The sequence below is a fragment of the Streptomyces sp. ISL-12 genome (assembly GCF_018614415.1).
GTDB lineage: Bacteria > Actinomycetota > Actinomycetes > Streptomycetales > Streptomycetaceae > Streptomyces.
Genome location: NZ_JAGGOO010000122.1, coordinates 1 through 56,770, shown reverse-complemented (window position 1 = coordinate 56,770; position 56,770 = coordinate 1). Strand labels below are relative to the sequence as shown.

Here is a 56,770-nt window from a genome sequence, read left to right as displayed (position 1 = left end):
GGGGGACCCCCATCGCGTCGACTCCCTCCTCCGCCTTGCAGCTGCACGCACCAGACCCCGCTCACCGGCATGGACAAGTCCCGCCGGTGTCCTGCGTCCTGATCCAAACGACAGGCCCTAGCCGATGACCCGTCCCAGTTCGATCCGGTCGCCGCCTGACCGTCGAACTCCACGACCCGCTCAGCGGCCTGGCCGCCGGGGCCGAACTCTCCTCGCCCACCGGACTGCCGGTGCTGCGTTCCCGGGTCAGGCTGTGCAACGAGAGCGGCCAGGACGTCGTCGTCCAGTCCGTCACCAGCCTCCTGCTCGGAGCCCTGCGCTCCCCGGACCGGCTCGACGTCCACCGCGCCCGCAACGGTTGCTGGCGGAGTGCCGTTGGTACGCCGAGCCGCTGCGGGACACCGTCGTGGACATCAGCGTCGACGCACACCAGCACGACAGCCGGGCGGCGCTCACCGTCACCGGGCGCGGCAGCCGGCCCACCGACGGGCACCTGCCGATGGGCGCCCTCACCGCACGCGACGGCGGTCACGCGTGGGTGTGGCGGGTCGAGTCGCCGGCCGGCTGGCGCTGGGACCTCGGCGAGTACCACCGCGGCACCCACCTGGCGCTGAACGGGCCCACGGACGCAGAACACCAGTGGCGCGTCCGGCTGGAGCCCGGCGCCGACTTCACCACCGTGCCCGGGGTGCTCGCCCTCGGTGCCGGGCTGGACGACGCCTTCGGGGCGCTGATCTCCTACCGCCGTGCCGTACGCCGCCCGCACCCGGACCACGCCCGGCTGCCCGTCGTCTGCAACGACTACATGAACACCCTGATGGGCGACCCGACCACGCGGAAGCTGCTCCCGCTGATCGACGCGGCCGCCGAGGCCGGCGCGGAGTACTTCTGCGTCGACTCCGGGTGGTACGACGACGACACCGTCGGCTGGTGGGACAGCGTCGGCGAGTGGCTGCCCTCGGCACGCCGCTTCCCCGGCGGCGGTATCCGAGCGGTCCTCGACCGGATCAGGGAACGCGGCATGGTGCCCGGACCGTGGCTGGAGCCCGAGGTCGTCGGGGTGCGCAGCCCCGTCGCCTCCGCGCTGCCCGCGGAGGCGTTCTTCCAGCGCGACGGCGTGCGCCTGAGCGAACAGGGCCGCCACCAGCTCGACCTGCGGCACCCCGCCGCCCGGGCCCACCTCGACACGACGGTGGACCGGATCGTCGGCGACTGGGGCGTGGGCTACCTCGAACTGGACTACAACATCGTCGTCGACCCCGGCACCCGCGGGCCGGACGACATCGCCCCCGGCGCCGGACTGCTGGGACACGCGCGGGCCTACCTCGACTGGCTCTCCGGGGTGCTCGACCGGCATCCGCACCTGGTCGTCGAGAACTGCGCCTCCGGCGGCATGCGCATGGACGGCGCCCCCCCTCGCCGTCACCCAACTGCAGTCCACCAGTGACCAGCAGGACCCGCTGCGCTCCCCGCCCATCGCCGCCTCCGCGCCGACCGCCGTCCCGCCCGAGCAGGGCGCCGTCCGGGCCTACCCGCAGACCGACTACGACGGCGTCCTCAACGCCTTCACCCTGGGCGGCGCCCTGCTCGGCCGGATGCACCTGTCCGGCCACCTGGACAGGATGACGCCGGACCAACTGGCGCTCGTACGGGACGCGGTGGCCGTCCACAAGACCGTTCGCGACGAGCTGGCCGACGCCGTGCCCTGCTGGCCGCTCGGCCTGCCGGGGTGGACGGACGAGTGGCCGGCGCTGGGCATGCGCGTACCCGGCGGCCGTACGTCCTACCTCTCGGTGTGGCGCCGCGGCGGGGACGGCGACCTGCGCGTCGAGGCGCGGAACCTCCCGGGAGCGGTGGTGAGCGCGGAGATCCTGCATCCGACGCGGACCACCGGCTCCGTGGCCCGGGAGGGGGGCGGGGACGGGGGCGGCCTGCGGGTGTCGTTGCCGCACGTGCCGGGCGTACTGCTGATGCGTCTGCGGCATGCCTGAGGGATCAGACGGGGGTCGGCGCAGCGGGGAAGGAAGGACGACCTCGTGCCCACCATGGTTGCCGGGAGCCACGTGCCGCTGCTGCCGACGCCCGGTCCGCCGGACGGCTCCTGCCCGTTCCCCCGGATCGAAGAGGTCGAGGACTTCCTGGCCGGCCTCGTCTCCGGTCCGGCCCTGAGGCGAGGGCGCGCCGCGCAGGCCCGAGCCGCTCTTCCCGGGTACTGCCACGGTCCGGCTGTGCGCCGGGGCCGGGTCCGGTGTGCCACGTGGTGCGTCTCCGTCCCGTAGCACCCGGCTCCACGGACGATCCGCACCAGGGCCGTCTCGTCCGCTGTACGGCCGGGTCGCATGGCCGGCTCCTGGAGCACTCTGCCCTGCCCGCCCCCGTGGCCAAGCGCTGAGAGGGTGCGAGCGGGTATGCGATGTGCTTACCTGCGTTTCTGCTGGTCGCTCCGGACCGAACCAAAGAAAGGCGCTTGCTCGGTTCCTCCGTCGCGGCGCTGGCCGATCAACCGCCCGCCGGCCCGCGCGACGGCCACGTGACCGGCGGCTACAGCCGGCGCAGCACAGAACTCAGCGTTTCGATCTCCCGCGCGGAGAGCTTGTCGGTGAAGTGGCGGCGTACCGCGGCGTACAGGCCGGGCTGTACGGCGGTGATGGTCTGGCGTCCGGTGTCGGTGAGGGTGACGGTGACGCTGGTGCCGCCGGCGCGTTCACGGGCGACGAGGCCGCGCTTGCCCATGCGGGTGAGCTGGTGGGAGATGCGGGTGCGGTCCCAGCCGAGCGACGCGGCGAGCTCGCTCTGGCGCAGGGAACCCCCCGCCTTGCCGAGGTTGACGAGGATCGTCAGGTCCGGCTCGGACAGGCCCGCCGCCTCGGCGGTGTCCGCGATCACCCGGGCGCGGACGAGTTCGTGGGCGCGCTTGAAGGAGGACCAGAGGTCGACGGGATCCGGTGCGGTCCGGCCCAGGGGTTCGTCCGGTTCGGAAACTCCGTCGGCTGGTGGCGTTGACATATCAACACGCCCCTTTCTAGTGTTGAGATGTCAACGCTAGCAGGCGGCTGCGCCCTCACCTCACCCACCTCACCCCGCGGAAGGATCCATGCAGACCCGAATCCTTGGAACCGACGGCCCACAGGTCACCCCTCTCGCGCTGGGCTGCGCCAACATGTCCGACCACGACGCCCCCGCCGACGAGGCCGACGCCCTCGCCACCATCCGCACGGCCCTCGACGCCGGCGTCACCCTCCTCGACACCGCCGACTTCTACGGCATGGGCCACAACGAAGACCTCATCCGCCGCGCCCTGCGCGAGGGAGATCGCGAAAAGGCGGTGTTGAGCGTCAAGTTCGGCGGTCTGCGCGGCCCCGACGGAGCCTTCGTCGGCATCGAGGGCCGTCCCGCCCATGTGAAGAACGCGCTCGCCTACTCGCTGCGCCGCCTCGGCACCGACCACGTCGACATCTACCGCCCCTCCCGGCTCGACCCCGGCACCCCGATCGAGGACACGGTCGGCGCCATCGCCGAGCTCGTCCAGGCCGGATACGTGCGCCACATCGGGCTCTCCGAGGTCGGGCCGGAGACCATCCGCCGCGCCCACGCCGTGCATCCGATCTGCGACGTACAGATCGAGTACTCCCTGTTCAGCCGCGCCCCTGAGACCAACGGCATCCTGGACACCTGCCGCGACCTGGGGATCGGCGTCACCGCGTACGGGGTCCTCGCGCACGGTCTGCTCACCGGCACCTACCGGCAGCCCGCCGGAGGTGACCCGCGCGCCCACTGGCTGCCCCGCTTCCACCCCGACCACCTCGCCGCGAACCTCGCCCTCGCCGACCGGCTACGGCCGCTCGCCGGCGCGCGCGGCACCAGCGTCGCCCAACTCGCCACCGCCTGGGTCGTCACCCAGGGCCGTCGGCGCGGCACCGTCGTGGCCGTCCTGGGCGCCCGTCGGCCCCGCCGCGTCGAGGAGGCCGTGGCCGCGGCCGGCGTCACCCTGACCGACGACGAGCTGCGCGCGATCGACGCGGCCGTCCCGGCCGACGCGGTGGCGGGTACCCGGTACGCCGCACCCCTCATGGCCTTGCTGGACAGCGAGCGCGCCCCGAACCCGGTCCGCGCGCACACAGAGAACGGACTGTGAGCCATGAACACATCCGCGTCACCGCTCGCCGAGCTGGCCCGGTCCGAGAAGCCGATCGGGGTGGGGATCATCGGGCTAGGAGCGCACGGGAGTTGGGCCGAGCGCTCCCACCTGCCGGCCCTGCGCGCCGTCCCGGGGTACGAGTTGAGGGCCCTGAGCACGAGTTCGAAACCGTCGGCGGAGCGCTCCGGGCACCGGCACGGTGTGTCCCGCACCTTCGGGACGGCGGCCGAACTGGTCGCCTGCGACGAGGTGGACCTGGTGGTCGTGGCGGTGAAGGTGCCGCACCACCGGGAACTGGTGCGCACCGCGCTGAGCGCCGGCAAGAGCGTGCTGTGCGAGTGGCCGCTCGGCAACGGGCTCGCCCAGGCCGAGGACATGGCGCGACAGGCACGCGACCTCGCTGTGCCGACCGTCGTCGGACTCCAGGCGCGGTCGCACCCGGTCCTCGCCCACGCACGGGACCTCGTGGCCGACGGCTACGTGGGGGAGGTGCTGTCCACGACGGTCGTCGGCTCCGGCGGCACCTGGGGCGCCACCGTGAACCCCGGCGACCACTACGTGCTCGACGCCGCCAACGGCACGACACTGCTGACCGTTCCCTTCGGCCACACCCTCGACGGACTCGCCTCCGTTCTGGGCGAGCCCGAGGAACTGCGGATCCGGCCGGTGTCGCGGCGTACGTCGGCCGTGGACACCGGGAGCGGACGGCCGGTACCCATGACCGCCGCGGACCAGGTGGTGGCCTCGGGACGGCTGCCGGGCGGCGCGGTGGCCACCTTCCACTACCGCGGCGGCATGTCCCGGGGAACCAACTTCCGCTGGGAGATCAACGGCACCGAGGGCGACCTCGTCCTCACCGCCCCGATCGGCCATCCCCAGCTCAGCCCGCTCACCCTCGAAGGCGGCCGGGACACGTCCACCGGCCTCACTCCCCTGACGGTCCCGGCATCGTACGTCCGCGTCCCGGAACTGGACCCGCGAGCCGACGCGGCCGCCTACGCGGTCGCGCATGCCTACCGCCGGTTCCTGGACGACCTGCGCGAGGGCACGTCGGCGGTACCCGACTTCGCACACGGCGCCGCCCGGCACCGCAGTATCGAATCGGCCGTCACGACGACGTGACCGGACGCGCGGGCTTGCGCCGGATGCCGGCTCCGGCGGCGGCGAGCAGTGCGACGAGGGCCGCCGCGACGAGAGCGCGGCGGTAGCCGTGGGCCAAGGCGGCGGGCCCGGGTGTCGTGCGGTCGGCGGCGGGGCCCGCGAGGGACGTGAGGACCGCGAGCCCCAGAGCGCCGCCGACCTGCCGGGAGGTGTTGATCAGCCCGCCCGCGATGCCGGAGTGCCGGGGCCCCAAGCCCGCGACGCCCATCCCCGTCAGGGGTACGAAGGCCAGGCCCAGGCCGGTGCCGATGAGGACGGACGGGCCGAACAGGTCGGAGAGGAACGTTCCGTCGACCGGCAGCCGGGCCAGCCACAGAAGGCCGGCCGCGAGCACGACGAAGCCCGGCAGGAGCGTGCCCCGCAGCCGCCCCGCGCCCCAGGACGCCGTCATCAGGGCCGCCGCGAGCGGCACTTGGGTGAGGCCGGCTTCGAGGGGGGAGTAACCGAGGACTCGCTGCTGGTAGAGCGGAAGGAAGAAGAACGTGGCGACCCACACCGCTCCGAGCGGCAGCATCAGCAGATTGCCCGCCACGGCCGAACGGTTGCGCAGCAGCACCGGCGGCAGCAGCGGGTCCCGCGCGCGTCGCTCGACCGGCATGAGCGTCAGCAGCAGGAGCACTCCGGCTGCCAGGACGACGAAGCCCGGCAGCGGCAACCGGCCCTGGGCGCCCAGGCCGAGGACGAGCAGGGTGAGACCGGCCGTCACGACGAGCGCGCCGGGCAGATCGAGGCGGGCGGCGCGCTCACGCTCACCCCGGCCCAGAAGCAGCGGAGTGGCCGCGATGCCCGGCAGGGCGAGGAGGGCGCTGAGGGCGAAGACGGCCCACCAGCCCAGGGCACTGGTGAGCACTCCGCCGAGCAGGACCCCCGCGGCGCCCCCGGCCGCCGAGGCCGCTCCCCACCAGCCCAGGGCCTTGCCACGCCCGGGCCCCGGGGGCCAGTGGGCCAGCAGGATCGCCAGACCGCCTTCGGCACCGGCCGGCTGCCCAGTGAGGCCGTCTTCGTCCAGGCGGACGGCACCACCGGTGAGGACGAGGGATACCTGCTGACCGTCGTGAGCGACCTGAACGCCGACGCGTCCAGGATGCTCGTCCTCGACGCCTCCGACCTCACCGTGTCCCCGGTCGCCACGATCCACCTGCCGCGGCGCGTGCCCGCCGTGATCCACGGCTCGTGGATCCCCGACTCCGCCCTCTGACCGCCCCGGGAGGGGCGTCAGTCGGTGGCCCGGATCCGCTTCTCGGGGTACCCGTTCGGACAGACGCAGCTGGCCGAGCCGATGCTGCGCGCTCAGGAGTGGACGCCGCGGCGCCGCAGCGCCAGTTCCAGCGCGCGCACCGCGTAGTACGTGCGGGACTTGACGGTCCCCCGGGCCACGCCGAGCGCCTCGGCGGTCTCGGCGACGCTGTGGCCCAGGAAGTACGTGTGGTGCAGGATCTGCCGCTGCAGGGGCGTGAGGTCGTCCAGGGCGTCGTGGACGACGTGCCGCAGCAGGATCTGTTCGACGTCGTCCTCGACGGGGAGGACGACGTCGTCGACCGGGCCGGCGCTGACGGGCCGGATCAGCCGGGCCCGGTGGTCGTCGATCGACAGGTTCCGCACGACGGTGAAGAGCCACGGCCGCAACCCGGTCGCCGCCTGCTGCCGCAGCAGGCCGACGTGCCGCCAAGCGCGGACGGCGGCCTCCTGGAGGATGTCCTCGGCCCTGACCCAGTCCCCGCCCAGCAGGCGCGCGGCGTAGCGCAGCAGCTCGCTGCCGTGTTCGTCGTAGACCAGGCGGACGAAGCGCTCGCAGTCCGGGTCGCCGGCGTCGGGACGGGTTCCGTGCCGGTCACCCGGCCGTTCGCACGTCCGTGGGGCGGAAGTGCCCTGCGAGGCCCTCGTGGCTTGCCTCATGGCGCCGACGGCCCCCATGTTTCCTCCTGCTGACTTCGGCCCTCGCCCGGTGGCGCCGGCGTCGTCAGCGTGGGGGAGACCGCTTGGCCGATCCTTGTCGTCGTCTTGCCGGGCCGAACCGTCCGGGGGACCCTCCCGCCGGTCAGGTGAACCGGCGGCGCCGGCCGCCCGTGGAACCGGTACGGGCGGCCGACGGGTGAGCGGAGGTGAGCAGCGTTCGGGCTGTCGGGTGAGTACTCGACCGGGTGAGGGTGGCACCGAGCGAGAGAGGTGCCACCGTGACCACCGTGGAGTTTCGTTTGCTGGGCGCGCTGGAAGCGCGGCGGGACGCCGAGGTACTGGCTCTGGGGCCGCCCAAGCGACGCGCCCTGCTCCTGCGTCTGCTGCTGGATAACGGCCACACCGTCGGTGTGGAACGGCTCTGCGACGACCTCTGGAACGGCCGGCCTCCCCCCAGCGCCGTCTCCTCGGTCCACGCGCACATCAGCAGACTGCGCGCGGTGCTGGAACCCGGCCGCGGGCGCGAGGAGCGGCCCGCACTCCTGCGCAGCGTCCCCACCGGGTACGCCCTGTGCGTCCCGCCCGACCTGCTGGACTCGGCGCGGTTCGAACGGTCCGTGCGGCAGGCGCACGCGCTGGCGGCCGACGGCCGGGTCGGCGAGGCCCGCCAGGAGGCCGAGCGCGCGCTGGGCATGTGGCGCGGCACTCCGCTCCTCGACGCCCGCGACCACCGGTTCGCGCAGGCCGAGACCAGCAGGCTCGAAGGCCTCCGGCTGTCGGCCGAGGAACTCCGTACCACCCTGCTGCTGCGGGAGGGAGAGACGCTCCAGGCCGTCACCAGCGCGGAACGGCTCATCGCGCGCGACCCCCTGCGCGAGGCGTCCTGGGCCGTGCTCATGCGCGCGCTGTACTGCGCGGGCCGGCCCGCGGAGGCACTGCGACGCTACGAGGAGGTACGCGCCCTCCTGGCCCGGGACCTCGGCCTCGACCCCGGCCCCACGCTGCGCGAGACGCAGCTCGCGGTCCTCCGTCATGACACGGCGGCCCTGCGGCCACCGGGCCGGCGCGCTCCGGCCACCGCGCGGGACGCGGACCCGGACCTGCCGGGCCGGGCGGCGGAACTCGGACGGCTGTCCGAGGTACTGCGGAGCGCCGCCGCCGGTCGCGCGGGGTGGGCCGTGGTGTCCGGGGAGCCGGGGGCGGGCAAGACCCGGATCGCCGAGGAGGTGGCCCGGGGGGCCGCCGAGACCGGCTGGGAGGTCCTGTGGACGCGGTGCGCCGAGGAAAGCTACCCGGGGGCCCGGGTCCCGGACCGCCAACTGCGGCGGCTGCGAGGGCAGCTGGAGCGGCTGACCGAGAACGCGGGCGGCGCCGCCCCGAGACCCACCCTGTACGTCGTCGAGGACGTCCACCTGGCCTCGGACGACGTACGGGGGCTGCTGCTCACCTGCGCGCGGACACTGCGCGAGTCGCCGTACGCGGTGCTGTGCACCGTGGCGGACGACGCGGGCCCGGCCACGGAACGCTTCCTGGCCGAGCTGGCGGGCCGCGGCGCCGACCTGATACCGCTCGCTCCGCTGACGGAGTCCGCGGTACGGCTCGTCGCGTCAGCGTCAGCGTCAGCGTCAGCGGAGGCGGCTTGCCGGCTGCGTGAACTGAGCGGCGGCAACCCCTTCCTGCTCGACCAGTTGATCCGTCATTCCGCGCATTCCGTCTCCGGCGGGCGGGTGCCCGTGCCGCCGGCCGTCCGGAGCATGGTCAGGGCCAGGCTCGCCGCACTGTCGCCCGCCGCGCGGCAGGTCGTCGACCGGGCGGCCGTGCTCGGTGACCGGCCCGACATGCGGCGCGTGGCCCGGCTCGGCCGGATGCCGGTCGGCGAGGTGCTGGTGCTGGCGGACCAGGCCGTCGCGGTGCGGCTGCTGTCCTGGACCGAGGTGGCGTCGCCGTACTCCGGTCAGGGCTACCGCTTCCCGGCCGGGGTGCTCCGGCTGGCCGTGCTCGGTGAACTGAGTCCCGTACGCCGCCACACCCTGCGCACCGACGCCACCCGCGCGCTCGCTCGGCAGTAGCAACCGGCGACCGGCAACCCGCGACCGGCCTCCGGCCGACGAGACGGGAAGGTGCTCCGCCGCCCCCGCGCGCGGCCGGGTGCCGGGGCGCACCCTGTCGTGCGTCCCGGCACCCGGGCTCCGCCGGCGGGCGCGACGTCGGTCTTCCGACACCTGGCTCCACACCCGAGCCGCCGCCCTTAACCTCCGCCGACTGATCAACCTTGGGCTCACCCACACCAGTGGTACCTGGCACATCGTACCGGCCGGTGCATGACCGCAGGGGCTGTCCGGCCTGACGGCCGGACAGCCCCTCACCAAGATCTTCATCGACCTTCTAGTCGGAGATCTTGTGCCACGCGATGCGAGGCGCCCTCAGCCGGATGCTCTGCACCGTGCTCTCGGCGGCCACCCGGCCGTCGGCACGCCCCACCACGCGGACGACGGCCTGGTCGCCCACGACCACGTGCGCCGTGATGGAGCCCTGGCCGGCGTGACACGCCTGGAAGCCGTTGCCGACGGCCGGGAAACCGTACTGGTGCTGGACCAGGCCGGAGCCGAACAGGACGCCGGCGCCGTCGCGCTGGAGGCCGAACGTGATCCACACGTTGGTGCTGTACCTGGCGGTGGCGCAGATCTGGCCCACCGCCATGGCGGTCACCATGTACACACCGGCTTCCGGCAGCGTCGCCACGCAGTCGGTGGACGTCCACGCGCCGCCGAGCGGCAGCGTCCGGTCCTGACCGGAGGCACGCCCGTACACGGGGGTGAGCCGGGCGCCGATGGTCCAGGTGTCCGGGCAGTCGTCCGCGCCGTTGTCGATGACATCGATGTCCACGGAGCGCGCGGGGCCGATGTTCGCACCCCGGTCGATTCCGGAGAGCGCCGTGCGGGGGACGCGGAGTCCGTTCTCCGTGCAGGCGAGCGCGTTGCACTCGTCCTGCTCGACGACCGGCTCCAGCCGGTAGGGAGTCGCGGGGTCGCCGGTTCCGGTGACCTCGATGCAGTCGCTGCTGACGATGGTCGTTCGCTGGGGAGGAGGCATGGCAGGTCCCTGAATTCCTGGGGGGTGGTGCGGCGTTCGAGTGCGCCGCCTTGTGCCTCGAAATTAGGATTGGCGCAGTGGTTCGACAATGGCGCTGAAGTCGGTCGTGGATTCACTGGATGTGAATAAGACGCTTATCACTATGATCTGATTGCGCTGTTGTGTGCTGCGTTCACGCCAGTGGGCTACCGGCCCGTGGCGGTCCGTGCCGCCAGGGCGAGTGTACGTGCCCGCGGCCGTCCGTATGGCCGGCATGGCCACCTTCGCGGAATACGGCGAATTCGATGAAAGCCGCATGTCATCTCCCGCCCGCGTCAACGGAATTGGGACTCTCCCTCCTCTCGGCGTACTGGGTCAACGGACTTTCGCGGCATTCACCTCCCCAGGGTGGTGCCGTTTTTCCGACGTGTCGTTAGTCGTAGTGCTCCGGCCGCGACGGCCGGTGAGCGATCCGACAGTGAAGAAGGACGGGTACAGATGAACGGCACTCGACGCGTGGCGGCAGTGACCTCGATCGTGGGGATGCTCATGGCTGTTCCGGCCGGCATGGCCACGGCCCACGCCGGTGACGGCGACGCGGGACCGGGCGGTGTGCTGTCCAACGTCACCGGCCGGAACTCCTCCGGCCACGCCAACCTCTGCGGCACGGGCAAGGTGGCGCTGTTCAAGGAGCGCACCTGTGTGACCGAGGACGGCGGGAAGGGCGGCGGCGACCAGGTGGGCCCCAGCGGCGGCATCCTGTCCAACCTGGTCTTCGCCCGGAACGCCTCCGGCCACAGCAACAACTGCGGCAACGAGACGGTGGCGGTGTTCAGCAGGACCACCTGCGTCACCACGGAACGTTCCGGCCACTGAGCAACCGCACCGGTCCAGCAGACAGAGGTGTCATGATGGCGTCGACTTCGCCAACTTCCCTGTGCGTCGGCGTAGTAGCGCCCCTGACGGGTCGGCTGGCCCCCCTCGGGTCACCGTTGTCGTACGCGCTGCGCAGGCTCACCCCTCGACTCGCGCGCGTGCGCAACGGTGGCCGCCACCACGACGTGACCATCGCCGTGCGCGACAGCCGCTCCGATCCCGACGCGGCCCGGCGGGCCGTGCACGACCTGGCCGACGCCGACGGCGCGCACGTCGTGCTCACCATGGCCGGCACCCGGGTCCTGCCCGCCGTCACCCGGGCCTGCGAAGAGGCCGGGGTGCCCTGTGTGTCGACCACGTTCCCCTGGCAGGCGTACGTCCACACGCGCGGCGCCGAGCCCGGGCACCGTTTCCGGTGGACGTACCACTTCGCGTGGGGACTGGACGACATCGCGGCCGTCTTCGCCGACCTGTGGGAGCGCGTGGACGGACGAGGCGCCGTCGGGTGCCTGTGGAACGACGACCTCCAGGGCGCCCTGCTGCGGCACGAGCGGTACGGCTTCGCCCCGGTGACGTCCCCGCGCGGGCACGCCCTCGTCGACCTCGGCGCCTACCCGGAACCGGCCGACGGCTTCCACTCGCAGGTCGGCCGGATGCGCGAGCACGGCGCCGATGTCATCACCAGCGCCGCGACGGCCACCGACCTCGCCCTCTTCCACCGCCAGGCCCGCGAGGAGGGGCTCCGTCCGCGGCTGATCACCTGCTCACGCTGGCTGACCTACCCGCACACCCACACCGCTCCCGCCCCCGGCGTCCACGGTGAACTCGCCGACGCGGGCGTGGCCACCCTGGTCTACTGGAGTCCCGGCCACCCCTACCGCTCCAGCCTGGACGGCACCACGTGTGCCGAACTCGCCCACGCCTACCAGCGGGACACCGGCACGGCGTGGCTCCAGCCCCTCGGCCTGGCCCACGCCCTCCTGGAGACCGCACACCACGCCCTCACCGTCGCGAGCGACCCCACCGACCGGGCCTCCGTCGCCGACGCCCTCGCCGGCACCAGGCTCGACACCATCGCCGGGCGCCTCGACTGGACCCGGGGGCCGACGCCCAACATCGCCCTGCTCCCCCTGGCCGGCGGGCAGTGGCAGCACGACGCGGAAGGCCCCCGGCTCGCCGTCGTCAGCAACCGCGCGCACCCGGACGTACCGCTCACCGGGGAACTGACGACGGCACATTGACACGGGTACGGGGGGAGGCCGCACCGAACCGGTCGGGGACGAGGGCCGTAGCAACAGGTGTGAGGCACCGGGGAGTCACCGCCCCGGGCCGCTTCGTTCACCAGCAGCCCGTACCGGGCGGAAAGCAGTTCTCATGCACACCACCCTCACCGCCCTCATGGCCGTCGTCATCGTCATCGCCCTCGGCGCCACCGCCGTCGCCAGGGGCCGCTGGTCCGGTCCCTGGTGGCTGGTGCTGATCGGCGCGCTCGTGGCGTACCCCTTCTCCCACACGTTGCTGGACCGGGTGTCCGACGCGCCCGGCGGCTGGCTCCGCTGGGCCTTCCAGATCGCCTGCGGCATGGTGCTGGCCGTCCTCTTCGCCCCGCTCTACCACCGGTTCCGCAAGCCGGGCGAGGACCGGGCCGGGGAGCGGGCGGAGGGGCGGGCCGGTTCCCGGCCGGCCGGCTGAGGCACGGCCGGCTCATGCCCGGCTCAGGAAGTGAACGGGACGGCGTCGGCGGGGTCGGTGTGCCAGTTGGTCGTCACGGGCTCGTCGACGACGGCGCTGTCGATGTCGAGGGAGACGGGGTTGGGGTCGCCCTCGCTGACGGAGGCGATGATCGTGCTGTACTCCACGCCGGTGTCGCTGTCGGCGCTCTTCGGGTTGACCCCCGCGTACACCGTCTTGCCGCCGCTGAGGGTGATCTCCTCGCCCGCGACCTGCTCGGCGGGACCGGCCTGGGTGCCGCCGGAGCCGAAGGCGAAGACGGGCAGACCGGCGGGCAGTACGCAGGTGATGCCGGACTTGGCCTTGACGCTGACCTGGTAGTAGCCGCCGGCCTGCGTCTTGGACTCGGCGGACCACTGGAGGTCGTTGGTGCCGCAGCTCTGGCCGTACCCGCTCTTGTCGGCGGCATCGGAGTCGCCCTCGGACGACGAGGACTGGCCCTCGGCCTCGCCGCCGCTGCCGCCGGTCCCGCCGCTCTGCGTGGCGGTCGGGGTGGCCGTGGCGCCGGCCGCCGCGCCCGCTGAGGTGCTGGAGGAGGCCGACTCCGTGTCGGCGGCGTCGGTCGAGCCGTCGTCGCAGGCGGTCATGAGCAGGCCGGCGCTCAGGGCGGCGGAGACGACGAGGGCGGTGCGCAGGCGGCGGTTCATGACGGGGGTCCTCTCGGTCGGTGGGCGGGCCGCGGCGTGTTCCACGGTTCCGCCTTCTCAGTCAGCACGACGACCGGCTGAGCCGGCTGGTTCGGTCGGCGCATCCGATCAGGACGCCCCCGGCACAGCGCTGTGACAAACGGAGCCGGAACAAGAAACAAGAACGAGAAACAAGAACGAGGGGAACGAGGGAGCATGAGTGATCTGTTCATCGTGCGGGTGGCGCTCGGCGTGGGGCTCGCCCTGCCGGCGGGACTGGCCGTGCTGGCGCTGGCGGGGCTGGCCCACGCGGCCCGGCCCTCCGCCCGCCGGGCCGCGCGGCGCCCCGGCCCGGCGGGCGGAGGGCCGGGTACCGGGGAGTCCCACACCCCCTAGGAGCGTCGGGAGCTTCAGCGGCCCGCAGGGCCGCCGATCGCGGCGAGCAGCTCGGCCCTGCCGGGTCCCGGTTCGCCGTAGGGCGGCCGGAGGCCGAAGGCGGCGATCCGTGCGGCCGTCTCGGCCTCGGGGAGCCGGGCCCCGGGGCCGGTGAGCAGCGCGGCTCCGGCCGCGTACACCCGCAGCAGGTCGGGGTCCCGGAACTTGAGCGCGTCCAGCGCCCTCCGGATGTGCCACTCCCGGTCATCGGTGTCGTACGGCGTGGGGACGTCCGCCCCCACCGCGTCGATCTCGGCGAGCCGGTGCCGGTCCCAGCCGGCGATGCCGCGGTGGACCGGCCCGAGTGCCGTCTCCGTCGTGTCCGCGAACGTCAGGGCGAGCTTCTGCGGATCGTCGGTGGCGGTGGTGCGCAGCAGGTCGCGGAGCGCGGTGGCGTGCAGCGCGCCCAGCGACAGGCCGAGGCCGAACAGCGGGTTGGTCGTGGCCCAGGCGTCCCCGATGCTCAGCACCCCGGTCGCCACGGGGACGCCGTCGACGACGAAACGCCGGTACCTGCGCTCCATGCCGGACATGGCCATGATGTCCGTGACGGGTTCGCCGTACTCGGCCAGGTGCGCGACCGGCGGCAGCAGGGCCACGGCCCGGTGCCACGCCGCCGGGCGGGCCAGTGCCCGCAGGGCGCGGTCACGGCTGGAGACGCCGACCGACAGCGACCAGACGCCCGCGTCCCCCAGGGTCGCGACGGTCGACACGCACGCGTAGTGGGCGCTGTGCGCGGCCGGCAGCTCGGGTACGCGGCCGTCCGCCGAGCGGAAGTACCGGGTGTACGCCAGGAACCCGTCCTCCGCCCGTTCCTCGACGGGGCCCGGCGCGCCGAGGTCCCGCAGCATCCTGCCCACGGGCGAGTTGCGGCCGCAGGCGTCGATCACCAGGTCGGCGAGGAGGGCTTCGCCGCTCCTGGTGAGCACCCCGGCGACATGAGGGCGCCGCGGCGCCCGCTCGTTACCGGGCAGCAGCGCCGCGACCGCGGTGCCGCGGCGCACCGTGAGGCGGTCACAGCCCTCGGCGACGGAGCCGAGCGCCGCCTCCAGCAGCGGACGGCGGGCCGTCATCATGGCGAACCGGTCGTCGCCCGGGCGCCACGCGCCGGCCGCGCCGAGCCGCCGCGGACCGTCGAGGAGGTTCGCGGGCACCGCGCCCCGGGCCGTCAGTTCCGTCACCACGTCGGGCAGTTCGTCCGTCAGGGTCCTGAGCACCGCGGGCAGCAGCAGATGCGGGTGGCGGAACTGGCTGACGCCCGGCCGGTGCCACCCCCGCCACACCTCCTCGCCGTCCCCCGCGGGCGGCGGCGCGCCGTCGCGCTCCAGCACGGTGACCCGGTGCCCGTCACGGGCCAGCATCATCGCGGCCATGAGTCCGACGGGTCCGGCTCCCAGTACGACTACGTCCATCACACCTTCTCCTGGTCGCGCTCCGCGGCGGAGCGACGGCCACCAGGCTGGGCGCGGGCGTTGTCCGCTTTCCAGACCGGTTCGCTGCCCAGTGCGACCGGACGGTGCTCATTCAGGAGTGATCGGCAGGCGTCCGTGTGCGCGTCCGCGGGTTCGGCGCCGTACACCTCCTGGCGGCACAGCGCGCCACAGCGCGTCGCGGAGCCGGCGACGACTCCACGCGCGCTGCCACCTGCGACGTCATGCAGCGCATCCTCGCGCTGACCGCAGCGATTCAGTTCGGATCTCCGGGTGAACGAACGAGAGACGGCGCCGTGATGCGCCAGTTCTACGGCTGGTGTGCGGCTTCGGGACGCGTCGGTGGGGATGGCGGCTGTGCCATGGTGACGGTGTAGCGCCAGAACGGTCGTACAAGCAGTGCGCCGACGATGACGAAGACCATGCAGAGCAGCGAACTGCCTGTCCACGCGAGACCGAGACCGGTGGCGGAGGCCATGGCGCCGGCACGTAGGTCTCCGAGGCGCGGACCGCCGGCGACGACGACGGTGAAAACGCCTTGCAGCCGGCCGCGCATGGCGTCTGGTGCGTAGGTCTGCAGAATCGTCTCGCGGTAGACCGCGCTGACGAGGTCCGCCGCTCCGGCAGCGGCCAGCAGTGCCGCGGCCGCGAGGAGGTGGTGGACGGTGCCCGCGAGGGCGATGGCCGCCGCCCAGGTGGCGACGGCGATCGCCAGCGCCCGGCCTTGGCGGCGCACTCGTCCGATCCATCCGCTGAACAGCCCCGCTGCGACCGACCCGATGGCGATGGCCGAGTACAACAGTCCCACTCCTCCGCCGAAGCGCAGCCGTGCCGCTTCCGGGAACAGGGCGGTCGGCATGGCCATCGTCATCGCCGCGATGTCGACCGCGAAGGACATCCAGAGCACGGGGGCGGCGGCGATGAACCGCAGCCCGTCGAAGACCGAGCGCAGCCCGCCGGTGCGGGCCCCCGAGCCGGTCGGCGGGATCGGGGGCAGGTGAACGGCCGAGTACAGCAGGACGGAGAAGAGCACGGCGTCGGCGCCGTAGGCCCAGCAGTAACCGTTCGGCAGCGAGATCAGGAGGCCCGCCACAAGGGGCCCGGCGACCTGCCCGACATTGCCGGCGGTGAAGTACAGCGTGTTCGCGGCGGGTACCAACGAGGTGGGGACGATGCGGGGAATGATCGCGCCCCGGGCCGCGGACGACACGGCGAAGGCGCCGGCCTGGACAGCGACGAGGGCGAGGATGAGGGGCACCGAGCGCAGATCGGCGAGCGCCTGGAACAGCAGGGCGAGTGTGATCGCCCAGGTGAGGCAGGCCGACGCCAGGTAGAGCGTACGGCGGTCGCACCGGTCGGCGATGGCGCCGCCGTACAGGCCGAAGACCACGAGCGGTACCAGGCCGGCCAGCCCCGTCAGCCCCACGAACAGCGACGACCCGGTCAGCGCGTACACCTGTACCGGGACAGTGACGCTGGTGACCATGGTCCCGATGTATGCCGCGCCCTGCCCGATCAGCAGGCGACGGAAGGCAGGGTGCGCCAGCGGGCGGGTGTCGAGGGCGATACCGCGCAGACTGGAGACCAGCCGGGCCTTCAGTGCGGGCGGGGCCGCGGGAGGAAGCTCGCGCGGGGTGTGGGACGTCGTGGGCATGACCACCACGCTGGCAGGACCGCGCTGTGTACCGCTTCCGTTATTCTGCCGTCGTATGTCGGAAAACGGTCAGACGGAGGAGGCGTCGGAGCCCAGGGACACCTCGCATGCCCACCTCGCGGGCGAGGTCATCGGCCGCCACCAGCATGGCTATCACCAGCTTCTCTACGTCAGCGCCGGTGTGCTGGCGGTGCAGACGGGCGAGGCGTCCTGGGTGGCGTCCAGGGCGCGCGCCGTGTGGATTCCGGCGGGCATCTGGCATCAGCACCGGGTGCACGGGCACAGTTCCGTGCACACGCTCGGCTTCGCCGCCCACGACGTCCTGCTGAGGTCCCGGGTGCCGGTCGTCGTGGCCGTGGACACCCTGGTGCGCGAACTGATCATCGCGTGCAGTGAACCGTCCCTCCCGCAGCAGGAGGCACGCCACCTGCGCGCCGTCCTGCGGGACCGGCTGCGGCGAGCCCTCGTGGAGCCATTGACGCTGCCCACTCCCACCAACCCCCTGCTGCGGCAGGCGTGCGCGCTGGTGGCCGGCGATCTGCGGCAGCCGCGGACTGCCGCCTGGCTCGCGCGGAGCATCGGCGTGAGCGAGCGCACCCTGGCCCGGCTGTTCAGGAGTGAGTTCGGCATGACCTATCCACAATGGAGAACCAACGTCCGGGTGTTTCACGCCATGGTGCTGCTGGCGGAGGGAGCAAGCGTCAGTGAAACGGGACGCCAGTGCGGATGGGCCACCACCAGTGCGTTCATCGACACGTTCAGCCGCACCATGGGCCAGACGCCGGGAACCTATCGCGTCGCACCCGGTGGGTGAGTCCCCGAGCCAGGCTCCGTGAGCCGAAGGCCAGCTCACCTCGAACAGTACCGAGGACGCACCCCGGCGGTGTCATCGCCCGCTTCCTGGAGCGAGTCCTCGCGACAACCGCGCAACAACCGCCGCGATCTGGCGCAGCGACCACACCGGACAGCCCGTCCTGCGCTCACTGACCGCCTACGACCACCGCCCCCTTGGAATTGATCATCTGGACCCCGTCCCGGGTGCGGGCAGCCGCGCTTCCAGGAGCTGTTCGGCCAGTTCGGTCATGTGGTCGCCGGGAGTGGTGGTGCCCATGGCGGCGGCCAGGACCTGTGCGCCGTCGAGGATGACGAGGAGCTTCCCGGCGGTGTCCTCGGGGTCGGTGTCCCCGGCCTCCCGGAGCTGCTCGGACAGCCACTCCTGCACCTCGGTCTTGTGCGCGACGGCCGCGGCGTGGGCCGGGTGCTCGGCGTCGGGGAACTCGCTGGTGATGTTGAGCGTGGCGCAGCCCCGGTAGCCGGGCCGGGTCATGTCCTGGCGGGTGAGGTCGAACAGGAGCCGGATGCGCGCGCGGGCGTCGGGCGCGGCGGCGGCGGACTCGCGCAGGTGCCGCCACCAGTCGTCGTTGCGGCTGACGAGGTAGGCGGTGACCAGGTCGTCCTTGGTGGCGAACTGGCGGTAGAGGGTGGCGTTGGCCACCTCCGCGCGGCTGATCACCAGGTCCATGCCGACCGCGCGGACCCCGCGGGCGTAGAACAGGTCGCCCGCGACCTTCAGGATGTGCCGCCGTGTCTCCTCGGCGGAGCGTCGCGCCACGGGTCCTCCTCGGGCGGGTGGGTCGGGTGGGTCGGGTGGTTGGTTCGGGTGGTTCGGCCTGGGGGCCTGGCCGATCCCAGTATGAGACAGAACGTTCTCTGTAACAAAGTTTGACAGGAGAGAACGCTCCGTCTCAAAATGAGTGAGAACGATCCGTCTCAAACCCCGAGGGAAACGAAACACCATGCAGATCGACTTCGCCGGCCGCACCGCCCTGGTCACGGGCTCCACCATGGGCATCGGGCTGGCCACGGCCGAGGCCTTCGCCCGTGCCGGTGCCCGCACCGTCCTCAACGGACGTGACGAGACGCGCCTGAAGGCGGCGGCCGAGGGCATCCGGCAGCGCGTACCCGGCGCCGACCTGGTCACCGTCGCCGCGGACGTCACCACCGCCGAAGGGGCCCAGGTCCTGCTGGAGGCGGTTCCCCGGGTGGACGTCCTGGTCAACAACACCGGCATCTTCGCCTCGACCCCGGTCCTGGAGATCGAGGACGCCGAGTGGCGGCACTTCTTCGAGGTCAACGTCCTCAGCGGCGTACGGCTGGCCCGCCAGTACATGCCCGGCATGATGGAACGCGGCTTCGGCCGCATCGTCTTCGTCTCCAGCGAGACGGCCATCGACACGCCGCTGGACATGGTCCACTACGGCATGACCAAGACCGCGCTGCTGGCGGTGGCCGGCGGCCTGGCCAAGGCCGCCGCGGGCACCGGCGTCACCGTCAACTCCGTCCTGCCCGGCCCCACGCACACCGAGGGCATCGAGGAGTACATCACCGCCCTCATCCCCGAGGCGGAGTCCTTCGACGCCGCCCAGCGCGAGTTCATCTCCCGCTTCCGCCCCACCTCCCTGCTGGGCCGGCTGATCCGCCCCTCCGAGGTCGCCGACCTGATCCTCTTCACCGGCTCGGAACGGGCGTCGGCCACCACCGGCGCGGCGCTGAAGGTCGAGGGGGGCACCCTCACGTCGCTCACTCCGTGACGGGCGCGCGGGCGTGCGGCCCGGGGCGTGGTGCGTACGGTGCGTCAGCGTACGGGCACAAAGAGTAGACGGTACGACGATCTCGCCGTCACCCTGGGTGCTGTCGATCGCGGGGATACAGCACGCGACGTACACACCTGGAGGTGGCCGCGGATGACGCACGGCGACATGAGCGAGAGCAGGGAACCGGAGGCGGCCTGTGAGACGGAGGTGCGGGAGCCCGACCCCTCGGACAGTCTGCGGACCTTCGGGGCCGTCGTCCAGGCCCTGCGGGAACACGCGGGGCTCAGCAGGGCCGAGTTCGCGACACGCGTCCAGTTCTCCAAACACACCGTGGAGTCGGTGGAGTTGGGCCGGCGGATGCCGGACGAGTCCTTCGTGGAACTGGGGGAGGAGGCAACGGGGAACACGGGGGCGCTCAGGAAGTCGTCACGGCACCTGACGCGCGGCGAGGCCGGGTTGGCGGCCTGGTTCCGGCGGTGGGCCCGGCTGGAGCAGGTGGCGCTGAGCCTGTGCACGTACGAGTGCCGGCTGGTGCCGGGGCTGTTGCAGTCGCCGGGGTACGCGCGGGCGGTGTTCGAGGGGACGGTGCCCGTGGCGCCGGATGAGCAGTTGGAGGACTTTATGGCCCGGCGCATGGAGCGGCAGCGGATGCTGTTCGAGCGGCCCACCACGCCGTTCAGCTTCATCGCCGAGGAGCACGTCTTCCGGCGGCGGTTCGGGGACGCGGAGCAGATGCGGGAGATGCTGGACCATGTCCTGGAGCTGACCGCACCGCGCAACGTGACCCTCCAGATCGTGCCGATGGAGGCCGGGTTGCATGCCTGTCTGGATGGGCCGGTTCGGCTCTTGGAGACTCCCAAGGGGCAGCGGTTCGCGTACTCCGAAGGCCAGCAGAACGGTCGCCTGATTTCCGACGCGAAAGAGGTGAGCCTGCTCTACCAGCGCTATGACACACTGCGCTCGCAGGCCCTGAACGCCAAGGACTCGCGGGGTCTGTTGGAGCGACTCCGAGGAGAACTATGAGCACGACGGAACTGGCGTGGTTCAAGTCCAGCTACAGCGGCAGCCAGGGTGACGACTGTGTGGAGATCGCTGTCACCGAGCAGGCCATCCACATACGGGACTCCAAGGACGTGACGCGTCCGCACTTCGCCGTCGGGCGCGCGCAGTGGTCGCGGTTCGTGGGGTTCGCGGCGCGGGTCTGAGCCGTCTGCGGGTGCGTCCCGGCCGTCGGTCGTGGGCCGACGTCCGCCGCCGGGGCGCCGGACCTGCTCGGATAGACTCGCCGATATGGTCCGATCGTCCCGCGGTGAGTCGACCCCCGGGATGTGGCGGCGGGAGGCGGGCACCGTGGTGCGCCGGGCTCTGGCGCTGCCGGAGCAGGCAGCGGCCCCGTCCTCCATCGTCGCCGGCTTCCGGGTCGTCCCGGTTCCCACGGAGTACCCGCCGCACGCGCACGACCTGCACGAACTGGTCTGGGTGCGCGGGGGAACGCTGACCTCCCGGGTGAGGAACAGCGTCTTCACCGTGTTCGGCGGGCACGGGCTGTGGATGCCCGCCGCAATGGTGCACGAGGGCCGGGCGACGGCGGGCGCGGAGTTCTTCCACGCCTTCTTCGCGCCCGAGCACACCCCGTTCGCGTACGGGGAGCCCAAGGCGATCGCGATGACGCCGTTGCTGGAGTCACTGCTGACCCATCTGTCCCGTACGGATCTCGACGCGGCGGCCAGGGCGCGGGCGGAGTCGGTCGTGTTCGACGTGATGCGGCCCTCGGAGCGGCAGTTCGCGTTGCAGTTGCCCGGCGACCCCCGGATCGACGCGATCGCCGCGGCCCTGCTGGACGATCCCGCCGACTGCCGCTCGCTGGAGGAGTGGGCGCGACGGCTGGGGACCAGTGACCGCACCATCACCCGAGCGTTCCGCCAGACGACCGGCCTGTCCTTCGCGCAGTGGCGGCAGATGCTGCGGGTACACCGGGCGCTGGCGCTCCTCGCCGAGGGAAGCGAGGTGGCGACGGTCTCCGAGACGCTCGGCTACGCGCAGCCCAGTTCCTTCATCGCCGCCTTCCGGCGGGTCATGGGCACCACGCCGGGCGCGTTCTTCGGCGCGACGGACGGGATTTCTGGGCATGTCCGGAATCCCGTATCGCGTGACCAGAACTCCTGATTGTCGGCATGGCGAGCGGACTATAGCCTTCTCGGAGTTAGGTAACCCTTAGTTGTTGCTCGACGCGAACGGTGCTGTCCGTGCGTGGGGGAGTGCGCGGCCCTTCCGGTGAAGGCCGGACGGAGGGTGCCGCCGTCCTCGTCCCTCCGACCGTCCGGACCCGTCTCGATGTTCACGAATCCCCTCCGGCCCGCCAGTGACCCCGCGGCCGGCCCCGCCGCCCCGGCCGGCGCGCTCGCCGGGCACGACCTGGTGCTGCGGTACGGCGGCAAGCCGGTCGTCCACGGTGTCTCCATCGCCCTGGAGCCCGGCCGGGCGACCGCCCTGGTGGGGCCGAACGGCAGCGGCAAGTCCACGCTGCTGCGCGCGCTCTCCCGGCTGCACCGGGTGGACGGCGGCCGGGTGACGCTCGGCGCCCCCGGTGAACCGTCCGAGCGCGACGCGGCGCTGCTCAGCCCGCGTCAGTTCGCCCGCGAGGTCACCCTGTTCTCCCAGTCGAGGCCCGCGCCCCAGGGGCTGACGGTCACGGAGGTCGTGGCGTTCGGCCGTCACCCCTACCGGCGCGGCTTCGCCGGACCGACCGCCGAGGACCGGGCCGCCGTCGACCGCGCCATGGGCGTCACCGGCGTACGGGACATGGCCGGCCGGCCGGTCGGGGAACTGTCCGGCGGGGAGATGCAGCGCGTCTGGCTCGCGGCCTGCCTCGCCCAGGACACCGGCGTCGTCCTGCTGGACGAACCGACCAACCACCTGGATCTGCGCTACCAGATCGAGACGCTCGACCTGGTGCGCGACCTCGTCCAGGAGCACGGCATCGCGGTCGGGATCGTGCTGCACGACCTCGACCAGGCGGCCCGGGTCGCGGACACCCTCGTCCTCATGCGCTCCGGACGCGTCCACGCGCTGGGCGCACCCGTGGACGTCCTCACCGCCGAGAACATCGGCGAGGTCTACGACATCCAGGTCGAGGTCGGCGTCGACCCCCGCACGGGCCGGCTCCGCATCGACCCGGTCGGGCGGCACCCCGGCACGCCCGTCCCTCCCCAGGCGGCTCGTCCACCGCTCCGATGAGCAGCCGCCACACCGCGTCAGTACACCGCAGCGATCATCCGCGTCCCATGAAAGAGGATCAGTCATGAACCGTCCCCGTCGCCTGGCCGCATCGGCCGTCACCGGCATCTCCCTTCTCGCCGCGACGGCCTGCGGTACCACCGACGTCGACAAGGCCACGGGCGGCAGCGGCAGCGCCAGCGCGTCCCCCGCCTCCGAGAGCTGTGCCGACGACACCACGACCACCTCGACGGGACCGGTCTCCTTCAAGGACGGCGTCGGCCGGCAGGTGAAGCTCGACAAGCCCGCCGAGCGGATCGCGGTCCTGGAGTGGCAGCAGATCGAGGACGCGCTGACCCTGTGCGTCACCCCCACCGCCGTCTCCGACGCCGAGGGGTACAGCACCTGGGTCAGCGCCGAGAAGCTGCCCGGCGGGGTGACGGACATCGGCACCCGTGAGGAGCCCGACCTCGACACCCTCTACGCGGCCGACCCCGACCTGATCATCGTGGAGGCGTTCAAGGCCGACGACGAGATGGTCAAGAAGCTGGAGAAGAGAGACGTCCCCGTGATGGTCACGCGCGGGGCGGACCCGGACGACCCGATCGGGAACATGCGCGAGGTGTTCAGCATGATCGGCAAGGCGACGGGCCGCACCGAACGCGCCGACCAGGTGCTCGAGGAGTTCGACGCGCACCTCGCGACGGCCAAGCAGAAGGTCGTCGACGCCGATCTGCCGACCAAGAAGTTTCTGTTCTTCGACGGATGGCTGCAGGGCGGCAACCTCACCGTCCGCCCCTACAGCGACGGCGCCCTGTTCACCGAGATAGGCAAGGAACTCGGCATAACCCCGGCGTGGACCGACGCGATCAACAAGGACCACGGGGACGGCGGCGTCGACCCCTCCTACGGACTCGCCCAGACCGACGTCGAGGGACTCACCGCGGTCGGTGACGCCAACCTCTTCTACGCGAACGACGAAGGCGCCGGCGGGTACGTCGAGGCGCTGAAGAAGAACGAGATCTGGAAGACGCTCCCGGCGGTCAAGGAAGGCCGCGCCCACTCGTTCCCGGCGCGGGTGTGGGGCGCCGGCGGTCCGCGCTCCTGCGAGCAGGCGATCGACGCCTACGTCGACGTACTCGACAACAAGTGAAGAGCAAGTGAAGACAGCGATACGCACAGCGCCGCCCGAAGGGAGTTCGCCGCCGCGTGACGAGCGCGGCGGCGGCCCCGCCGGGGTGGCCGTCCTGGCACTCCTCCTCGCCGCGACCGTCCTGGTGGGCCTGTGGCACCTGACGCAGGGCACGTCGGGCGTCGGCGTCGGCGACCTGGTGCGCCACTTCACCGGGCAGCCGGAGGAACCCGGCGGGGCGCCGGTCGGCGAGATCTTCACCGGCTCACGCCTGCCGCGCCTGCTCGCGGGCGTGGCGGTGGGCTTCGCCCTCGGCTGCGCCGGCACCCTCCTGCAGTCCGTCACGCACAACACGCTCGCCTCCCCCGACACCCTCGCGGTCACGGCCGGGGCCTACTTCAGCCTCACCCTCGTCGCCGCCTTCGGCCTCACCGTCCCGCTGTGGGCGTCGGGCGCCGTCGCCTTCGCCGGCGGCCTGGTCGCCGCCGCGCTCGTGCTGCTCCTCGCGGGCCGGGCCGCCGGCACCACGGGCACCCGCCTCGTCCTCGCCGGATCGGCGACGGCGATGGCCCTGGACGCGGCGACCAGCATGCTGCTCATCCTGTTCGACCAGAACACGACCGGCCTCTTCGCCTGGGGCAGCGGCTCGCTCGCCCAGCTGAACATCGACGCGTCGGTACGCGCCTACCCCCTCATCGCGGTGGTGCTGTGCGTCGCCCTGGCGCTGTCCCGGCGGCTGGACGTGATGAACCTCGGCGACGACGCCGCGTCCACCCTCGGCGTGCCGATCCGCAGCACCCGCGTCACCGCCGTGCTCTGCGCCGTGCTGCTGACCGGCACCGCGGTGACCCTCGCGGGCCCCATCGGCTTCGTCGGCCTCGGCGCTCCCGTGCTGGCCCGCCTGGTCGCCGCGCGGGTCCGCGCCCTGCGCCGGCACCTCTTCCTGATCCCGGCGGCCGGACTGCTCGGCGCGCTGCTCATCCTGCTCGCGGACGCGGTCCTGCGCGCGGTGCAGGGCGCGGACGGCGCCGCCGCCATCCCCACCGGCGTACCGACCGCGCTGCTCGGCGCCGTCGTGATCGTGGTCCTCGCGCTGCGCCTGCGGGACACGGGCGGCCTGCGCCGGCCCCCGCACGCGCGGGTCGCCGTCCGCTCACGCCGGGCCTTCCTCCTCGTCGTGGCCGGCGCGGCGGTACTGCTGGCCGGGGCGGCCGTCGTGGCGGTCCTGGCCGGGAGCCTGTGGCTGCGCACGGGAGACATCGCGCTCTGGTTCCAGGGCACCGCCCCGAGCCTGATCGGCCAGGCCCTCGACGACCGGGTTCCGCGCGTGCTCGCCGCGGTCCTGGCCGGCGCCGCCCTCGGACTGGCCGGAAGCGTCGTGCAGAGCGCCGTACGCAACCCGCTGGCGGAGCCGGGCGTGCTCGGCATCACGGCGGGCGCCGGACTGGGCGCGGCGAGCGTCGTCACCTCCGGGCTGTCCGGCGGACGGCCGGTGCTCATCGTGGTCGCGGTCGCGGCGGGGCTCCTCACCTTCGCGGTGATCACCCTGCTGGCCTGGCGCGGCGGCTTCCTGCCCGACCGGTTCGTCCTGATCGGCATCGGCATGGGGTACGGCCTCACCTCGATCACCACCTTCCTCCTGCTGCGCGCCGACCCGTACAACACGCCGCAGATCTTCACCTGGCTCTCCGGCACCACCTACGGCCGTACGTTCCCCGACGTCGTACCGGTCGCGGTGGCCCTGGCACTGGCCCTTCCCGTCCTGCTGTCCATGCGCGGCCGGCTCGACCTGCTCGCCGTCGACGAGGACACCCCGCGCATCGTCGGCGTACGGGTGGAACGCACCCGCTTCGCCGCCCTGGCGATCGCCGCGGTGCTCGCGGCGCTCAGCGTGGTCGCCATCGGTGTCGTCGGCTTCGTGGGGCTCGTCGCCCCGCACCTCGCCCGGTCCCTGGTGGGCGCCCGGCACGGCCGCGCGATCCCGGTCGCGATGCTGCTCGGCGGTCTGCTGGTGTGCGTGGCCGACGCCCTCGGCCGCACGCTCATCGCCCCCGCCCAGTTGCCGGCGGGCCTCATGATCGCCCTGGTCGGCGCGCCCTACTTCATCTGGGTGCTCCGGCAGTCCCGCGCCTGACACACCCTCACACCCCCTGTCCCCACCGTCCCGCCAGGAGCACCGGAATGCCGTCCCCGCAGGAAACGCCCGTGCAGGGCGTCGTGGTCCCGTTCGAGCCGGGTACGCCGCCGGCCCGGCTGACGCGGCTCGCGCGCCCCGAGGTGGTGGAGCGCTGGCGGGCGGCCGACCGCTCCGCCCACGCTCCGCACCTCGTGGCCGTCCCCGGCGAGGAGGGCGACGGCGCGGACTGGACCGGCGCCGCGCTGGTGACGGCCCGCCCGGACACGGCCTACCTGAAGATCGTCGACGCCGTCGGTGACGTACCGGCGGCCGTCGCGGCCGTCGTCGCCCACGCCCGCCGCCGACGGCTCGCGCAGGTCAAGTGGGAAGGCTGGACGGCAAGCCCCGAGGACGCGGCCGACGCCGGCTTCACCCCCCTGACTCCTCCCCTCTCCCACTCGGAGGGCGCGACCGGACCGGCCGCCGGACACGTCCGCTGGCTGCACGACGAACCGGTGAGCGAACCCCCGTACTACGGCCAGAGCACCCACTTCACCTGCGGCGCCGTCACCGCCCTCGTCGCACAGGCCCACGCGGGCACACTGCCGTGGGCGGCGCTCGACCGTCAGGCGGAGCTGACGCTGTGGCGCGACGCGACCAACTTCCTCGCCTGCGAGCCCGTCGGCCTGGGCGTCGCGCTGCGCCGGGCGTGGCCGACGTCCCCCGTCACCGTCCACCTCGACACGGACCGCCCCGTCCTCCTGGACCACCTCCCGGCGAAGGACCAGGAGTGGCGTGCCCTGCTCCAGACCGCCTCCCGCACGGAGGCCGCCCGCCTCGGCGTCCCGGTCGACCCGAGCCGCCTCTCCCTGACCGCGCTCCGGGACGCGATCGGCCGACGCGAGCAGGTGCTGCTCCTGCTCTCCCTCGCCGTGATGCAAGGCTTCGACGTCCCGCACTGGGTGCTCTGCCACGGCGCCGTCCCCGGCGCCGTCGTGATCGACGACCCCTGGGCCAACGCGGCGACGGGCGACACCTGGGTCGACGCCCACCTCCTGCCGGTGCCGGACCCGTCGCTCGACGCGATGTCGGTGATCTCGCCGGGGGGTTTCCGGGGGGCGGTGACCATCGGGCCCGCACGCCCCCTCAACGGCGGGCCGTCGGCAGCGTGATGCCGTACGCCCGCATCTTGCGGTAGATCGTCGTGCGGGAGATGCCGAGGCGCTGGGCGGCCAGCAGTTTGTTGCCGTCCGCCTCCAGCAGGGCCTGCACCAGGGTGTCGCGTTCGGAGGCCTCCCAGGCGCTCAGGGAGCGGCCGGCCGTGCTGTGCAGGGACGGGGGCAGGTCGCGGGGTTCGATGCGGTACGTGCGGCGGCCCGCGGCGGCCCTGCTCAGGACGTGGTTCAGCTGGCGGACGTTGCCGGGCCAGTCGTGCCGGCGCAGCAGGGGCAGGACCTCCGGCGCGCACTCCAGGTCCGCGCCGACGCGGCGCAGCAGGCAGTCGACCAGGGCGGGCAGGTCCGCGAGGCGGTGCCGCAGTGCGGGGACCGCCGCCGCTTCGGTGAAACAGCGCCTCAGCGGCTCGGGCACGACCGCCGCGTGGTGGAGCGTGCCCATGATCCCCACGATCCAGGTGCCCTGTGCCGCCGCGGCGTCCAGGGCCCGGGCGACGGCCGGTGCCTGCTCGGCGGGTACGGCGTCGATGTTCCGCAGGACCAGGGCGCGGCCCGGACCGGCGGGCGCCGCAAGCAGGGCGGCGGGCAGGTCGGTGCCGGTCCCGGGCGCGGTGTCCGGGGCCGGAGGGTGCGGGGCCAGGGCGTCCACGACGACGGGTGCCGAAGTCGCCCCGGTGAGCGCGTGCGCGGCACGGGCCAGGGCGGTCTTGCCGGTGCCCGGCTCACCGTGGAGCAGCAGCGGCGTCCGTTCGCGGGCGCAGTGCGAGGCCGTACGGGAGACGGTGTTCCAGGCCGGGTCGGTCCCGGCCAGGCCCGGCAGCGGCCACGGCAGGGAGGCGTTCCGCTCGCCACGGGAGCGGGCGCCCGTGCGGGAGCCGACACCGGGACGGTCCTCGCGGCTGCCGGGGTGCTCCGGGAAGGCCAGTTCCAGCAGGTACCCGGCCGCGCCCGCGGAGCTGTCGACCTGGCGGCAGCGCATCAGCACGGTCTGCCCGCCGGTCAGCCGCACCTCCGTGCGGACGCGCGGCGCGTGCCCCGACTCGGCGGCGGCCTCGTGCAGCAGCCGGTGGTCGTCGCCGGTGAGCCGGGCGGAGGCGGCGGAGTTGGCGAGCACGAGGTCCTGGCCGAGGCAGAGCACCGGCCGGTCCCCGTAGTGGGTCACTTGCTGGAACGCCTCCAGCAGGGCACGCTGGTGGGAGCTGGTGAACTCGTACATCACGCGCTCGATGTCACCGACGGCCTCCTGCACCAGGGCGGCCATGAGGGTGCGCGCCGGACCGTTCCAACAGGTCAGGTTCATGGCCCCCTCGACCCGGCCGGTGACCGAGTTGCGGATCGGGGCGGCGGCGCAGGAGACGCTCTGCAGACGTTCGTTGAAGTGCTCGGTGCCCAGCACCACGTTGGGCCGGCGTTCCTCCAGCGCGACGCCGATGCCGTTGGTCCCGACGAACTGCTCGGCGTAGTTGAAACCGGGCGCCAGGTGGACCCGGTCCAGGTGAGCCGAGAGCCGTTTCTCGCCGACGCGGCGGTCGCGTACCCAGCCTTTCCGGTCCGTCACGATCACGCAGGCGTCCGATCCGGCCAGCGCCCGTTCCAGACGGTCCAGGACCGGCGTGGCGGCGCGTACCAGGCGGCTCTCCCGGTCGTAGTCCGGCTGGTAGGGGACGACCACCTCGTCCGGGCGGATCCCCAGGTACTTGGAGCGCTGCCAGGAGTTGCGGATGCTCTCGGGCACGATCGGCGCGGGCGGGTCCTGGTTCTCCAGGAACTTCAGGCGTGCTCGCGCGATGGTCCGGTCCCGCGCTGTGCTGTCGCTGAGCATGGCGCCTCCGATGAGCGTGTTTCCGCCATATTACGAACGCGTTTGCACCTGTCAACGGGTGGTTCGCCACGACTTTCCGACGCGTTCGCCGCGCCCTGACCACGGGGCGGTCCGGGTGTGTTCCACATTGAAAAACTCGACGGCGCTCCCCGCCCCCACGCTGAGGGACAGCACCGCACGAAGGTGCGGCCGCTCAACGTCGAGCACAGGAGCAGCACTATGACTACCTCCGGCAACGCACCCCGTACCGCCATCGTCACCGGCGCCGCCCGCGGCATCGGCCGCGGCATCGCGGAGCGACTGGCCGACGACGGGCTGGACGTGGCCGTCGCCGATCTCCCCGGCATGGGCGAGGAGTTGAGCGAGGTGGCGGCCGGTATCGAGAAGAAGGGCCGCCGGGCCCTCGCCGTGCACGCCGATGTGACCAGCAAGGAGCAGACCGACGCGCTCGTCGCGGAGGTGGCGGACCGCTTCGGCAGGGTCGACGTCTACGTGGCCAACGCCGGCATCGCCCGGGTCACCCCGCTGCTGGAGACCGGGCTCGACGAGTTCGAGCAGATCATGGCCGTGAACCTGCGCGGCGTCTTCCTCTCCTACCAGGCCGCGGCCCGGCAGATGATCGCCCAGGGCGGCGGCGGAAAGATCATCGGTGCCGCCTCGATCGTCGCGTACCGCCCGTTCGCGCTGCTCGGCACCTACTCGGCGTCGAAGTGGGGCGTACGCGGCCTCACCCAGGCCGCCGCCATGGAGTGGGCGCGGTACGGCATCACCGTCAACGCGTACTGCCCGGGGATCGTCGGCACCGACATGTGGGACCTGATCGACGAGCGGCTGGCCGAGGAGGCCGGCATCCAGAAGGGCCAGGCCATCAAGAAGCACGCGGAGGCGATCGCCCTCGGCCGGGTCGAGGAGCCCGCGGACGTCGCGTCCTTCGTCTCGTACCTGGCCTCGCCGGACTCGGACTACATGACCGGCCAGTCCGTCATGATCGACGGCGGCATCCAGTTCTCCTGACGTACCTCGGACCACCCCAGCGCACCGAAGGAGCGAGCGAAATGTATTCCAAGGACGGCGAGAACTACTTCATCGTGGACGCGCACATCGCCCTGTGGGACGCGCGCCCCGAGAACCAGCTCAACATCCACGGCAAGCAGTTCATCGACTGCTTCTACGACTACCACCGCAACCTCGGCCCCGAGTCCGAGCACTGGCCGTACGAGGAGTTCCTCTACCAGGGCGGGGAACGCCTGATGAAGGACCTTTTCGTAGACGGGTACGTGGACCACGCAGTCTTCCAGCCCGCCCGCCTCGGTGCCTTCTACCGCAACGGCTTCGGGCAGACCGAGGAGGCGTCCGCGCTCGCACGGAAGCACCCGGACAAGCTGACGTACAACCACTCGTGGGACCCGCGCTACGAGCAGAAGGGCCTCGACCAACTGCGGCGGGACGCCGAGCGGTTCCAGCTCAAGGGCGTCAAGCTGTACACGGCTGAGTGGAAGGGCGACTCGCGCGGCTACAAGCTCGACGACCCCTGGTCGCGCCGGTACCTGGAGACGGCGATCGAGCTGGGCATCAAGAACATCCACATCCACAAGGGCCCGACCATCCGCCCGCTGGACCGCGACGCCTTCGACGTCGCCGACGTCGACTCGGTGGCGAGCGACTACACGGAGCTGAACTTCGTCGTCGAGCACTGCGGCCTGCCCCGCCTGGAGGACTTCTGCTGGATCGCCACGCAGGAGCCCAACGTGCACGCCGGCCTCGCGGTGGCCATCCCCTTCATGCACACCCGCCCGCGCTACTTCGCGCAGATCATCGGCGAGCTGCTGTACTGGCTGGACGAGAACCGCATCCAGTTCTCCAGCGACTACGCGCTGTGGACGCCGCGCTGGCTGATCGAGCGGTTCGTCGACTTCCAGATCCCCGAGGACATGCAGGACGAGTACCCGCCGCTCACGGTGGCCCAGAAGAAGAAGATCCTCGGGCTGAACGCGGCCGCCATGTACGACATCGAGGTCCCGGCCGGCCTCGGCGTCGGCCTCACCGAACCGGCGGTGGCCTGAGATGCCCGCCCGTACCGCCGCCGCGAGGGAACAGTCCGTCCGCGCGGCGCTGGACACGGTCTACGACCCGGAACTGGACGAGCCGATCACCGACCTCGGCTTCGTACGCTCCGTGACGACGGCCCCCGGCGGCAAGCTCACCGTCCACCTCAGGCTGCCCACCTCCTTCTGCTCGCCGAACTTCGCCTACCTGATGGCCTCCGACGCCAAGGACGCGCTGACGGCGCTGCCCTGGACCCGGGAGGTCGTGGTGCTCCTCGATGACCACCACGACTCGGACCTGATCAACCGGGGGCTGGCCGCGGACGCGGGCTACCGGGGCACGTTCGGGGCGGAGGCGGAGAAGGACCTCGAAGCGCTCCGGCTGACGTTCCGCCGCAAGGCGCACGCCGCGGCGATGGAGCGCGTACTGACTCTCGTACTCCGTGCCGATCCGGGCCTCACCGAGGAGGACCTCCACGGCGTGGTGCTCGGCGACCTCCCCGACACGGCGACGACCCATGCGCTGCTGCGCCGACGGGAGGCCCTCGGCCTCGGCACGGCACCGACCGACCCGGTCCTGGTGGACGAGGAGGGGCGGCGCTACCCGCCGGGCGAGATCCCGCTGCGCCTCCGCTTCGCCCGTTCGATCCGGGTGTCGATCGACGGCAACGCCCATTTCTGCCGGGGCCTGCTCCGCACCCGGTACCCGCAGTCCGCGGCCGACCAGTCCCCGCGCGCGGCGGAACCGTATGCGGCGGAACCGTGTGCGGAGCAACTCTTCCCCCTCGCCGCTCCGCCGAAGGAGAACGTCTCGTGAAGGCAGTCCAGGTCGTCGCCTACGGCAAGAACCTCGAAATGGCCGAGGTCCCGGCCCCCGAGGTCACCGGCCCGTACGACGTGATCGTCCGGATCGGCGGGGCCGGCGTGTGCCGCACCGACATCCACATCCTGGAGGGGCAGTGGGCCGAGAAGTCCGGTGTGACGCTGCCCTACACGATCGGGCACGAGAACGCCGGCTGGGTCCACGCCGTCGGCAGCGCCGTCACCAACGTCCGTGAGGGCGACAAAGTCATCGTCCACCCGCTGATCACCTGCGGACTGTGCCGGGCGTGCCGGGCCGGCGACGACGTGCACTGCGAGCACAACCTCTTCCCCGGCATCGACACGGCCGGCGGGTACGCCGAGTACCTGAAGACCTCCGCGCGCAGTGTCGTACGGATCGACGACTCCCTCGAACCGGCCGACGTCGCCGCGCTCGCCGACGCGGGCCTGACGGCGTACCACGCCGCGGCCAAGGCGGCCCGGAAACTGCGGCCCGGCGACCGCTGCGTCGTCATCGGCGCGGGCGGCCTCGGACACATCGGCGTCCAGGTGCTCAAGGCCATCACGGCCGCCGAGATCGTCGTCGTCGACCGCAACGCCGACGCCGTGTCCCTGGCCGTCTCCATCGGCGCCGACCACGGCGTCGTCGCCGACGGCGACCAGGTGGACCGGGTGCGCGAACTGACCGGCGGGAAGGGGGCGGAGGCGGTCATCGACTTCGTCGGCGAGGGCGGCGCCACCAAGGACGGCGTCGGCATGCTGCGCCAGGCGGGCGACTACCACGTGGTCGGCTACGGCGAGAACATCGACGTCCCGACCATCGACATCATCTCCGCCGAGATCAACTTCATCGGCAACCTCGTCGGCTCCTACAACGACCTGTGCGAGCTGATGGTCCTCGCGGCGCAGGGCCGCGTACGCCTGCACACCTCGAAGTACCCTCTCGACCGCTTCCAGGACGCCCTGGACGACCTCGGGAAGGGCCGGATCCGGGGCCGGGCGATCCTCACTCCGTGAACCCCCTGAGAAGGAAGTGACCCTTGATTTTCATCACCGCGAAGTTCCGCGTCCTGCCCGAGCACGCCGACCGATGGCCCGAGGTGGTACGGGAGTTCACCCTGGCCACCCGCGCCGAACCGGGCTGCCTGTGGTTCGACTGGTCCCGCAGCATCGCGGACCCGACGGAGTACGTCCTGGTGGAAGCCTTCCGGGACGACGAGGCCGGCGCGGCCCACGTCGACTCGGCCCACTTCAAGGCGGCCCAGCGGACCCTGCCGCCGCACCTGGCCGCGACACCCAGGATCGTCAACGCGAAGGTGGCCCAGGACGACTGGTCGCCGCTGGGTGAGCTGGCGGTCGACGAGGGCTGACGTGGCCGGCGACGTCGCGGAGGGAGCCGAACCCGGTCGCACGGGCGTCGGCCCCCTCCGCATGCGTTCCCGCGGGGGCCGCGCTGGTCAGGCGGGAGCGTCGTAGACCAGGGTGTACCGCCAGAACAGGCGACGGCGTATCCGGGCGCCGGGCAGCTCTCGGGCGGCTGCGGCCCGGATGCCGTTCAGGGTCTCCTGCGGGTCGGTGGTGGGTGCTGTCATGTGCGGGGGCAGCGCAGCGGCGCGGGCCGGGTGCTTGGCCAGTCCCATGACCGGGTTCGCGAGTACGGCCGGGAGGGTGGCAAGCAGGTCGGCGGGGCCGGCCTCCCGGTAGCAGCCGACGATCACCAGGCGCCCGCCCGGGGTGAGACAGCCGCGCAGTTCCCGCAACGTGGGCACCAGCGGGAGGTGGTGCAGGACGGCGACGAGGGTGACGGCGTCCCAGCGGCGCCGCCGGTCGCGGTCCGCGAAGCCGGCCTGGACGATGGTGACCGCGGGGTCGTCGGCGAAGCGTTCCGCTGCCGCGCGAGCGGTCGCGGGGTCGGGTTCGAGCCCGGTGACGGTGGTGCCCCGGCGGCGGAGCAGTGCGACGAGATTACCCGTGCCGCATCCGACATCGAGGACGTCGCGGGCCCCGGACGCGGCGACACGGTCGGCGGTCCAGGGGCCGTAGTGGTCGTTGTGGCTCCACGGGTGTCTCTGGTTGAAGCGGTGGAGGTGAGACGACAGGGACAGCGTCATGGCGCCACGGTAATTCTCCGGCGGCGGCCCGACGCCAGAAGCCCCGGGCCGCAGGTGTGCGGTCTCAGTCCAGGTAGGCGTCGTACTGTTCGACGTCACCGGGCTTGAGCTGCATCTTCGGGTCGGTCTTGATGCTGGAGAGCTCTGTGCCCAGGATGCGTCCGGTGTGCTCGTCGAGGATGATCGTCCACCGCACCGTCCCCTTGAAGTCCGCGGCGTACGCCTGGCCCTGGCGCCCCACACGGTCCTTGACCGGACCGATGGCACGGATGCCGGACTGCTTGGCGAGCAGGCCGTCGATCGCGGCCGTCTGGGCGGGGCCGGGCGTCCAGTCGCGCAGCAGCGCCTCCACGGAGTTCAGCGTCCAGTACGCGCTGCCGCGGGTGTCGGGGTTCTCCTCCGCCAGGTAGTCGGCGAGGCCGCCGACGGTGGTCGGGGGCGTGCTCCGGTACTCGGCGAGCTTCTCCCACGACCCCGCCGGCAGTCGCGTACGGTCGACGACCCGGCCGTCCTCCAGGTCCTGCACCTCACCGCTGCCGTCGGCGTTGAAGCGCTCACGGGTCTCGATCACCGGCATCTGCTCCGGCTTGTGCTTGCCGTCGTCCCACATCCCCAGTGCCCACTCCCGGCGGTGGGTGCCGCGCTGCGCGGCGCCGGGGGAGTCGGCGAGGGCGGCGGCCCGCTCCGCGACGGTGGCGAGCGGCACGGTGGCCCGGGAACTCTCCACCTTGAGCGGGGCGGGCGCGGCGACGGCCGTCTGACCGCTGCTGCCGGTGACGGCGAACCCCGCCATGGTCGCCGCGACCACGGCGGCAGCCGCCCCGAGGGACATCGACCGCACGGGCGTCAGCCAGCCGAAGGCCGAGGGGCGGCCGGTGGCGGAACGTGGCGTGGCGGCCGTCTCGTTGGCCTCGTTCATCAGATGTGCTTCGAGCTCCGCGCGACGGGTGGGCGAGAGCCGGGGGGCGACGGGCTGCGGGACCATCGCACGCAATGCGGCGAGTTCGGCGCGGTCGCGGGCCTCCTGCCGCTCCCGCTCTTCCTCCTGGTCGGCCGGGTCCGCCGGACGGGAGGACGGGGTGGCGGAGCCGGAACGGTTCCGGAACAGGGCGTTCATGCGAGGTTCTCCTGGGTGGTTCGAGCCAGAATGCCGTCTACGTGCTGTATTTGTCCGCTGCCTCCGGGGGGTTCCCGGCCGGGTGCGCCCTGTGTGTCGTCGCGCCGGGCGGCCGGGTGCCCTACGGAGTCGCGCAGCTTGGCGCGGGCGCGGGACAGCCGGGAGCGCACGGTGCCGACGGGTATCCCCAGGGCCTCGGCGGCGGACGCGTAGTCCAGCCCGCCCCAGACGCACAGGGTGAACACCTCGCGCTCGGCGCGCCGCAGTCCCTCCAGCGCCGCCTTGGCCGCCGCCAGTTGTTCGGCGTCCGCCAGCCGCCCGGTCACCTCCTCGGCGAAGTCCGGGACGGTGTCCGAGCGCGGCATCCGGGCCAGGGCCCTGCGGTGCCGCCGGACGGAACGGGCCGTGTTGCGCAGGACGTTGGTGGCGATGCCCAGGAGCCACGGGCGCAGACTGTCGGTCTCCTCCGGGCGCAGCCGCTCGCGCGAGCGCCACGCCTCCAGGTAGGTGAGGGAGACGACGTCCTCGGCCGTGGCCCAGTTGCCCGTGGACCACAGGGCATGGCGGTACACGGCGTCAGCGTGTTCCCGGAACGCCTCGGCGAGCGCGGCAGGGTCGCCTTCGCGGAGGCGGGCGGGGGTTGAGTGAGTCACGTGGATTGATGTCCGACCGGTCTGGCGGGTTCCTGAGACGTGCGTCACAGGTGCTGGGCAGATCGTGGGGTCGACGCTCAGGTCCCCGCGATCCCCTTGAGGATCACATCCGCGAGCATGCGGGCGACGGGGGCGGAGCACACCCCGAGGTGGACGAGCGCGTAGCGGGCCTGGCCGTCGCGGTCGTCGGTGTCCTTGTCTGTCCGGTCGTACGGGATCTGTCGTTACGGCACCCGGTCGCGCTGGGGCTGGTTCCCCGCGGCCCGGGGTGCGTTCCGAGCCTTCCACGCCTTCGTCACCGGCCGCAGTCAGGAACCGCGTCGGCGTTTCGCGGAGGGGCTGAGGGCCCTGCGGGCCAAGAGCGGGCTGAGCCTGCGGCGGCTCGGGCAGTGGCTGGGCTGGGGCTGGTCCCTGTTCGGCAAGATGGAGAAGGGGGAGACGCTGGGCGGCCCGGCGTGGGAGCTGTCCGGGGCGAAGGCCGTCGTCGGCGGCGCCACGGTGATCGCCGATGGCGGCTACCGTGGCGCTGTCCTGGTGATCCCGCACCGCCGCGGACCCGGTCAGGCCGGGCTCCCGGCATGGAAAGAAGAGAAGAGCACGACCGCTCTCACCGCAAGGTCCGTGCCCGCGTCGAGGACCCTTCTCCCGCATGAAGAGCTGGAAGATCCTCCGCGACTGCCGATTGCAGAGGGACCGCGTCCGTTACGCCATGCTTGGCATAGCCCGCCTCCACAACCTCGCGCTTGCCGGATAAGACCGGCCCAAGGCGGGCATCCCCACGCTGGTCATGTCGAGACACCCATCGCCGGAAAACGTGAGCAGGTGGGGAGTGAATGTCAGGAAGGCGCTCAAATGAGCGAGGGGAGGGCGATGAGGTAGGAAGTGTTCACGTTTTTCGTGACGGGGGTTGTGTCCGGGGGTGGCTGTCGGGCTGCCTCGAAATCGCGGGGAGCCCTACGGGTTGGTCGGTGAGCACCGAGCACTTCGTGACCGGCAGGGGCGCGGTGGAAGCGCGGCAAGCGGCAACAACACCGGATACACCGACTACCCCACCCTCGATGCGGCACAGAAGTGACATGGCACCGGCGCGCGACCCGTCGCGCGCCGGTAGAGGCGCCACCTGAGGGTGAAGGGACAGGGTCAGTCGATGGAAGTGGTCGGGGTAGGAGTGCAAGGCCGGTCTCGCACAGGTGTACATCTCCTGGTGAGTGGCGACGTGGTCTGCCGGCCCGCGACGAGTAGGCTGATCGTTCGCCATCGGACGGAGGAGGCCGGCGTGGACTATGGCGACAAGCTCTTCTGGCTCTCGGTTGTGATTCAACGCAAGTACGCGCAGATCTGCGTCGAGTTCGACCTGACCCCTTCGCAGGCCACGCTGCTCTGCGCAGTCAGGAACGAGCCGCGGCAGATGGCTGACCTCGCCGCGTCGTTGGGTATGACCAAGAACGCATTGAGCCAGCTGGTCGATCGCACCGCGCGGCGCGAGTTGGTCGGGCGGGCGAGCTCGGCGCAGGACCGACGGGTCGTCATGCTCAGTGTGACGCCCACGGGGAAGGTGCTCGCCGAGGCCGTTTACGCCGAGGTCGCCAAGCGCCTGCCCGAGATCGCGAGGAATCTCGACGCCGACGACCAGCGCGACTTTGAGCGCTTGGCCACCGCCATCGTGGACACCTCGGACCTCTCTTCGCCCACCTCGAACCAACCCATCACACCGTGAGGTCCCGCTGCACCCGCACCTTGACGTAGTTCATGGCGTGAACTAGTTTCGTTCATGCCATGAACTAGTGAAGGGTGGCAGCGATGAGCACACAGACGGCCGGCACGATCGCAGTCTTCGGCGCGACGGGGCAACAGGGCGGGGCGGTGGTCGACGCGCTGCTGGACCACAAGGCGCGGGTGCGGGCCTTGGTCCGCAACCCGCAGTCCGACCGGGCTCAGGCGCTGGCCGCCCGCGGCGTCGAGCTGGCGGCCATCCGGACCGACGACCCGGCGTCGCTGGCCGCCGCGCTGGCGACGGTCGAGGGGTTCTACTTCATGACCCCGGAGGCGAACAGCCTCGAAGAGGTCGAGGCGGAGATCCGCATCGGTACCGCGCTCGTCGACGCGGCGGTCGAGGCGGACGTCCCGCACGTCGTGTTCAACTCGGTCTTCGGAGCGGACCGGGAGTCGGGTGTGCCGCACCACGACTCGAAGCACTGGATCGAGGAGCACCTGAGGAAGTCCGGCCTGAGGGCCTCGATGGTTCGCGCGACCGCCTTCATGGAGAACTTCGCGAGCGTGATGGCACCGAGCCTGGAGCATGGGGAGATCGTGCTGAGGCTGCCGCTGCCGGAGGACGTCGCCCTGAAGATGATCTCGGTCAGGGACATCGGCCGGGTCGCCGCCGCGCTCCTGCTCGACACCGCGGAGGCGCCCGGCGGAGCCGTCGAGCTCGTCGGCGACGAGCTGACGGGCCCCCAGATCGCCGCGGCGTTCGGCGCGCGCGCCGGGCTCCCGGCACGGTACGAGGCCCTCCCGTTGAGCGTGCTTCCCACCGACCTCGACAAGGCGATGTTCCGCGAGTTCGCGAAGGCGGCGGAACCTTCGGACCTCGCGGTGGTGAGCTCGATCGAGCCGGCCACCCTGGACCTGGTTGAGTGGATCCGAGCTACCGGCTGGACCGCGCCCACGAACGTGGCTGGTTCCTGAGCCTCCGGCCGCGATGAACGCCGCGATCGTGCCCACGGTCTCGGCGCTCTGGGCACGGCAACGCATCCGCCAACGGTTGAAGTAGTCACGAAGCTCCCGGGACGTGCCCGAGGCCGGCACCGGCACACTGGTTGTCGAGAGGCCGCCGGTCGACGGCGAGGTGAAGATCCACGTCCAGGAGACCCCGGGCCGCCAACCAAAAGACCTCACCGACCACGCCCCGAGGCCGCCGCGCCGGCGTCTGGACCCGTATAAGGGATGGCCGGAACAGGCTTGACCGCGTCGGCCATCCGCAACGGTGCTCGGCGCCTCTCTGACCGCCGCTGCGGCCTTGTTCCCGTCTGACCACCAGAGGCGGATCGACTTCATTGACACATGGTCGGCTACCTCGAAGCTGTATCTCAACCGATCATGGAATGTGCGGGTCGAACAGGTTCCCCGCTGGGGTGATCTCCCCGTTGTGCGTGCATGAAGACAGGGCCTCTCGGTAGCTCGGGGATGCGATTCCGACCGAGCAGTACCGGGAGGCCCTGGTGACGTTGTTGTACGCGTCCGAGCCCGTCCGGTTCAACTCGGCTGCGCCGTCGTGTGATTGCCTCACGCACGTGTACGGCAACGCAGCCGATCGTCCCGACCGGGTGCGCCGGTATCCGTCGGACATGACGGACGCGGAGTGGGCGGCCATCCGACCGCTGCTGCCGGTGCCGGCCTGGCTGAAGGGCGCTGAAGGGCCGGGGCGGGCAGCCCGAGGGCTACTGCCATCGCCAGCTGCTGGACGCGGTCCGCTGCCTGGTCGCGGACGGGATCCCCTGGCGGGCGATGCCCGCGGACTTCCCTGACTGGGGCCGGGTTCACGCCTTCTTCCGCCGCTGGCGCGAGCGCGGGCTGATCACCGGGTTCCACGACCGGCTGCGCGGGAAGGCCCGTGAGCGCGAGGGCCGTGAGGCCGAGCCCACGGCGGGAATCATCGACGCACCGTCGGTGCGGGCCGCCGCGACGGTCCCGGCCGCCTCACGCGGCTACGACGGCGGGAAGGAGGTGACACACCCAGTGCACGGACTCTGCAGCAGCCGGCCGAGGACTGATGCTCCTCCACGGCGGCTTCGACGGCTCGCCCGGGACCACGGCAGCCATCGGCCACGAGGTCGTGGCCGCACTCGAAGCAGTCGGTCCTGGACTGACGCCGCCGCCTGGTCGGCCAGGGACCGACCATCGGAGAGGTCGGCTCAGTAGCTGAACCCCCCTGTACGAACACTGTTTCCCCGTTGTACGACTACTCCGTATCTGATGACGGAAGTTGTGCACGCGGCGGTGGCAGTGGTGGTGACAACGTTGTCCCGACGGGGCCCGAGCGTGCGCGTACATCGCGATGCTGGAGAGGTTCCGTGTCCATAAGACCCACAAGACCCACAAGACCTGTAAGGCCCACAAGATCCATAAGGCCCACAAGATCCACGCAAAGGACGAAGTTCACCGCCACCCTGCTCGCCGGCGCCCTCGCCCTGGCCGCCCTGACCGGCACCACCGCCACGGCCGTAGCCGCCCCGCAGGCGGCGCCCGGCGGCAAGGACTACACCGCCCTCGTCGACCCCTTCGTCTCCACCGCCGGTGACGACGGCAACGACCTCCCGGGTGCCCAGGCCCCGCACGGGCTCGCCAAGGTCAACCCGATGACCACGCCGAACCGCAACCACTCGGGGTACGACTACAACGAGGACCACATCGCCGGGTTCACCGCGACGAACCTCGACGGCGTCGGCGGCTCCGGCGGCGGTGGTGACCTGCTGGTCGTGCCGACCTCCGAGGAGTACGGCAGCCGCCCGGCCACCAGCAGCTACGCGCACGCCTACAGCCACGACGACGAGACCGCGACGCCCGGCTACTACCAGGTCGGCCTCGACGCCTCCGCCGGGACCATCGACGCCGAGATGACGGCGACGACGCGCACCGCGCTGGAGCGGTACCGCTTCCCCGCCGGGGCGAAGCCCCAACTGGTGCTGGACCTCGCCAACAACTTCACCAGCCGCACCCGCGCCACCCTGGACGCGACGGAGCAGGCGGACGGCACCACCGCCATCAGCGGCCTCATCGCCGGGTCGTTCAACGGCGCCTCGTACCGCATGTACTACCACGCCACCACCAACGTGCCGGTGACGTCCCTGAAGACCTGGGGCGGCGACGGCAAGCTCACCGACGCCACCGCGCAGGACGGCACCGACACCGGCGCCGTCCTCGGCTTCGACGCGGCCGACGGTGACGCCATCGAACTGCGCATCACCCTCTCGCCGGTCAGTGCCGAGCAGGCCGCCACCGACCAGGCCGACGAGGTCGGCGACCTCACCTTCGACCAGGCGCGGGAGCGGACGAAAGCGGAGTGGAACAGAACCCTCGGCACCGTCGCCGTACAGGCGTCGAGGACGGCCGACCCGGACTCCACGCTGACCAAGCAGTTCTACACGCACCTGTACCGCATGTACGCACTGCCGGTGAACGCCACCAGCACCAGCGGTACGTACCGGGGTGTCGACGGCGCGGTGCACAAGGCGAACGGGTTCACGTACTACGACTCCTGGTCGTCCTGGGACGACTTCCGCAAGTTCTCCGTCGAGGCGTACATCGACCCGGCCGCCTACCGGGACATGGTGCAGTCGGCCGTCATCCTCTTCGCCGACGCGCACACCGCCGGCAAGAGCCTCGGCAGCCTCACCCACTCGGTGCCGACCGTGCGCTGGGAGCGGCTGGCCGTCGTGATCGCCGACGCGCTGTCGAAGGGGTACGACGACTTCGACCGGCTCGACGAGGCGTATCCCGCGCTGAAGTCGTATGTCGGGTACTACACGGGCACGCAGCTGCGGCAGGGGTACATCGCGGAGGACCCCGGTACGACCGTGCAGCGCGGTTACGACCAGTGGGCGCTGGCCGTCATCGCCGACGCGCTCGGCAAGGACGAGGACGCGAAGAAGCTGCGTACCCAGTCGACGATGGCCATCGACAACCTCGTCAAGTCCGGCGCCTGGACCGCCGCCGACGGCACCGAGGTCGGGCTGCTGACCCCGCGCGAGGCCGACGGCGACTGGCAGAGCGTCGACCACGAGAAGTTCGAGGCGGCCAAGCTCTACCAGGGCACCCTGTGGCAGTACCACTGGTACGACGCCTACGACATGGACGGCCTGATCGAGGCGATGGGCGGCGAGAAGGCCGGCCGGGCCGCGATGCTGCACATGTTCGGTGAGGACTCCGACGCCGACGACGGCTCGACCATGCTGCACTCCAACGCCAACGAGATCGACCTGCAAGCCCCCTACCTCTTCAACTACGTCGGTGAGCCGAGCCTGACGCAGAAGTGGGTGCGGTCCATCTACACCAAGGAGACCTGGAACCGGTACATCGCCACCGGGTCGACGAACGAAGCGCCCAGCTCCGGCGGCGAGTTCACCCCGCCGGTCAAGACCAAGGTCTACGAACTCGCCCCGGACGGCTTCCTGCCGACCATGGACAACGACGCCGGGACCATGTCGACCATGTTCGTCGCCGCCGCGCTGGGACTGTTCCCGGTGACCGCCGGGTCGAGCCAGTTCCAGATCGGCAGCCCGTTCTTCGACTCCACGACGATCACCTACGGCAACGGCAGCACGTTCACCGTGAAGGCCGGCGGGGTGTCGGACAGCAACTACTACGTGCAGCGTGCCACGCTCAACGGCAAGCGGTTCGACAACACCTGGCTGGACTACTCGCAGATCATCGCCGGTGGGACCCTCGACTTCACCATGGGGGCCAAGCCGTCCTCCTGGGGTGCCAAGACCGACCCCGCCTACTCCCTGAGCACGAGCACCGACGACGGTGACGGCGGCACGAACGCCGGCAAGTCCGTCCTCTCCGCCCGCCCCGCCACCGTCGCCACCGCCGCCGACGGCACCGTCGACGACAGCGTGCGGCTCACCCTCTCCGGCAAGGCGGCCTTCGCCGCGCGCAAGGGCACCAGCCTCACCAGGACCGGCGCGGCGAGCGTCACCGGCCTGCCGGAGGGCGTGACGGCCGACCTCCGGGTCACCGGCTCGCGCACGGCGACGCTGAAGTTCAGCGGCTCCACCGACACCGACGTCCGGGTCGGTCTCACCTTCCGCGACGCGGCCTTCGCCCGCAAGGTGCCGGCCTCCTCCGTGACCGGCACCGGTGTCTCGGTGACCGATCCGCTGGTCGTCTCCGCCGCCGCCGTGCGGCGCGAGGCCCTCGGCACCCTGACGGACCAGGCGGCCCTGGTACGGAGCGGCAGCTACTCCGACGGCTCCTGGACCGTCTTCCGGACGGCCCTCGAACGCGCCCGGACCGTCCTCGCCGACACCGACTCCGTGACCGGCACGCTCATGGCCGCTCATGACACGCTCCAGTCGGCCATCGACGCGCTCACCCTCGACGAGGGCGGCTACGCCGTGCTCCAGGCCGAGGACCCGGACCAGAAGGAGGGGCCGAGTCTCGTCAGTGAGGCGTACTACTCGGACGGCGACCTCGGTGGTGTCACCGAGGGGTCGTGGGTGCGGTACATCGGCCTCGACTTCGGCGGGGTCGCCCCGCGCAGCCTCTCCGTCCGGTACGCCAACTCGCAGGCCACCAGCGCCAAACCGAGCAGCGTCGACATCCACGCCGGCGACGCCGACGGCCCCGTCGTCGCCACCGTCTCCCTCCCCGGCACCGGCGGCTGGCAGTACTACACCACCGTGCGGGCCGCCGTCACCGACCCGGACGCCCTGCTGGACGCGTCCGGTGTGACGTTCGTGTTCCACGCGCCCGCCGGGCAGCAGTGGGTGTCCAACTTCGACTGGTTCCAGTTCTCCCCGTACGACACCCCGTCCTCCGGCGGGACCACCACCCTCGCCACGCTGACCGCCCCGAACGCCACCGCCACCGGCGACGGTTCGCTGCCGCTGAAGCTCACCGGCGGCGTCTTCGAGAACGTCACCAACGGTGCCTGGGCGGAGTGGAAGGACACCGACCTCGGTGACGGCGCCGACACGGTGACCGTCAGCTACGACAAGCCGCAGTCCCGCGCGGCCTCCGACTCGCACATCGAACTGCACCTCGGTGCGAAGGACGGCGAGCGGAGCGTCGACATCCCGCTCGACCACACCGGCTCCGGCTGGGGCACCGTCGCCACCACCTCCGTACAGCTCGACCCGGACGTCTTCACCGGCGTCCAGGACGTGTACGCCACGTTCGTGTCGAGCACCCAGACCGACGCCCAGCCGTACGTCGCCAATGTCTACTCCCTCTCCCTCACCCGCAGCGCCGACGCGCCGGCCGTCCTCGACGCCACGGCGTGGCGGGCGAACAGCGGCGGCGGGCTGAAGAGCGAGACGGCCACCTGGAGCGACGCCGGTTCCGCCACCAGCCTCGGCGGCACCTACGACGGCGCCTGGCTGGACTACGGCGACATCGACTTCGGCAGCTCGTCCAAGAACACCGTCACCCTCACCTACGTCAACAACTCCGCCCGCTGCGGCACCGGTTCCGCCGTCCAGCTCTACCTGGACTCCTTCGACGCGGACAACCCCGGAACCCCGTACGCGACCGTCCCGCTCCCGGTCACCGGCAGCTCGTGGTCGTCGGGCGGCACGACCAGCCTCGCCCTGCCGAAGGCGGTCACCGGCCCGCACACCGTGTACCTGCGGCTTACCACGACCGCCGACTCCTCGCACCCGTACGTCGCCAACCTCGGCCGGCTCACCTTCAGCCACGTCGAGGCGCCCGCCGAGACGGACACCACCGCGCTCAGCAAGGCGATCGAGCAGTACGAGGGACTGGCCGGTGACGCCGACCGGTACGGCACCGTCGACTTCGGGGTGTACGAGCGCGAACTCGCCGCCGCCCGTGACCTGCTGGCCGCCGCCGACCAGGCGACCCAGCTGGAGGCCGACACCCGGACGCGGAGCCTGACCCTGGCCGCCAAGCAGCTCACCCCGCTGCCGCGACTGAAGCTGGAGGACCTGGTCACCACGGCGTCGGCGCTCACCGACGCCCGCTACACGGACACCACCTGGGAGGCATTCACCACCGCCCTCACCGCCGCCAGGTCCGCCCTCGCGGACGACGCGGCCACCGACGAGACCCTGACCACCCGCTACCAGGCCCTCGACCAGGCCGTCTCCGCGTTGAAGACGAAGCGCAAGACGGCACCGACCGCACCGGACGCGGTGTCCGCGACGGCGTCCGGCACCAGTGTGACGGTCACCTGGGCCGCGCCCGAGGACGACGGCGGCTCGGCCGTCACCGGCTACGAGATGACCCTCAGCGGCGGCCACCAGGTGCGGATCAAGGACCCGGAGACCCGGGCCACGACCTTCACCCAGCTGAAGTCCGGCACGTCGTACACGGCCCGCGTCCGCGCGCTGAACGCCGTCGGCGCCTCGGAGCGCAGCGCGGCGACCCAGCCCGTGGTCACCGGCGACAGCAAGCCCCAGGCGCCGACCGTCACGGCGGTGGTCACCGACGGCAAGCAGGTCCGGGTGAACTGGCGGCCGGCCGGTGACGGCGGACACCCGCTCATCGGCTACACCGTGACCCTGGACGACGGCACCACCGCCCGCGTCCCCGGCACGGCGGACACGGCCCTGCTCACCACCGGGGGCAAGGCGAAGACCCACACCGCCACGGTCACCGCGGTCACCCTGGCCGGTACGTCGGACGAACCCGGGGCGACGGCCACCGCGGCCTCGGGGGACCCCGCGGCCTACGAACCGTCCCCCTTCCCCGACGAGACCCTCGACGCGGCCTACCCCTCCGACTCCTGGCCGGCCACCGACGACGGGAGCGACTGGTTCAACAACCTCCTCAGCGGCATCGACGACCTCGGCACCGGCATCCTCGGCGCCGAGACCGCGACCGACGCGCTCACCGCGGAGAACGACGCGATCGCCGTACGCATCAACAACGCGGCGACCCAGGCCCAGGTCGACCGGGCCGAGGTGGACGCCGCGTCCAGCGGCACCGTCACGATGGCCGACGGCCTCGGCTCCCGGCTCGGCGAGATCTACCTGGACGCCCTGAAGAGCGGTGACCTGCCGAAGACGAACGCCCTGTTCGGCCGGGTCGCCAAGAGCCTCGACACCCACGACGCGGCGAAGGAGCACTACGACTACCCCCGCCCGTACGTGCGGCTCGGGTTCGTCGGGGACGGCGGGTACGTCTACGAGTCGCAGGACAGCGGCTACAGCGGACTGGCCGGCCAGGGCTCGTACCCCAGCGGCCACACCTACGGCGGCTACGAGGCCGGCACGATCCTCGCCACGCTGCTGCCCGAGCTGGCGCCGTCGATCCTCGCCCGTGCCTCGGAGTACGGGGACAACCGCATCGTCCTCGGCTTCCACTACCCGCTCGACGTCATGGGCGGCCGGATGACCGCGCAGGCCACCGTGGCCCACCGGTGGGCGGACCCCGAGTTCGAGAAGCTGCTGGCGCAGGCGCACACCGAGATGGAGAACGTGCTGCTGGCCCGGTGCGAGGCGAAGGGGTACGGCGACACGCTCACGGCCTGTGCGGGCGACCCGTACGCCGGGCTGAGCACGGCGCGGCACATCGACCTGTACACGCAGCGCCTGACGTACGGGTTCTCGCAGGTCGGCAAGGCCGGTCAGGCCCTTCAGGCGCCGTCCGACGCGGCGGCGCTGCTCACCACGGCCTTCCCGGACCTCACCGCCGAGCAGCGCACGCAGATCCTGGAGCAGACGGCGACGGACTCCGGCTACCCGCTCGACCTCACCGCCGAGGGCGGGGAGAGCTGGCAGCGGATCAACCTGGCGGCGGCGATGGCGGCGAACGTGGTCGTGAACGCCGACGGTTCGGTCACGGTGACGAACTTCTCGGACGCCACGCAGGCGAGTGTCGCCGACGCGTCGGCGATCACCGTCGGGGGCGTGGCGATCGACGGGTTCGACCCGGACGTCTCCACGTACGTCGTGGACCGGCCCAAGAACGGGAAGCTCCCGGCCGTCGGCGCCGTGACGGCGGCGTCCGGGGCGCGGGTGAAGGTCACCGCCGGCAGCTCCACCGTCTCCTCGTCCGCCCCCGGGTTCACCACCCGGACCCTCACGGTGACGTCGGCCAACGGAGCGGTGGTGCGCACCTACACGGTCGGTTTCCAGCGGACGGACCGCGACCACCGGTCGGCCGCGGCGGGCGGCGCCCACGGTGACACCGGCGGACGCGCCGGCACCGGCACCGGACTCTGGTCACCGGCCAGGGAGTGGGAGGGCGGCCTGAGCTGAGAGCCGGTCGGCGGCGACCCGCGGGCCCGGTCCGGCCTCTTCCGGCCGGGCCGGGCCCGCGCGTGTGGGGACGGGATCGGCATGGCGATGATCGCCAACTTAGCTTAGCCTAACCTTCATGAGCTCCAGCGAGCGTCCCAGCCGACGTGACCCGAGACTGTTCCGCGCCACGGTCGCATCGAGCACGCGCCTCACCCCGAACATGCAGCGGGTGACGGTCCGCGGCGACGACCTCCGCGCGTTCCCGTGGCGCGGCTACGACCACTGGTTCCGGCTGTTCTTCCGCTACCCGCACCAGGACCGCTTCCACGCGCCCGAGGTCCAGGCCGAGACCTGGTGGAAGCCGTACCTCGCGATGCCCGACGAGGTACGGCCCTACTGCGCCAACTACACCGTGGCCGACTTCCGCGCCGAGCCCGGCGAACTCGACATCGACGTCGTCGTGCACCGCGGCGCCGACGGACAGATCGAGGGCGGCGTCGCCGTCTGGGCGTGCGCGGTCGAGGCGGGCGAGGAGATGGCCCTGCTCGACCAGGGCCTCCTGTACGACGCGCCCGCCGACGCGAGGAGCGTGCTGCTGGTCGCCGACGAGAGCGGACTGCCGGCCGTCGCGGGCATCCTGCGGTCGCTGGCCGGCGACCCGGCGCCCCGCGCGGTCCGGGTGCTCCAGGAGGTGCCGACCGACGCCGACCGCCGTGACCTGACCGCCCCGCCCGGCACACGCGTCGACTGGATACCGCGCGCCGACCCGCACGCGGTCCCCGGCACGGCGGCGCTGGCCGCACTCCGTGCCCACGTCGACGTGGACCCGCACGGCTACGCCTTCGTCGTCGGCGAGCAACTGCTGGCGGCGGAGGGGCGCCGGCATCTGCACCGCGCCGGCCTGCCGAAGGACCGCATCACGTTCTCCGGCTTCTGGAAGAGCGACCGGCACGCCGGGAGCCGCTCCTAGGGGCGGTGCCGTCAGCGGGCCCCTCCTGGGCAGGAAGGGCCCGCGAACCCGTGTCAGCCGGCCGGCCGGCGCGCCGCCGCCTGGCCGAGGTGGGAGCTGAGCAGGTGGGAGTCGAGCAGCGCGATGTCCGCCGTACGATGCGCCCGCGCGTAACCGGTGAGCATGCGTTTGGTCAGGACCAGCGCTTCGGGGGAGCGCCGGGCGAAGGACCTCGTCCATCCGGCGATGGCGTGGTCGAGCTGGTCCAGGGGGGCCACCTTGTGCAGGAGGCCGATCCGCTGGGCCGTCGGGGCGTCGAAGACGTCGCAGGTGAGCATGAGTTCACGGATGCGTGAGCCGCCGACCTCCTGGATCAGCCGGCCCATCGCCCCGCCCCAGGCCGGCGGCAGCCCGAGCCCCACCTCCGGCATGCGGAACCGGCAGCTGTCCGCGCCGGCGCGCAGGTCGCAGTAGGCGGCGAGGGCCAGCCCGGCGCCGATCACCTTGCCGTGCAGCCGGGCGATGGTGACGGCGTGGCACTCCTCCAGGGCGCGGCACAGGCGCTGCGCCTTGTCGAGCAGGCGCCGCAGCCCGGCGTCGGTGGGGTCGTCGGCGAGGGCCGCCTGGTACTCGGTGCGGTCGGCGCCCGAGCAGAAGTCGTCGCCGGCGGAGGACAGGACGAGGGCGCGGATGTCGGGGCGGTCGTGGAGGCCGTCGAGCAGGGCGAGGAGATCGTCGACGACGGCGGTGCTGAGGGTGGGGTCCGTGCCGTGGGGATCGAGCAGGACGTGCAGGACGGGGCCGTCCTGCGTGACGTCGACGGCCTTGAAGCCGGTGACGGGGGAGAGAGCGGGTATGTGGTTCATGCGAGGGCGACATCCAGGCTCAGTAGGCGCCGGAAGACCACGCGCGGCGCCATCGGCGGGCGGCGCACGAGGGTGAGGCGGGGCAGACGGCGGACGAGGTGGCGGAGCAGGGTCTGGGCTTCCAGCCGGGCCAGCGGGGCGCCGAGGCAGTAGTGGATGCCGCCGCTGAAGCCGAGGTGCTGGGTGACGTTGCGGGAGGGGTCGAACCGTTCGGGGCCGGGGAACCGGGCCGGGTCGTGGTGGGCGGCGCCGACCATGAGGTGGACCATGTCGTCGGCGCGGACCTCGAAGCCGCCGAGTAAACCGTCCTTGGCGGCGACCCGGCTGATGACGTGGGTGGGCGGGTCGTAGCGCAGGGTCTCCTCCACGAAGGCGGGGACCAGGTCGGGGGAGCCGGCCAGCAGGTCCCACCGCTCGGGCCGCTCCACCAGGCGCAGCACCATGGCCGAGAGCAGCGTGGACGTGGTCTCCAGGGCCGCGAGCAGGACGAACAGGGCCAGGAAGTAGACGCCTTCGTCGGCCTTGTCCCGGTCCGCCTCCATCGCGTCCCAGGTCCGTATCCACCGGGAGACGGGGTCGTCGCCCAGATGGGTGCGCCGGTGCCGGATCAGGTCCAGGAAGTAGGCGCGCAGTTCCATCAGGGCGGTGTCGGAGCGGGCGAGCTGGCTGGCGGAGGGCAGCAGTTCCTGGGTGAAGACCTGCTCGTGGGTCAGGTCGCGCAGCCGGTCCCAGTCCGCGGCCGGCAGCGCCAGCCAGCTGCCTATGGTGGCGATCGGCAACTGCTCGCTCACCAGGGCCGAGAAGTCGGCCTCTCCCTCGCGCAGTCGCTCCGCGAGGGAGTCGAGCAGTCCATCGACGATGCCCTCCACGGTCCGGCCCAGTTCCTGGATGGTGGTCCGGTCGAAGGACCCGGCCGCGCGGCGCACCCGGGTGTGCTCCGGCGGGTTGAGCGCGGGCATGGTGTTGCTGATCTCCCGCGAGGAGGGCGCGCTCCAGCGGGTGCGTGGCCCCTGCCGGGCCCGCCACTCCTTGTCCGGCTCCAGCCAGTCGCCGTCGCGCAGCAGCGCGGCGCACAGGTCGTAGCCGGTGACGACGAATCCGCCCCAGGGCGCCGGGCTGACCTCGCCCAGGGACCGGAGCTTCTCGTAGAGGGGGAAGGGATCGGCCTGGCCCTGCGGGGTACGCAGGCGGGAGAAGAGAGCGACGGCGGTGCGACGATCGGTGGATGGGGTGGTGGCACTCCCCATGGCGGCAGCTCCTTTCTCAGCAGCAGCCGCCATGCATACCCTCAAGATGATCACTACATCCAATAACCCTCTGTTCTCACAGGGTTACTTACGTCACTCACATGTTCGCATCGCTCGTCCGCTCGCGTCACTCGCCCTTGATCCAGGAGACGAAGTTGCTGAAGAGGCCTCCCTTGCGCTGCGGGGCGGCGGGAGCGGCGGACCGGGTGGCGGCGGCGACGGCGCGCTGCGGCTGCGCGGAGGAGCGCTCCGTACGGTCGCCCGCCGGGCCCGCCGGGGCGGCGGCGTCGGAGGGCGCCGAGCGCGGCGTGAACTTCACCGGCAGGGTCACCAGGCAGCGGCTCCACGGCGCCGGGATCCACGGCAGGTCGTCGAAGGGCACCCGCATCTCGACGTCGGGCAGCCGGTTGAGCAGGGCCTCCACGGCGGTGACCGTCATCTGGAAGGCCGGGTCCTTGGCGGGGCAGGCGTGCGGCCCGGCACCGAAGGCCAGGTGCGCCTTGCTGAGCTGCTCGCGGTGGCGTTTCAGCTTCGGGTCCGTGTTGGCCGCCGCGAAGGAGATCAGGATCGGGTCGCCGGCCCGCAGGGTCCGGCCGGCCAGCTCCACGTCGTGGGTCGGGTAGTGCCCCGCGTAGTTGGCGATCGGCGCGTAGTCCCACAGCGTCTGCACGACCGCGTCCTCGACGGGCAGCCCGGACCGCCACTCCTCGCTGAGGTACAGCGCGGCGCTGGTGCCGATGGCCGCCGACAGGGGCGCGGTGCCGCCGGACAGCAGCGTGACGAGCTGGTGCAGCACCTCCTCGTCGGTCAGCTGGGCGGAGTGCCGCATCAGCTGGGTCGTCAGGTCCTCACCGGGCTGCCGGTGCTTGAGCGCGATCAGCTCGGTGAGCGCACCGGCCAGCACCTCGTCGGCGCCGGCCGTGCCGTCGAAGATGCCGCTGATGCCGACGATGACCCGGTCGCCGATCTCGGGCGGGCAGCCGAACAGGTCGCTGAAGACCAGCAGCGGCAGCGGCTGGGCGTAGTCGGCCATCAGGTCGGCCTGGCCGCGCGCCGTGGAACCGAAGCGGCTGATCAGGTAGTCGGCGGACTGCTGGGTCTGCCGTACGAACCGCATCTCGTCGATGGTGGCCAGACTGTCGGTGACCGCCCGCCGCAGCCGGGCGTGCGCCGCGCCGTCGCTGAACAGCGCGTTGGGCCGGTAGCCCATCATCGGCAGCGCCGGGCTGTCCTCGGGGACGCGGCCCTCGTTCAGCGCGTTCCAGCGGCGGGCGTCGCGGACGAACCACGCCGGGTTCTGGAGGAAGTACAGGGCCTCGTCGTAGCCGGTGACCAGCTCGACCTCGACGCCCGGCGCGATGTCGACGGGCGCGCTGGGACCGAGCGAGCGCAGGTGGTCGTAGTGCCGTTCGGGATCGGAGCCGAAGTCGTTGCCGAACAGCTGGGTGTTGCCGTGTGCGGGGCAGCCGGGGGGTATCTCGGGGGTGTTGGACTGCTGCATGCCGTGGCTCCTAGCCGAAGTGGGTCATGAGGTGTTCCACGAGGGCGATCAGCGCCTTCGCCGACGACTGGCTGTCGCGGACGTCGCACTCCACGACAGGGGTCTCCTCGGGGAGGTTGAGCGCCTCGCGGACCTCATCGAGCGGGTAGGCGGCGGTGTCGTCGAAGCGGTTGACACCGATGGCGTACGTCAGGCCGAACCGCTCGACCAGATCGAGGACCGCGAAGCTCTGGTCGAGCCGGGAGGGGTCGACGATGACCAGCGCGCCCAGCGCGCCCCGGGACAACGCCTCCCACATCTCCTTGAAACGCTCCTGGCCGGGCGTTCCGAAGAGATACAGGACGAGGGTGTTGCTGAGCGTACGCCTGCCGAAGTCCATCGCCACCGTGGTGGTGGTCTTGTCGGGCACGCCCGACAGATCGTCGAAGCCCTCACTGGCCTCGGTGATCGTCTCCTCGGTCTTCAGCGGCTCGATCTCGGAGATGCTGCCGATGTAGGTGGTCTTGCCCACGCCGAAGTGGCCCACCACGAGGACCTTCACCGAGTGGGAGACGTCCGGGTTGAGGTACTCGGGTGAGTGTGCGGCATCTGATGTGAGTGTCACGGGTCACGCTCCGAATTGGTTTCTCAGGCCGTCGAGCACAGCGCTGAGCAGTTCGCGGTCGACCCGTTCGGCGCGTGGGATGGGCTTTCGCACGAGGAGGAGACCGTCGTTGTCCAGTTGAGCCACCAGGATGCGCACGATCCCCAGCGGCAGCTGCGTGTGGGCGGACACCTCGGCCAGCGACAGGAAACCGTCGGCGACCAGGTCCGTGACCCTGCGCGCCTCCGGGGACAGCGCTCGGGTCGCGGTGGCCGGGGCGTTCTGCGCGGTCACCAGCGTGGTGTGCTCGTACTCGTGGTCCGGGGGCAGCGCACGCCCCTCGGTGATCACGAACAGTGGTACTAACGACCCGGTGAGTTCCGGTCCTTCGTCGGGTCCGTCATGCATCGCCGGACCTCCTCGCACCACTCGCGCCGCCCACGCCCAGCCTGGGCACGGCGTCGGCCAGCCGCGCGGTGAACCGGTCGATGTCGCAGTCGGGCGCCGCGGAGGCGGCCAGGAAGGCACCGTCCCCGGCCGCGATCAGGAAGATCCACCCGTGCTGGAACTCGATGACGGTCTGCCGCCACTGGAAGTCCGGGTCGCCCACGAACTGCGCCGTGGCCCGGCTGTAGGCCTGGATGCCGGTCATGGCCGCCGAGATGGTGTCGGCGAGGTCCTGGCCCATGCCGGAGGACGCCCCGCGGGGCAGCCCGTGCGAACCCAGCAGTACGGCGTGCCGGGCGCCCGGCACCTCGGCGATCACCTTGTCCAGCTCCGGCAGGACGAAGCCGGCCGGGGCGGCGCTCGCCGACAGCCGCGCGGCGCGCTGCTCCGCCTCGGCGGCGTTCTCCCCGTTCACCCTCGGCGGCGCCGTCAGGTTCTCGCCCAGCCGGGCGACCAGCCGGTGCATCCGGAAGGAGATCTGCTGGAGGTCGACGTCCGGGTCGGCGGCGGCGGCCAGGTACGCGCCCTGCCCCGCGCCGATCAGGAAGGCCCAGCCCTCGGTGAACTCGACGACGGTCTGGTTCCACCGCCGCTCGGCGGCGGCTCCGGCGAAGTGGGCGGTGGCCTTGCTCAGGGCCTGCATGCCGGACATGGCGGCGGAGATGGTCCGCACGTCCTTCTCGGCCAGGCCCTCTGTGGCACCGCGGGGAAGGCCGTCGGCGGACAGCACCACGGCGTGCCGCGCACCCGGCACGTTGTCCACGATGTCCCGGACCATCCACGACATGTCTTGGTTCACGCCTCTTCAGACCCTTCGGGCGTCGGTGCTGCGAGGTCCCGGCCGCGAAGCGTGCCGCGCTGGAGCCCGCCCAGACCGCGGCGGGGAGCCCTGATGGGAGTGATCGGGCCGTTGCCCTCGTTGCCCTGAACACTCTCGACCGGAGCCTGCCGGGCCCCCCGCTTCGGCAGGCCGTGCGCCGTACGAGCGGCGGGCTCGTCGGTGTCCTCGACGCGCCGGATTCTGCGTACGGGCGCCTCCTCGGTGGGCGGCGGTGTGATCTCCTCCATGGTCCACAGCTCCTCGGGCAGCAGGACGACGGCCCGGACACCGCCGTAGCGGGAGACGCCGGTGACATCCACCTTGAATCCGTAGTGGCGGGCGATCAGGCCGATCACCGGGAAACCGAACTTGGGCTGGGTCCCGAGCTGGGACAGCTGCGGGGGAGTGTCACCGGACAGCAGCGCGGTCGCCTTCTGGCGCTCCTCGTCGCTCATGCTGACACCGGCGTCGTCGATGATGATGCACAGGTTCTTCTGGACCTGCTGGAAGGTCACCTCGATCGGCGCGTCCGCCTGGGAGAAGCTGGCGGCGTTGTCGAGCAGTTCGGCGACCGCGAGGGCGACGGGCGCGACGGCGGAGGCCTTCAGCGCCATGCCGTTGTGCTGCATGACGGTGACCCGCGAGTAGTTGCGGATCTGGCCCTGGGCGCTGCGGACGACGTCGTAGACGCTGGCCGGCTGGGTACGGCGGCCCAGCGGAGCGCCGCACATGACCGCGATGCCCTGGGACTTGCGGGCCATCTGGGCGTTGGCGTGGTGGACCTCCAGCAGATCGGCGAGCACGGGGTGGCCGCCGTACTTCTGCTGGATGCCTTCGAGGATCATGGTGGCCTCGGCCGTGAGGCTCTGCAGCAGGCGCGCGGCGCCCTTCAGCACCACCTTGGTGTTCTCCTCCGCCGTCCGCTCGGCCTCGCGGATGGCGGCGTCCTGCTGGTTGAGGACCTGTCGCAGTTCGTTCTCGCTGCGGGCGAGGCTGCCCTGGACGTCACCCAGCTGTCGCTTGGATTCCGCCAGTTCGGCCTCCAGCCGCCGCTTTCTCGCTTGCAGGGCTCTGCTGCGGACGAACAGGACCGCGGCTGTGGCGGCGGCTACAGCCGCCACCGCAACCAGGCACCATATGAGCACGTCTCGATTCATAGAAACCTTCCCGGCGCGTGGCATGCAGGCATCTGCGGACAGGCCTCGGGGGATCCGCGTGACATCCGCTGGGAGCTGCATCACCGCTGTCGCGCGATGCGCAGGCCGACCTCGGATCAGCACCTAAGCCGAGTGGATCAAGGTCGTGAACGCCGGAAGGCTATCACCGCGCGCCACCTTGAAAAGCGGCGCCCTCTATGCCCAAAAAGGCGGCAACGCGTCGGTCACGCGGGATTGTTGCGACGCGATCCGGCCACGGAGTGGCCGATTATCACCGCTTTGGCAACACGCCTCGCGCGCGGGTCATGAATCTTCACAGAAAGGACATGAGGGCCCCGGCAACAGCCGTCCGTGGTACGCCTTTTGACGCCAAGTGAGCCGATTTGGACACGGCGCTGCCGACTGGAGCGCATATGCCGCAGGAAAATCGGCTCCGGAACAGCGGTCCGCCGGGGCAGGCGCTCAGATCTGCGAGCCACCGCCGTCCACGGCGAGTTCGGCTCCGGTGGTGAAGGTCGCCTCGAAGGCGAGGAACAGCACGGCCCTGGCGACCTCCTCGGGACGGCCCACCCGCCCCATCGGGTTCTCCGCGGCCATCCCCGCCTTCATCTGCTCCGCGGCCTCCCTCGGCATCGACTTCAGCAGGATCCCGGAGTCGATCGGGCCGGGGCTGACCGCGTTGACGCGGACCTTCCGGGGGAGCAGCTCCCGGGCCAGGCTGCGGGTCATCGACCGCACCGCCGCCTTGCCGGCCGCGTAGGCACTGAGCGCGGGAATGCCCAGGACGTTGACGACGGAGGTGGTGAACACCACGCCGCTGCCCTCGGCCAGCAGCGGGGCGAGCTTCTGCACCGTGAAGTACGGCCCCTTGGCGTTGATCGCCATCAGCTGGTCGAAGAGTTCCTCGCCGGTCTCCTCGAACGGGGCGAAGCCGTTGATCCCGGCGTTGGCGAACAGCGCGTCCACCGTGCCGAACTCGGCCTTCACCCGGTCGGCCAGCGCGTCGATCTCAGCCAGTTCCCCCGCGTCGCTGCGGACCGCGACCGCGTTGCCGCCGAGCCGCTCGGCGGCGGCGTCCAGGGCGTCCTGGCCGCGGCCGGTGATCAGCACCCGCGCCCCTTCATCCACCAGCAATCGCGCGGTGACCAGCCCGAAACCGGTGCTGCCACCGGTGATCACGACCTTCTTGCCCTCGTACTTGCCCATGACCAGGACACACTCCTCTTGCGAATACGGGTCGGGTTGGACGGTCGGCGGGCCCGCCGGACACCGTCGAGTCAACCTCCGCCCTCGCCCGGGCGTCCAAGTCCTCTTCCGCACCCCGTCATGCGCCGGCGGTATGACGTACGGACGTAAGGTGGGGGGCATGGCCGACAACGCCCCGCCCGTGGACCCGGACCTGGACCTGAGGCTGGTCCGGTACTTCACCGTCGTCGCCGAGCACCTGAACTACGCCCGCGCGGCCGAGGCCCTGCGCGTCGCCCAGCCCTCCCTCAGCCGCCAGATCCAGCGGCTGGAGAAGGCCCTCGGGGTACGCCTGCTGGAGCGCAGCACCCAGGGCAGCACGCTCACCGCGGCCGGCGCCGCCTTCCTCCCCCGGGCCCAGGAACTGCTGTACGCCGCCCGGCAGGCCACGCTGGCCGCCCACTCCGCCGCCCCGCAGCACACGATCACCGTCGGCTACGTCGAGGACCTCGTCATCACCCCGGCCGTCCGGGACCTGCGGCGCCGCCGGCCCGACGCCCACGTCCGCACCCTGCACCTGGACTGGGACGAGGCCCGCGCCCTGCCCGAGGGCCGGGTCGACGTGGTCGTCGTCCGCACGCCGCTGCCGATCCCGGCCGACGGCCTGGAGACGACCGTCCTCTACGCGGAACCCCGGGCCCTCCTCGTACCCGCGTCGCACCGCCTCGCCGGCAAGGAGTCCGTCACCCCGGACGACTTCGCCGGTGAACCGCTGGTCGCCTGCGCCGGCATGGCCTCGGCGTGGACCGGCTTCTGGCGCCTGGAACCCCGCCCGGACGGCGCCCCGGCCCCGCTCGGCCCCCTGCTCGTCGACACCTTCGAGGACAAGCTCGAAGCGGTGGCCGACGGCCGCGCCGTCGCCCTCATCCCGTCCGGCGACCGCCGCAGCGCCCTCCGCGACGACCTGGCCACCGTGCCGGTGGAGGGCGTCGAGCCCTGCGAGGTGGTGGTCGCGAGCCGCCGGGGCGAGACCAACCGACTGGTCGCGGACTTCCGGGAGTCGGCGAGGAGACTGCTCGTCGGGGACGCGGACGCGGGCGCGGACGCGGGCGAGGGCGAGGGCGCGGGCGCTTCCTGAGTACGTCGGTCAGGCGGCCCGCAGGCGGACCGCAGCCGAACCGAACCGCCTAGGGCCTGTCGTTTGGATCACGCCGCAGACGCGGGGTCTGGCACGCGCATCTGCGGCGTTGTCGTCACTCGCCGAC

Annotated in this window: 48 protein-coding genes and 5 pseudogenes; 33 read left to right on the top strand and 20 right to left on the bottom strand. The window is 72.0% G+C overall.

Annotated features, from left to right (window positions below):
* Positions 1 to 152 precede the first annotated feature (152 nt).
* A pseudogene (locus J7I94_RS30050) lies at positions 153 to 1,991 on the top strand (glycoside hydrolase family 36 protein); the annotation flags it as partial.
* 45 nt (positions 1,992 to 2,036) lie between these two features.
* Entirely contained in the window at positions 2,037 to 2,279 is a 243-nt protein-coding gene (locus J7I94_RS30045) for a hypothetical protein (RefSeq protein WP_215172094.1), read from the top strand.
* Between the two features lie 262 nt (positions 2,280 to 2,541).
* On the opposite strand, the gene J7I94_RS30040 is transcribed toward J7I94_RS30045, so the two are convergent.
* Complete coding sequence (locus J7I94_RS30040) at positions 2,542 to 3,006, bottom strand: MarR family winged helix-turn-helix transcriptional regulator (protein ID WP_215172092.1); 465 nt, start codon at positions 3,004 to 3,006, stop codon at positions 2,542 to 2,544.
* Positions 3,007 to 3,094: 88 nt separating this feature from the next.
* Here J7I94_RS30040 and J7I94_RS30035 point away from each other — a divergent pair, with 88 nt between their 5' ends.
* Both J7I94_RS30035 and J7I94_RS30030 read left to right on the top strand, forming a co-directional pair.
* Complete coding sequence (locus tag J7I94_RS30035) at positions 3,095 to 4,135, top strand: aldo/keto reductase (protein ID WP_215172090.1); 1,041 nt, start codon at positions 3,095 to 3,097, stop codon at positions 4,133 to 4,135.
* Between the two features lie 3 nt (positions 4,136 to 4,138).
* Complete coding sequence (locus J7I94_RS30030) at positions 4,139 to 5,260, top strand: Gfo/Idh/MocA family protein (RefSeq protein WP_215172088.1); 1,122 nt, start codon at positions 4,139 to 4,141, stop codon at positions 5,258 to 5,260.
* On the opposite strand, the gene J7I94_RS30025 is transcribed toward J7I94_RS30030, so the two are convergent.
* Positions 5,247 to 6,209 carry an MFS transporter gene (locus J7I94_RS30025; RefSeq protein ID WP_251075950.1) on the bottom strand — a complete coding sequence of 321 codons (963 nt, stop codon included), beginning with the start codon at positions 6,207 to 6,209 and terminating at the stop codon, positions 5,247 to 5,249. The two genes, J7I94_RS30030 and J7I94_RS30025, sit on opposite strands and share 14 nt — an antisense overlap.
* 30 nt (positions 6,210 to 6,239) lie before the next feature.
* Here J7I94_RS30025 and J7I94_RS30020 point away from each other — a divergent pair, with 30 nt between their 5' ends.
* Positions 6,240 to 6,497, top strand: coding sequence for a carotenoid oxygenase family protein (locus tag J7I94_RS30020; RefSeq protein WP_308114758.1), 258 nt, complete (start codon positions 6,240 to 6,242; stop codon positions 6,495 to 6,497).
* 92 nt (positions 6,498 to 6,589) lie between these two features.
* Here J7I94_RS30020 and J7I94_RS30015 read toward each other — a convergent pair whose 3' ends face one another.
* A complete protein-coding gene (locus tag J7I94_RS30015; RefSeq protein WP_251075944.1) occupies positions 6,590 to 7,213 on the bottom strand; it encodes a sigma-70 family RNA polymerase sigma factor in 624 nt (207 codons plus the stop codon).
* A gap of 269 nt (positions 7,214 to 7,482) precedes the next feature.
* Here J7I94_RS30015 and J7I94_RS30010 point away from each other — a divergent pair, with 269 nt between their 5' ends.
* A complete protein-coding gene (locus tag J7I94_RS30010; protein ID WP_215172086.1) occupies positions 7,483 to 9,264 on the top strand; it encodes a BTAD domain-containing putative transcriptional regulator in 1,782 nt (593 codons plus the stop codon).
* 316 nt (positions 9,265 to 9,580) lie between these two features.
* Here J7I94_RS30010 and J7I94_RS30005 read toward each other — a convergent pair whose 3' ends face one another.
* Complete coding sequence (locus J7I94_RS30005; RefSeq protein ID WP_215172084.1) at positions 9,581 to 10,288, bottom strand: hypothetical protein; 708 nt, start codon at positions 10,286 to 10,288, stop codon at positions 9,581 to 9,583.
* A 477-nt stretch (positions 10,289 to 10,765) separates the two neighbouring features.
* Here J7I94_RS30005 and J7I94_RS30000 point away from each other — a divergent pair, with 477 nt between their 5' ends.
* From J7I94_RS30000 to J7I94_RS29990, 3 genes are all read left to right on the top strand, one after another.
* Entirely contained in the window at positions 10,766 to 11,143 is a 378-nt protein-coding gene (locus tag J7I94_RS30000) for a hypothetical protein (RefSeq protein ID WP_215172082.1), read from the top strand.
* 32 nt (positions 11,144 to 11,175) lie between these two features.
* Complete coding sequence (locus J7I94_RS29995) at positions 11,176 to 12,384, top strand: ABC transporter substrate-binding protein (RefSeq protein WP_306522593.1); 1,209 nt, start codon at positions 11,176 to 11,178, stop codon at positions 12,382 to 12,384.
* Positions 12,385 to 12,517: 133 nt separating this feature from the next.
* A complete protein-coding gene (locus J7I94_RS29990; RefSeq protein WP_215172078.1) occupies positions 12,518 to 12,835 on the top strand; it encodes a hypothetical protein in 318 nt (105 codons plus the stop codon).
* A 23-nt stretch (positions 12,836 to 12,858) separates the two neighbouring features.
* Here the strand turns inward: J7I94_RS29990 and J7I94_RS29985 are convergent, their stop codons facing one another.
* A complete protein-coding gene (locus J7I94_RS29985; RefSeq protein WP_215172076.1) occupies positions 12,859 to 13,521 on the bottom strand; it encodes a DUF4232 domain-containing protein in 663 nt (220 codons plus the stop codon).
* A 195-nt stretch (positions 13,522 to 13,716) separates the two neighbouring features.
* Between J7I94_RS29985 and J7I94_RS29980 the strand changes: the two genes are divergently transcribed.
* Positions 13,717 to 13,896 carry a hypothetical protein gene (locus J7I94_RS29980; RefSeq protein WP_215172074.1) on the top strand — a complete coding sequence of 60 codons (180 nt, stop codon included), beginning with the start codon at positions 13,717 to 13,719 and terminating at the stop codon, positions 13,894 to 13,896.
* 14 nt (positions 13,897 to 13,910) lie between these two features.
* Here the strand turns inward: J7I94_RS29980 and J7I94_RS29975 are convergent, their stop codons facing one another.
* Both J7I94_RS29975 and J7I94_RS29970 read right to left on the bottom strand, forming a co-directional pair.
* The gene (locus J7I94_RS29975) at positions 13,911 to 15,347 is read right to left on the bottom strand and encodes an NAD(P)/FAD-dependent oxidoreductase (protein ID WP_215172072.1); all 1,437 of its coding nucleotides are present in this window, start codon (positions 15,345 to 15,347) and stop codon (positions 13,911 to 13,913) included.
* A gap of 328 nt (positions 15,348 to 15,675) precedes the next feature.
* Positions 15,676 to 17,019, bottom strand: coding sequence for an MFS transporter (locus J7I94_RS29970; protein ID WP_215172070.1), 1,344 nt, complete (start codon positions 17,017 to 17,019; stop codon positions 15,676 to 15,678).
* On the opposite strand from J7I94_RS29970, the gene J7I94_RS29965 reads away from it, so the two are divergent.
* Positions 17,018 to 17,833 (top strand): AraC family transcriptional regulator, encoded by an 816-nt coding sequence (locus tag J7I94_RS29965; RefSeq protein ID WP_251075943.1) that lies wholly within the window; start codon positions 17,018 to 17,020, stop codon positions 17,831 to 17,833. The two genes, J7I94_RS29970 and J7I94_RS29965, sit on opposite strands and share 2 nt — an antisense overlap.
* A gap of 204 nt (positions 17,834 to 18,037) precedes the next feature.
* Here J7I94_RS29965 and J7I94_RS39085 read toward each other — a convergent pair whose 3' ends face one another.
* Positions 18,038 to 18,631, bottom strand: coding sequence for a TetR/AcrR family transcriptional regulator (locus tag J7I94_RS39085; RefSeq protein ID WP_215172068.1), 594 nt, complete (start codon positions 18,629 to 18,631; stop codon positions 18,038 to 18,040).
* Between the two features lie 184 nt (positions 18,632 to 18,815).
* Here J7I94_RS39085 and J7I94_RS29955 point away from each other — a divergent pair, with 184 nt between their 5' ends.
* The 8 genes from J7I94_RS29955 to J7I94_RS29920 all read left to right on the top strand — a co-directional run bounded on the left by J7I94_RS29955 (position 18,816) and on the right by J7I94_RS29920 (position 27,249).
* Positions 18,816 to 19,610, top strand: coding sequence for an SDR family NAD(P)-dependent oxidoreductase (locus tag J7I94_RS29955; RefSeq protein ID WP_215172066.1), 795 nt, complete (start codon positions 18,816 to 18,818; stop codon positions 19,608 to 19,610).
* Between the two features lie 153 nt (positions 19,611 to 19,763).
* Positions 19,764 to 20,636: a helix-turn-helix transcriptional regulator gene (locus J7I94_RS29950; RefSeq protein WP_251075942.1), complete on the top strand. Its 873-nt coding sequence runs from the start codon at positions 19,764 to 19,766 to the stop codon at positions 20,634 to 20,636.
* Complete coding sequence (locus J7I94_RS29945) at positions 20,633 to 20,818, top strand: DUF397 domain-containing protein (protein WP_215172064.1); 186 nt, start codon at positions 20,633 to 20,635, stop codon at positions 20,816 to 20,818. The genes J7I94_RS29950 and J7I94_RS29945 overlap by 4 nt, the downstream gene beginning before the upstream one ends.
* 85 nt (positions 20,819 to 20,903) lie before the next feature.
* A complete protein-coding gene (locus J7I94_RS29940; RefSeq protein WP_251075941.1) occupies positions 20,904 to 21,779 on the top strand; it encodes an AraC family transcriptional regulator in 876 nt (291 codons plus the stop codon).
* 168 nt (positions 21,780 to 21,947) lie between these two features.
* The gene (locus tag J7I94_RS29935; RefSeq protein ID WP_215172062.1) at positions 21,948 to 22,850 is read left to right on the top strand and encodes an ABC transporter ATP-binding protein; all 903 of its coding nucleotides are present in this window, start codon (positions 21,948 to 21,950) and stop codon (positions 22,848 to 22,850) included.
* Positions 22,851 to 22,914: 64 nt separating this feature from the next.
* Positions 22,915 to 23,982 carry an iron-siderophore ABC transporter substrate-binding protein gene (locus J7I94_RS29930; protein ID WP_215172060.1) on the top strand — a complete coding sequence of 356 codons (1,068 nt, stop codon included), beginning with the start codon at positions 22,915 to 22,917 and terminating at the stop codon, positions 23,980 to 23,982.
* Between the two features lie 7 nt (positions 23,983 to 23,989).
* The gene (locus J7I94_RS29925; RefSeq protein ID WP_308114756.1) at positions 23,990 to 26,095 is read left to right on the top strand and encodes an iron ABC transporter permease; all 2,106 of its coding nucleotides are present in this window, start codon (positions 23,990 to 23,992) and stop codon (positions 26,093 to 26,095) included.
* 47 nt (positions 26,096 to 26,142) lie between these two features.
* On the top strand, positions 26,143 to 27,249 hold the full coding sequence (locus J7I94_RS29920) for a peptidase C39 family protein (RefSeq protein WP_215172058.1): 1,107 nt from the start codon (positions 26,143 to 26,145) through the stop codon (positions 27,247 to 27,249).
* Here J7I94_RS29920 and J7I94_RS29915 read toward each other — a convergent pair.
* Entirely contained in the window at positions 27,224 to 29,074 is a 1,851-nt protein-coding gene (locus J7I94_RS29915; protein ID WP_215172056.1) for a sigma-54-dependent Fis family transcriptional regulator, read from the bottom strand. The genes J7I94_RS29920 and J7I94_RS29915 overlap by 26 nt on opposite strands.
* Before the next feature lie 219 nt (positions 29,075 to 29,293).
* On the opposite strand from J7I94_RS29915, the gene J7I94_RS29910 reads away from it, so the two are divergent.
* Genes J7I94_RS29910 through J7I94_RS29890 form a run of 5 tightly spaced genes read left to right on the top strand, consistent with a single transcriptional unit; the run spans position 29,294 to position 33,311 of the window.
* A complete protein-coding gene (locus tag J7I94_RS29910; protein WP_215172054.1) occupies positions 29,294 to 30,088 on the top strand; it encodes an acetoin reductase in 795 nt (264 codons plus the stop codon).
* A 41-nt stretch (positions 30,089 to 30,129) separates the two neighbouring features.
* Positions 30,130 to 31,137 carry an amidohydrolase family protein gene (locus J7I94_RS29905; protein WP_215172052.1) on the top strand — a complete coding sequence of 336 codons (1,008 nt, stop codon included), beginning with the start codon at positions 30,130 to 30,132 and terminating at the stop codon, positions 31,135 to 31,137.
* A 1-nt stretch (position 31,138) separates the two neighbouring features.
* Positions 31,139 to 31,936, top strand: coding sequence for a metal-sulfur cluster assembly factor (locus J7I94_RS29900; protein WP_215172050.1), 798 nt, complete (start codon positions 31,139 to 31,141; stop codon positions 31,934 to 31,936).
* Positions 31,933 to 32,958: an NAD(P)-dependent alcohol dehydrogenase gene (locus tag J7I94_RS29895; RefSeq protein WP_215172048.1), complete on the top strand. Its 1,026-nt coding sequence runs from the start codon at positions 31,933 to 31,935 to the stop codon at positions 32,956 to 32,958. Before J7I94_RS29900 ends, J7I94_RS29895 begins: the two co-directional genes overlap by 4 nt.
* A gap of 23 nt (positions 32,959 to 32,981) precedes the next feature.
* Positions 32,982 to 33,311 carry a putative quinol monooxygenase gene (locus J7I94_RS29890; protein ID WP_215172046.1) on the top strand — a complete coding sequence of 110 codons (330 nt, stop codon included), beginning with the start codon at positions 32,982 to 32,984 and terminating at the stop codon, positions 33,309 to 33,311.
* An 87-nt stretch (positions 33,312 to 33,398) separates the two neighbouring features.
* Here J7I94_RS29890 and J7I94_RS29885 read toward each other — a convergent pair whose 3' ends face one another.
* The 3 genes from J7I94_RS29885 to J7I94_RS29875 all read right to left on the bottom strand — a co-directional run bounded on the left by J7I94_RS29885 (position 33,399) and on the right by J7I94_RS29875 (position 35,822).
* Positions 33,399 to 34,052, bottom strand: a complete 654-nt coding sequence (locus tag J7I94_RS29885) for a bifunctional 2-polyprenyl-6-hydroxyphenol methylase/3-demethylubiquinol 3-O-methyltransferase UbiG (protein WP_215172044.1) — start codon at positions 34,050 to 34,052, stop codon at positions 33,399 to 33,401.
* 64 nt (positions 34,053 to 34,116) lie between these two features.
* The gene (locus J7I94_RS29880; protein ID WP_215172043.1) at positions 34,117 to 35,169 is read right to left on the bottom strand and encodes a CU044_5270 family protein; all 1,053 of its coding nucleotides are present in this window, start codon (positions 35,167 to 35,169) and stop codon (positions 34,117 to 34,119) included.
* On the bottom strand, positions 35,166 to 35,822 hold the full coding sequence (locus J7I94_RS29875) for an RNA polymerase sigma factor (RefSeq protein ID WP_215172041.1): 657 nt from the start codon (positions 35,820 to 35,822) through the stop codon (positions 35,166 to 35,168). The genes J7I94_RS29880 and J7I94_RS29875 overlap by 4 nt, the downstream gene beginning before the upstream one ends.
* Before the next feature lie 339 nt (positions 35,823 to 36,161).
* On the opposite strand from J7I94_RS29875, the pseudogene J7I94_RS38735 reads away from it, so the two are divergent.
* The 8 genes and pseudogenes from J7I94_RS38735 to J7I94_RS29845 all read left to right on the top strand — a co-directional run.
* Positions 36,162 to 36,275: pseudogene (locus J7I94_RS38735) on the top strand (helix-turn-helix domain-containing protein); the annotation flags it as partial.
* Positions 36,276 to 36,576: pseudogene (locus tag J7I94_RS29870) on the top strand (transposase); the annotation flags it as partial.
* A gap of 522 nt (positions 36,577 to 37,098) precedes the next feature.
* Positions 37,099 to 37,539: a MarR family winged helix-turn-helix transcriptional regulator gene (locus tag J7I94_RS29865; protein WP_215172039.1), complete on the top strand. Its 441-nt coding sequence runs from the start codon at positions 37,099 to 37,101 to the stop codon at positions 37,537 to 37,539.
* An 83-nt stretch (positions 37,540 to 37,622) separates the two neighbouring features.
* Positions 37,623 to 38,510, top strand: a complete 888-nt coding sequence (locus J7I94_RS29860) for an NmrA/HSCARG family protein (protein WP_215172031.1) — start codon at positions 37,623 to 37,625, stop codon at positions 38,508 to 38,510.
* Between the two features lie 723 nt (positions 38,511 to 39,233).
* Positions 39,234 to 39,344 (top strand): annotated as a pseudogene (locus tag J7I94_RS39300) (IS5/IS1182 family transposase); the annotation flags it as partial.
* Between the two features lie 208 nt (positions 39,345 to 39,552).
* Positions 39,553 to 39,747 (top strand): annotated as a pseudogene (locus J7I94_RS39595) (hypothetical protein); the annotation flags it as partial.
* A 148-nt stretch (positions 39,748 to 39,895) separates the two neighbouring features.
* Entirely contained in the window at positions 39,896 to 46,768 is a 6,873-nt protein-coding gene (locus J7I94_RS29850) for a glycoside hydrolase domain-containing protein (RefSeq protein ID WP_374198441.1), read from the top strand.
* Positions 46,769 to 46,886: 118 nt separating this feature from the next.
* The gene (locus tag J7I94_RS29845) at positions 46,887 to 47,720 is read left to right on the top strand and encodes a siderophore-interacting protein (protein ID WP_215172029.1); all 834 of its coding nucleotides are present in this window, start codon (positions 46,887 to 46,889) and stop codon (positions 47,718 to 47,720) included.
* Between the two features lie 53 nt (positions 47,721 to 47,773).
* Here J7I94_RS29845 and J7I94_RS29840 read toward each other — a convergent pair whose 3' ends face one another.
* The 8 genes from J7I94_RS29840 to J7I94_RS29805 form a co-directional block, all read right to left on the bottom strand.
* Positions 47,774 to 48,565, bottom strand: coding sequence for an enoyl-CoA hydratase/isomerase family protein (locus J7I94_RS29840; RefSeq protein WP_215172027.1), 792 nt, complete (start codon positions 48,563 to 48,565; stop codon positions 47,774 to 47,776).
* Positions 48,562 to 49,812, bottom strand: coding sequence for a cytochrome P450 (locus J7I94_RS29835; RefSeq protein ID WP_215172025.1), 1,251 nt, complete (start codon positions 49,810 to 49,812; stop codon positions 48,562 to 48,564). The genes J7I94_RS29840 and J7I94_RS29835 overlap by 4 nt, the downstream gene beginning before the upstream one ends.
* A gap of 127 nt (positions 49,813 to 49,939) precedes the next feature.
* Complete coding sequence (locus J7I94_RS29830) at positions 49,940 to 51,313, bottom strand: cytochrome P450 (protein ID WP_215172024.1); 1,374 nt, start codon at positions 51,311 to 51,313, stop codon at positions 49,940 to 49,942.
* 10 nt (positions 51,314 to 51,323) lie between these two features.
* Positions 51,324 to 51,917, bottom strand: a complete 594-nt coding sequence (locus J7I94_RS29825) for an ATP/GTP-binding protein (RefSeq protein ID WP_308114754.1) — start codon at positions 51,915 to 51,917, stop codon at positions 51,324 to 51,326.
* Between the two features lie 3 nt (positions 51,918 to 51,920).
* Positions 51,921 to 52,304: a DUF742 domain-containing protein gene (locus tag J7I94_RS29820; protein ID WP_215172022.1), complete on the bottom strand. Its 384-nt coding sequence runs from the start codon at positions 52,302 to 52,304 to the stop codon at positions 51,921 to 51,923.
* Positions 52,297 to 53,121: a roadblock/LC7 domain-containing protein gene (locus J7I94_RS29815; protein WP_215172098.1), complete on the bottom strand. Its 825-nt coding sequence runs from the start codon at positions 53,119 to 53,121 to the stop codon at positions 52,297 to 52,299. The genes J7I94_RS29820 and J7I94_RS29815 overlap by 8 nt, the downstream gene beginning before the upstream one ends.
* A 17-nt stretch (positions 53,122 to 53,138) precedes the next feature.
* Complete coding sequence (locus J7I94_RS29810) at positions 53,139 to 54,284, bottom strand: ATP-binding protein (RefSeq protein WP_374198440.1); 1,146 nt, start codon at positions 54,282 to 54,284, stop codon at positions 53,139 to 53,141.
* A 498-nt stretch (positions 54,285 to 54,782) separates the two neighbouring features.
* Positions 54,783 to 55,526, bottom strand: a complete 744-nt coding sequence (locus J7I94_RS29805; protein ID WP_215172020.1) for an SDR family oxidoreductase — start codon at positions 55,524 to 55,526, stop codon at positions 54,783 to 54,785.
* Positions 55,527 to 55,686: 160 nt separating this feature from the next.
* On the opposite strand from J7I94_RS29805, the gene J7I94_RS29800 reads away from it, so the two are divergent.
* Positions 55,687 to 56,643: a LysR family transcriptional regulator gene (locus tag J7I94_RS29800; RefSeq protein ID WP_215172018.1), complete on the top strand. Its 957-nt coding sequence runs from the start codon at positions 55,687 to 55,689 to the stop codon at positions 56,641 to 56,643.
* Positions 56,644 to 56,770: the final 127 nt, after the last annotated feature.

Bases quoted from the DNA above. Each gene is read 5' to 3' on its own strand.
- J7I94_RS30040 (WP_215172092.1), bottom strand. From the start codon at position 3,006: ATGTCAACGCCACCAGCCGACGGAGTTTCCGAACCGGACGAACCCCTG.
- J7I94_RS30035 (WP_215172090.1), top strand. From the start codon at position 3,095: ATGCAGACCCGAATCCTTGGAACCGACGGCCCACAGGTCACCCCTCTC.
- J7I94_RS30030 (WP_215172088.1), top strand. From the start codon at position 4,139: ATGAACACATCCGCGTCACCGCTCGCCGAGCTGGCCCGGTCCGAGAAG.
- J7I94_RS30015 (WP_251075944.1), bottom strand. From the start codon at position 7,213: ATGGGGGCCGTCGGCGCCATGAGGCAAGCCACGAGGGCCTCGCAGGGC.
- J7I94_RS30005 (WP_215172084.1), bottom strand. From the start codon at position 10,288: ATGCCTCCTCCCCAGCGAACGACCATCGTCAGCAGCGACTGCATCGAG.
- J7I94_RS30000 (WP_215172082.1), top strand. From the start codon at position 10,766: ATGAACGGCACTCGACGCGTGGCGGCAGTGACCTCGATCGTGGGGATG.
- J7I94_RS29995 (WP_306522593.1), top strand. From the start codon at position 11,176: ATGATGGCGTCGACTTCGCCAACTTCCCTGTGCGTCGGCGTAGTAGCG.
- J7I94_RS29990 (WP_215172078.1), top strand. From the start codon at position 12,518: ATGCACACCACCCTCACCGCCCTCATGGCCGTCGTCATCGTCATCGCC.
- J7I94_RS29985 (WP_215172076.1), bottom strand. From the start codon at position 13,521: ATGAACCGCCGCCTGCGCACCGCCCTCGTCGTCTCCGCCGCCCTGAGC.
- J7I94_RS29980 (WP_215172074.1), top strand. From the start codon at position 13,717: ATGAGTGATCTGTTCATCGTGCGGGTGGCGCTCGGCGTGGGGCTCGCC.
- J7I94_RS29975 (WP_215172072.1), bottom strand. From the start codon at position 15,347: ATGGACGTAGTCGTACTGGGAGCCGGACCCGTCGGACTCATGGCCGCG.
- J7I94_RS29965 (WP_251075943.1), top strand. From the start codon at position 17,018: ATGACCACCACGCTGGCAGGACCGCGCTGTGTACCGCTTCCGTTATTC.
- J7I94_RS29970 (WP_215172070.1), bottom strand. From the start codon at position 17,019: ATGCCCACGACGTCCCACACCCCGCGCGAGCTTCCTCCCGCGGCCCCG.
- J7I94_RS29955 (WP_215172066.1), top strand. From the start codon at position 18,816: ATGCAGATCGACTTCGCCGGCCGCACCGCCCTGGTCACGGGCTCCACC.
- J7I94_RS29950 (WP_251075942.1), top strand. From the start codon at position 19,764: ATGACGCACGGCGACATGAGCGAGAGCAGGGAACCGGAGGCGGCCTGT.
- J7I94_RS29945 (WP_215172064.1), top strand. From the start codon at position 20,633: ATGAGCACGACGGAACTGGCGTGGTTCAAGTCCAGCTACAGCGGCAGC.
- J7I94_RS29940 (WP_251075941.1), top strand. From the start codon at position 20,904: ATGGTCCGATCGTCCCGCGGTGAGTCGACCCCCGGGATGTGGCGGCGG.
- J7I94_RS29935 (WP_215172062.1), top strand. From the start codon at position 21,948: ATGTTCACGAATCCCCTCCGGCCCGCCAGTGACCCCGCGGCCGGCCCC.
- J7I94_RS29930 (WP_215172060.1), top strand. From the start codon at position 22,915: ATGAACCGTCCCCGTCGCCTGGCCGCATCGGCCGTCACCGGCATCTCC.
- J7I94_RS29920 (WP_215172058.1), top strand. From the start codon at position 26,143: ATGCCGTCCCCGCAGGAAACGCCCGTGCAGGGCGTCGTGGTCCCGTTC.
- J7I94_RS29915 (WP_215172056.1), bottom strand. From the start codon at position 29,074: ATGCTCAGCGACAGCACAGCGCGGGACCGGACCATCGCGCGAGCACGC.
- J7I94_RS29910 (WP_215172054.1), top strand. From the start codon at position 29,294: ATGACTACCTCCGGCAACGCACCCCGTACCGCCATCGTCACCGGCGCC.
- J7I94_RS29905 (WP_215172052.1), top strand. From the start codon at position 30,130: ATGTATTCCAAGGACGGCGAGAACTACTTCATCGTGGACGCGCACATC.
- J7I94_RS29900 (WP_215172050.1), top strand. From the start codon at position 31,139: ATGCCCGCCCGTACCGCCGCCGCGAGGGAACAGTCCGTCCGCGCGGCG.
- J7I94_RS29885 (WP_215172044.1), bottom strand. From the start codon at position 34,052: ATGACGCTGTCCCTGTCGTCTCACCTCCACCGCTTCAACCAGAGACAC.
- J7I94_RS29880 (WP_215172043.1), bottom strand. From the start codon at position 35,169: ATGAACGCCCTGTTCCGGAACCGTTCCGGCTCCGCCACCCCGTCCTCC.
- J7I94_RS29860 (WP_215172031.1), top strand. From the start codon at position 37,623: ATGAGCACACAGACGGCCGGCACGATCGCAGTCTTCGGCGCGACGGGG.
- J7I94_RS29845 (WP_215172029.1), top strand. From the start codon at position 46,887: ATGAGCTCCAGCGAGCGTCCCAGCCGACGTGACCCGAGACTGTTCCGC.
- J7I94_RS29840 (WP_215172027.1), bottom strand. From the start codon at position 48,565: ATGAACCACATACCCGCTCTCTCCCCCGTCACCGGCTTCAAGGCCGTC.
- J7I94_RS29835 (WP_215172025.1), bottom strand. From the start codon at position 49,812: ATGGGGAGTGCCACCACCCCATCCACCGATCGTCGCACCGCCGTCGCT.
- J7I94_RS29830 (WP_215172024.1), bottom strand. From the start codon at position 51,313: ATGCAGCAGTCCAACACCCCCGAGATACCCCCCGGCTGCCCCGCACAC.
- J7I94_RS29820 (WP_215172022.1), bottom strand. From the start codon at position 52,304: ATGCATGACGGACCCGACGAAGGACCGGAACTCACCGGGTCGTTAGTA.
- J7I94_RS29815 (WP_215172098.1), bottom strand. From the start codon at position 53,121: ATGGTCCGGGACATCGTGGACAACGTGCCGGGTGCGCGGCACGCCGTG.
- J7I94_RS29805 (WP_215172020.1), bottom strand. From the start codon at position 55,526: ATGGGCAAGTACGAGGGCAAGAAGGTCGTGATCACCGGTGGCAGCACC.
- J7I94_RS29800 (WP_215172018.1), top strand. From the start codon at position 55,687: ATGGCCGACAACGCCCCGCCCGTGGACCCGGACCTGGACCTGAGGCTG.